Origin of the sequence: Bradyrhizobium sp. SZCCHNS1050, assembly GCF_032484785.1 — a bacterium.
In the GTDB taxonomy this organism is placed as follows: domain Bacteria; phylum Pseudomonadota; class Alphaproteobacteria; order Rhizobiales; family Xanthobacteraceae; genus Bradyrhizobium.
Genome location: NZ_JAUETR010000001.1, coordinates 4,244,671 through 4,301,788 on the forward strand (window position 1 = coordinate 4,244,671; position 57,118 = coordinate 4,301,788).

The 57,118-nt window shown below is 64.8% G+C and carries 53 protein-coding genes and 1 pseudogene (2 of these 54 running past the window's edge); 40 read left to right on the top strand and 14 right to left on the bottom strand.

Annotated features, from left to right (window positions below):
* The 4 genes from QX094_RS19240 to QX094_RS19255 all read right to left on the bottom strand — a co-directional run.
* Nucleotides 1-947: the 5' portion of a BCD family MFS transporter gene (locus QX094_RS19240; RefSeq protein ID WP_315750176.1), read on the bottom strand. The gene continues 388 nt to the left of window position 1, outside the view; only the first 947 of its 1,335 coding nucleotides appear in the window; it begins with the start codon at nt 945-947; its stop codon lies beyond the left edge, outside the window.
* Complete coding sequence (gene chlG / locus QX094_RS19245) at nt 944-1,846, bottom strand: chlorophyll synthase ChlG (RefSeq protein ID WP_315750177.1); 903 nt, start codon at nt 1,844-1,846, stop codon at nt 944-946. Before chlG ends, QX094_RS19240 begins: the two co-directional genes overlap by 4 nt.
* A 14-nt stretch (nt 1,847-1,860) precedes the next feature.
* Complete coding sequence (gene ppsR / locus QX094_RS19250; RefSeq protein ID WP_315750178.1) at nt 1,861-3,228, bottom strand: transcriptional regulator PpsR; 1,368 nt, start codon at nt 3,226-3,228, stop codon at nt 1,861-1,863.
* A gap of 138 nt (nt 3,229-3,366) precedes the next feature.
* A complete protein-coding gene (locus QX094_RS19255) occupies nt 3,367-4,263 on the bottom strand; it encodes a B12-binding domain-containing protein (RefSeq protein ID WP_315750179.1) in 897 nt (298 codons plus the stop codon).
* A 229-nt stretch (nt 4,264-4,492) separates the two neighbouring features.
* Between QX094_RS19255 and bchF the strand changes: the two genes are divergently transcribed.
* The 16 genes from bchF to bchJ all read left to right on the top strand — a co-directional run bounded on the left by bchF (nt 4,493) and on the right by bchJ (nt 22,468).
* Nucleotides 4,493-5,092, top strand: coding sequence for a 2-vinyl bacteriochlorophyllide hydratase (gene bchF, locus QX094_RS19260; protein WP_315750180.1), 600 nt, complete (start codon nt 4,493-4,495; stop codon nt 5,090-5,092).
* Nucleotides 5,089-6,375, top strand: a complete 1,287-nt coding sequence (locus tag QX094_RS19265) for a ferredoxin:protochlorophyllide reductase (ATP-dependent) subunit N (RefSeq protein ID WP_315750181.1) — start codon at nt 5,089-5,091, stop codon at nt 6,373-6,375. Before bchF ends, QX094_RS19265 begins: the two co-directional genes overlap by 4 nt.
* Before the next feature lies 1 nt (nt 6,376).
* Nucleotides 6,377-7,933, top strand: a complete 1,557-nt coding sequence (bchB, locus tag QX094_RS19270) for a ferredoxin:protochlorophyllide reductase (ATP-dependent) subunit B (RefSeq protein ID WP_315750182.1) — start codon at nt 6,377-6,379, stop codon at nt 7,931-7,933.
* Nucleotides 7,908-11,498 carry a magnesium chelatase subunit H gene (locus QX094_RS19275; RefSeq protein WP_315750183.1) on the top strand — a complete coding sequence of 1,197 codons (3,591 nt, stop codon included), beginning with the start codon at nt 7,908-7,910 and terminating at the stop codon, nt 11,496-11,498. Before bchB ends, QX094_RS19275 begins: the two co-directional genes overlap by 26 nt.
* Nucleotides 11,495-12,400: a ferredoxin:protochlorophyllide reductase (ATP-dependent) iron-sulfur ATP-binding protein gene (gene bchL, locus QX094_RS19280; RefSeq protein ID WP_315714321.1), complete on the top strand. Its 906-nt coding sequence runs from the start codon at nt 11,495-11,497 to the stop codon at nt 12,398-12,400. The genes QX094_RS19275 and bchL overlap by 4 nt, the downstream gene beginning before the upstream one ends.
* 15 nt (nt 12,401-12,415) lie before the next feature.
* Complete coding sequence (gene bchM / locus QX094_RS19285; protein ID WP_315714322.1) at nt 12,416-13,117, top strand: magnesium protoporphyrin IX methyltransferase; 702 nt, start codon at nt 12,416-12,418, stop codon at nt 13,115-13,117.
* Nucleotides 13,114-14,544, top strand: coding sequence for a BCD family MFS transporter (locus tag QX094_RS19290; RefSeq protein ID WP_315714323.1), 1,431 nt, complete (start codon nt 13,114-13,116; stop codon nt 14,542-14,544). Before bchM ends, QX094_RS19290 begins: the two co-directional genes overlap by 4 nt.
* A gap of 19 nt (nt 14,545-14,563) precedes the next feature.
* Nucleotides 14,564-15,346 (top strand): photosynthetic reaction center subunit H, encoded by a 783-nt coding sequence (gene puhA / locus QX094_RS19295; protein WP_315714324.1) that lies wholly within the window; start codon nt 14,564-14,566, stop codon nt 15,344-15,346.
* Nucleotides 15,343-15,993, top strand: a complete 651-nt coding sequence (puhB, locus tag QX094_RS19300) for a photosynthetic complex putative assembly protein PuhB (protein WP_315714325.1) — start codon at nt 15,343-15,345, stop codon at nt 15,991-15,993. Before puhA ends, puhB begins: the two co-directional genes overlap by 4 nt.
* A 16-nt stretch (nt 15,994-16,009) precedes the next feature.
* Nucleotides 16,010-16,477, top strand: a complete 468-nt coding sequence (gene puhC / locus QX094_RS19305; protein ID WP_315714326.1) for a photosynthetic complex assembly protein PuhC — start codon at nt 16,010-16,012, stop codon at nt 16,475-16,477.
* Nucleotides 16,474-16,779 carry a hypothetical protein gene (locus tag QX094_RS19310; RefSeq protein ID WP_315714327.1) on the top strand — a complete coding sequence of 102 codons (306 nt, stop codon included), beginning with the start codon at nt 16,474-16,476 and terminating at the stop codon, nt 16,777-16,779. The genes puhC and QX094_RS19310 overlap by 4 nt, the downstream gene beginning before the upstream one ends.
* Entirely contained in the window at nt 16,776-17,837 is a 1,062-nt protein-coding gene (gene acsF / locus QX094_RS19315) for a magnesium-protoporphyrin IX monomethyl ester (oxidative) cyclase (protein ID WP_315714328.1), read from the top strand. The genes QX094_RS19310 and acsF overlap by 4 nt, the downstream gene beginning before the upstream one ends.
* Before the next feature lie 13 nt (nt 17,838-17,850).
* Nucleotides 17,851-18,894 (top strand): putative photosynthetic complex assembly protein PuhE, encoded by a 1,044-nt coding sequence (gene puhE / locus QX094_RS19320; RefSeq protein ID WP_315714329.1) that lies wholly within the window; start codon nt 17,851-17,853, stop codon nt 18,892-18,894.
* Nucleotides 18,891-20,102: a 5-aminolevulinate synthase gene (gene hemA / locus QX094_RS19325; protein ID WP_315714330.1), complete on the top strand. Its 1,212-nt coding sequence runs from the start codon at nt 18,891-18,893 to the stop codon at nt 20,100-20,102. The genes puhE and hemA overlap by 4 nt, the downstream gene beginning before the upstream one ends.
* 94 nt (nt 20,103-20,196) lie before the next feature.
* Nucleotides 20,197-21,801 carry a magnesium-protoporphyrin IX monomethyl ester anaerobic oxidative cyclase gene (gene bchE, locus QX094_RS19330; RefSeq protein WP_315714331.1) on the top strand — a complete coding sequence of 535 codons (1,605 nt, stop codon included), beginning with the start codon at nt 20,197-20,199 and terminating at the stop codon, nt 21,799-21,801.
* A gap of 1 nt (nt 21,802) precedes the next feature.
* The gene (bchJ, locus tag QX094_RS19335; RefSeq protein ID WP_315714333.1) at nt 21,803-22,468 is read left to right on the top strand and encodes a bacteriochlorophyll 4-vinyl reductase; all 666 of its coding nucleotides are present in this window, start codon (nt 21,803-21,805) and stop codon (nt 22,466-22,468) included.
* Nucleotides 22,469-22,516: 48 nt separating this feature from the next.
* Here bchJ and QX094_RS19340 read toward each other — a convergent pair whose 3' ends face one another.
* Nucleotides 22,517-23,437, bottom strand: coding sequence for a LysR family transcriptional regulator (locus tag QX094_RS19340; protein WP_315714335.1), 921 nt, complete (start codon nt 23,435-23,437; stop codon nt 22,517-22,519).
* A 146-nt stretch (nt 23,438-23,583) separates the two neighbouring features.
* Between QX094_RS19340 and QX094_RS19345 the strand changes: the two genes are divergently transcribed.
* The 9 genes from QX094_RS19345 (at nt 23,584) to QX094_RS19385 (ending at nt 33,364) form a co-directional block, all read left to right on the top strand.
* Nucleotides 23,584-24,639 (top strand): class 1 fructose-bisphosphatase, encoded by a 1,056-nt coding sequence (locus QX094_RS19345; RefSeq protein ID WP_315714336.1) that lies wholly within the window; start codon nt 23,584-23,586, stop codon nt 24,637-24,639.
* Between the two features lie 35 nt (nt 24,640-24,674).
* Nucleotides 24,675-25,550, top strand: a complete 876-nt coding sequence (locus QX094_RS19350) for a phosphoribulokinase (protein ID WP_315714337.1) — start codon at nt 24,675-24,677, stop codon at nt 25,548-25,550.
* Nucleotides 25,547-27,574, top strand: a complete 2,028-nt coding sequence (tkt, locus tag QX094_RS19355; RefSeq protein ID WP_315714338.1) for a transketolase — start codon at nt 25,547-25,549, stop codon at nt 27,572-27,574. Before QX094_RS19350 ends, tkt begins: the two co-directional genes overlap by 4 nt.
* A gap of 44 nt (nt 27,575-27,618) precedes the next feature.
* Nucleotides 27,619-28,701 (top strand): class II fructose-bisphosphate aldolase, encoded by a 1,083-nt coding sequence (gene fba, locus QX094_RS19360; protein ID WP_315714339.1) that lies wholly within the window; start codon nt 27,619-27,621, stop codon nt 28,699-28,701.
* 35 nt (nt 28,702-28,736) lie between these two features.
* Entirely contained in the window at nt 28,737-30,197 is a 1,461-nt protein-coding gene (locus QX094_RS19365) for a form I ribulose bisphosphate carboxylase large subunit (protein ID WP_315714340.1), read from the top strand.
* Between the two features lie 75 nt (nt 30,198-30,272).
* Nucleotides 30,273-30,689 (top strand): ribulose bisphosphate carboxylase small subunit, encoded by a 417-nt coding sequence (locus QX094_RS19370; RefSeq protein ID WP_315714341.1) that lies wholly within the window; start codon nt 30,273-30,275, stop codon nt 30,687-30,689.
* A 170-nt stretch (nt 30,690-30,859) separates the two neighbouring features.
* On the top strand, nt 30,860-31,804 hold the full coding sequence (gene cbbX, locus QX094_RS19375) for a CbbX protein (RefSeq protein WP_315714397.1): 945 nt from the start codon (nt 30,860-30,862) through the stop codon (nt 31,802-31,804).
* On the top strand, nt 31,801-32,523 hold the full coding sequence (locus QX094_RS19380) for an HAD-IA family hydrolase (protein ID WP_315714342.1): 723 nt from the start codon (nt 31,801-31,803) through the stop codon (nt 32,521-32,523). The genes cbbX and QX094_RS19380 overlap by 4 nt, the downstream gene beginning before the upstream one ends.
* 148 nt (nt 32,524-32,671) lie before the next feature.
* Entirely contained in the window at nt 32,672-33,364 is a 693-nt protein-coding gene (locus tag QX094_RS19385) for a TetR/AcrR family transcriptional regulator (RefSeq protein ID WP_315714343.1), read from the top strand.
* Nucleotides 33,365-33,373: 9 nt separating this feature from the next.
* On the opposite strand, the gene QX094_RS19390 is transcribed toward QX094_RS19385, so the two are convergent.
* Entirely contained in the window at nt 33,374-33,961 is a 588-nt protein-coding gene (locus QX094_RS19390) for a PepSY domain-containing protein (RefSeq protein ID WP_315714344.1), read from the bottom strand.
* 190 nt (nt 33,962-34,151) lie between these two features.
* Nucleotides 34,152-34,397: a hypothetical protein gene (locus QX094_RS19395; RefSeq protein WP_315714345.1), complete on the bottom strand. Its 246-nt coding sequence runs from the start codon at nt 34,395-34,397 to the stop codon at nt 34,152-34,154.
* A gap of 177 nt (nt 34,398-34,574) precedes the next feature.
* Here QX094_RS19395 and QX094_RS19400 point away from each other — a divergent pair, with 177 nt between their 5' ends.
* Nucleotides 34,575-35,390, top strand: coding sequence for a lytic transglycosylase domain-containing protein (locus QX094_RS19400; RefSeq protein WP_409977953.1), 816 nt, complete (start codon nt 34,575-34,577; stop codon nt 35,388-35,390).
* 95 nt (nt 35,391-35,485) lie between these two features.
* Here QX094_RS19400 and katG read toward each other — a convergent pair whose 3' ends face one another.
* Nucleotides 35,486-37,666: a catalase/peroxidase HPI gene (gene katG / locus QX094_RS19405; protein WP_315714346.1), complete on the bottom strand. Its 2,181-nt coding sequence runs from the start codon at nt 37,664-37,666 to the stop codon at nt 35,486-35,488.
* A 229-nt stretch (nt 37,667-37,895) separates the two neighbouring features.
* Between katG and QX094_RS19410 the strand changes: the two genes are divergently transcribed.
* A complete protein-coding gene (locus QX094_RS19410) occupies nt 37,896-38,825 on the top strand; it encodes a hydrogen peroxide-inducible genes activator (protein WP_315714347.1) in 930 nt (309 codons plus the stop codon).
* A 40-nt stretch (nt 38,826-38,865) separates the two neighbouring features.
* Here QX094_RS19410 and QX094_RS19415 read toward each other — a convergent pair whose 3' ends face one another.
* Nucleotides 38,866-39,165, bottom strand: a complete 300-nt coding sequence (locus QX094_RS19415) for a hypothetical protein (protein WP_316174867.1) — start codon at nt 39,163-39,165, stop codon at nt 38,866-38,868.
* A 185-nt stretch (nt 39,166-39,350) separates the two neighbouring features.
* Here QX094_RS19415 and QX094_RS19420 point away from each other — a divergent pair, with 185 nt between their 5' ends.
* The 3 genes from QX094_RS19420 to QX094_RS19430 all read left to right on the top strand — a co-directional run bounded on the left by QX094_RS19420 (nt 39,351) and on the right by QX094_RS19430 (nt 41,566).
* Entirely contained in the window at nt 39,351-39,773 is a 423-nt protein-coding gene (locus tag QX094_RS19420; RefSeq protein WP_316174865.1) for a hypothetical protein, read from the top strand.
* Between the two features lie 182 nt (nt 39,774-39,955).
* The gene (locus QX094_RS19425) at nt 39,956-40,522 is read left to right on the top strand and encodes an HPF/RaiA family ribosome-associated protein (protein WP_316174864.1); all 567 of its coding nucleotides are present in this window, start codon (nt 39,956-39,958) and stop codon (nt 40,520-40,522) included.
* A 51-nt stretch (nt 40,523-40,573) separates the two neighbouring features.
* The gene (locus tag QX094_RS19430; protein ID WP_315714351.1) at nt 40,574-41,566 is read left to right on the top strand and encodes a ribose-phosphate diphosphokinase; all 993 of its coding nucleotides are present in this window, start codon (nt 40,574-40,576) and stop codon (nt 41,564-41,566) included.
* 10 nt (nt 41,567-41,576) lie between these two features.
* On the opposite strand, the gene QX094_RS19435 is transcribed toward QX094_RS19430, so the two are convergent.
* The gene (locus QX094_RS19435) at nt 41,577-42,515 is read right to left on the bottom strand and encodes a hypothetical protein (RefSeq protein WP_316174863.1); all 939 of its coding nucleotides are present in this window, start codon (nt 42,513-42,515) and stop codon (nt 41,577-41,579) included.
* A gap of 241 nt (nt 42,516-42,756) precedes the next feature.
* On the opposite strand from QX094_RS19435, the gene QX094_RS19440 reads away from it, so the two are divergent.
* The gene (locus tag QX094_RS19440; RefSeq protein ID WP_315714353.1) at nt 42,757-43,419 is read left to right on the top strand and encodes a phosphoribosyltransferase; all 663 of its coding nucleotides are present in this window, start codon (nt 42,757-42,759) and stop codon (nt 43,417-43,419) included.
* A gap of 11 nt (nt 43,420-43,430) precedes the next feature.
* Here QX094_RS19440 and QX094_RS19445 read toward each other — a convergent pair whose 3' ends face one another.
* Complete coding sequence (locus QX094_RS19445) at nt 43,431-43,649, bottom strand: ChaB family protein (protein WP_315714354.1); 219 nt, start codon at nt 43,647-43,649, stop codon at nt 43,431-43,433.
* 162 nt (nt 43,650-43,811) lie between these two features.
* On the opposite strand from QX094_RS19445, the gene QX094_RS19450 reads away from it, so the two are divergent.
* The 4 genes from QX094_RS19450 (at nt 43,812) to QX094_RS19465 (ending at nt 47,749) form a co-directional block, all read left to right on the top strand.
* Nucleotides 43,812-45,155: a nicotinate phosphoribosyltransferase gene (locus QX094_RS19450; protein WP_316174861.1), complete on the top strand. Its 1,344-nt coding sequence runs from the start codon at nt 43,812-43,814 to the stop codon at nt 45,153-45,155.
* A 22-nt stretch (nt 45,156-45,177) separates the two neighbouring features.
* Complete coding sequence (gene polX, locus QX094_RS19455; RefSeq protein ID WP_316188091.1) at nt 45,178-46,938, top strand: DNA polymerase/3'-5' exonuclease PolX; 1,761 nt, start codon at nt 45,178-45,180, stop codon at nt 46,936-46,938.
* 75 nt (nt 46,939-47,013) lie between these two features.
* Nucleotides 47,014-47,343, top strand: coding sequence for a hypothetical protein (locus QX094_RS19460; protein WP_316174860.1), 330 nt, complete (start codon nt 47,014-47,016; stop codon nt 47,341-47,343).
* Nucleotides 47,344-47,401: 58 nt separating this feature from the next.
* Nucleotides 47,402-47,749: a cytochrome c gene (locus QX094_RS19465; protein ID WP_316174858.1), complete on the top strand. Its 348-nt coding sequence runs from the start codon at nt 47,402-47,404 to the stop codon at nt 47,747-47,749.
* Nucleotides 47,750-47,942: 193 nt separating this feature from the next.
* Here the strand turns inward: QX094_RS19465 and QX094_RS19470 are convergent, their stop codons facing one another.
* The 3 genes from QX094_RS19470 to groL form a co-directional block, all read right to left on the bottom strand.
* Nucleotides 47,943-48,431, bottom strand: coding sequence for a DUF2267 domain-containing protein (locus tag QX094_RS19470; RefSeq protein WP_316174857.1), 489 nt, complete (start codon nt 48,429-48,431; stop codon nt 47,943-47,945).
* 41 nt (nt 48,432-48,472) lie between these two features.
* Entirely contained in the window at nt 48,473-49,327 is an 855-nt protein-coding gene (locus QX094_RS19475; RefSeq protein ID WP_316188092.1) for a universal stress protein, read from the bottom strand.
* A gap of 156 nt (nt 49,328-49,483) precedes the next feature.
* Entirely contained in the window at nt 49,484-51,106 is a 1,623-nt protein-coding gene (groL, locus tag QX094_RS19480) for a chaperonin GroEL (protein ID WP_316174855.1), read from the bottom strand.
* 107 nt (nt 51,107-51,213) lie between these two features.
* Between groL and QX094_RS19485 the strand changes: the two genes are divergently transcribed.
* The 5 genes and pseudogenes from QX094_RS19485 to QX094_RS19505 form a co-directional block, all read left to right on the top strand.
* Nucleotides 51,214-52,572, top strand: coding sequence for a hypothetical protein (locus tag QX094_RS19485; protein WP_315750186.1), 1,359 nt, complete (start codon nt 51,214-51,216; stop codon nt 52,570-52,572).
* A gap of 224 nt (nt 52,573-52,796) precedes the next feature.
* Nucleotides 52,797-53,885, top strand: a complete 1,089-nt coding sequence (locus QX094_RS19490; RefSeq protein WP_315750187.1) for a hypothetical protein — start codon at nt 52,797-52,799, stop codon at nt 53,883-53,885.
* 279 nt (nt 53,886-54,164) lie between these two features.
* The gene (locus tag QX094_RS19495; protein ID WP_315750188.1) at nt 54,165-54,509 is read left to right on the top strand and encodes a hypothetical protein; all 345 of its coding nucleotides are present in this window, start codon (nt 54,165-54,167) and stop codon (nt 54,507-54,509) included.
* A gap of 375 nt (nt 54,510-54,884) precedes the next feature.
* Nucleotides 54,885-56,512 (top strand): annotated as a pseudogene (locus QX094_RS19500) (inorganic phosphate transporter).
* Nucleotides 56,440-57,118: the 5' portion of a CorA family divalent cation transporter gene (locus tag QX094_RS19505; protein ID WP_315718475.1), read on the top strand. 11 nt of this gene lie beyond the right edge of the window; only the first 679 of its 690 coding nucleotides appear in the window; its start codon is at nt 56,440-56,442; its stop codon lies off the right edge, out of view. Before QX094_RS19500 ends, QX094_RS19505 begins: the two are co-directional and overlap by 73 nt.

A 57,118-nucleotide genomic window follows, 5' to 3' on the forward strand; every position in this document is an offset into this window, starting at 1 on the left:
AGCAGCGCCAGCGCCGAGGCGAGGCAGCCGCCGATGATCCACGGCTGCGGCCGCATCCGCCAATCGGCATGCAGGCTCGCCATCGCCGGCATCAGGATCATGCCGATCAGTGCACCCATGTGTTGCACCGATGAGAGCTGCGTGGTCTGGCCCGGCGTCATGCCGAACACGCTGCCGGCGAACGGCTCCAGGATCAGGTCCTGTGCGCTGTAGGCGAGCATCGAGACGAAGATGAAGATCGCGAAGCGCCGCGCCTGCGGCTCCCGGCAGATCTCGCGGAAGTCCTGCATGAAGCCCGACCGCTCCGCGATGGCGGAGGTCGTCTCGGCAGAGGTGTCGGGCTGTTCGATGCCCCAGACGCCGAGCAGCGTCAGCACCATGGCGATGGCCGACACCGTGCCCGACACCGTCATCAGCCGCTCGCCGGAGAACGGATCGAGCGCCTTGCCGGCCACCGCCGTGGTGACGATGAAGCCTGTGATCATCATGATCCAGGCGATCGAGGCGGCGGCGCTACGCCGCCCCGGCGCGGTACGCTTGGCGAGCAGCACCAGAAGCGAGGTGCCGGCGGCGCCGACCCCAATGCCGATCATGATGAACGCGATCACTGCGAGCGCCAGGCCGAGGGCGAGGTGGGTCGCCATCAGCGCGGTGGCGGCTGCGGCCAGCAGGCCGCCAGCCGCGAGCACCGCCATGCCGCCGACGATCCAGGCGAAACGACGCCCGCCGACATCGGAGCCGTGGCCGAGCCAGGGCCGCAGCACCTGCATCGCGTAATGGATCGCGACCAGCAGGCCGGGGATCATGGCCGGCAAAGCGAGCTCGATCACCATGACGCGGTTGAGCGTCGAGGTGGTCAGCACCACGACCGCGCCGAGCGCGGTCTGCACCAGGCCGAGTCTGACGATGCCGAACCAGGACAGAGGAGCGGGCGCAGCGTTGCTCATGCCGACAACCCCGCCAGCGCGAGGGCCGTGACCAGCATGCCCAGCACGTAAAGCAGCACGCCCGTGCCGTTGTACCAGGGCGCGAGCTCGCGCGGGTTCGTCATCAGCCGCCGCATCAGCACCAGCTGGGCCGCGATCAGCGCAACCACGATGATGGCATGGGCCGGGCGGCTCCAGACAATGAGCAGCGTCAACACCGCAACCTGCGCCAGCGCCATCGTGATGCAGGCGAGGCGCGCGGCGCGCTCGGCGCCGAGCAGCACCGGCAGCGAGTTGACGCCGCTGACGCGGTCGCCGCCGATCGACTTGAAGTCGTTCAGGGTCATGATGCCGTGCGCGCCCGCGCTATACAGCAGGGCGACCGCGAGCACGGGCCAGGACGGCGCCTGCGCGCTCATGATCGCTGCCGCGGTGATCCAGGGCAGGCCTTCGTAGCAGAGGCCGACGGCGCTGTTGCCCCACCAGCCGTTCTGCTTGAGCCGGATCGGCGGCGCGCTGTAGGCCCAGGCCAGCGCGAGGCCAAGCGCCGCAGCAGCAAAGCCCCAGGTGCCGAGCAGGGTGGCGACGCCGAGCGACAGCACCGTCCAGATCAGCGCAATATAGAGACCCCAGCGTCCGGGAATGCGGCCCGACGGGATCGGCCGGTCCGGTTCGTTGAGCGCATCGACATGGCGGTCGAACCAATCGTTGACGGCCTGGCTGGTGGCGCAAACCATCGGCCCGGCGAGCACGAGACCCGCGATCACGACCGGCCAGCGCGGCGCCAGTGGCGCGCCGGACGAGATCACGCCGCAGCCGAACGCCCAGATCGGTGGAAACCAGGTGATCGGCTTCAACAGCTCGAGAACGGCCGAGGGATGAAGCCGGGGAGCGAGGGGGACGGGCGCGATCTCGGTCATTGCAACTGTTCCCCCTATTCCAACTGGCTGTCTTCTTCGCTCGGCTCGGCCAGGCCATAGCGCCGCAGCTTGACGTAGAGGCTCTGTCGGCTGAGGCCGAGCATCTCGGCGGCGGTGGCGCGGTTGTCGCCGGTCAGCTTGAGCGCGGTCTCGATGCACATCCGCTCGATCACGTCGGTGGTCTCGCGCACCAGCTCCTTGAGCGGCACGCGGCCGATCAGCTCGGCGAGCTGCTCGCGGGAGCGCGGAATATAGCCGTGGTCGCCGCCGTCGCCGGAGATGCGCGGGCCGACGTTGCGGATGGTGAAGCCGAGCCGGGCCTGGCCGGGCGCCCCGACCGTGCTGGCGGAGATCTCGACGTCGACCGGCGAGCCGTGCTCGCCGCGGACGACGCTGGAGAACAGCTTCACGCTGCCATGCTGGCGCAGATTGGTCAGCATGACCGAGAAATCGATCGCCGACTTGCCGATCCAGCGGTCGATCGTCTCGCCCATGATCTGGTGCATGTTCTCGATCTGGGCAAGCTGGAGGAAGGTGGCGTTGGCGTGCAGCAGGCGGCCGTCCATGTCGGTGATGACGAAGCCGTCGGGCGCCGATTCGACGAACTGCACGAGCTGGGTGTTGACGTCGGACGTCCTGGGGAGCGCAGGCTGCGACGTCTGCGGAGAGAACCGCAGCAGGAACAGCGACGAGTTGTCCTGCCGGAAGAAGGTGCCGTCGAGCAGATAGTCGCGGCCACCGTCGAGCCGGATCTTGGCGCGTTCGATCTTGCCCTGCGAGCGGATCGCCAGCGACAGGGATTGCGACATCGCCATGTCGTCGAGCAGCAGCACGTCGGGAAACAGCTTGCCGATCAGATTGGCGGCGCCATGGTCGAGCAGGGCGGCCGCGGCCGGATTGGCCTCGACGATGCGATGGCTCACCGCATCGACGATCAGCACCGGCTCGGCCGTGATCTGAAACAGGATCCGGTAGCGCGATTCGGCGTTGCGCATGCGCGAGTAGTCGCGCTCGATGGCAGCTTGCGCCTCGATCAGCTTCTGCTGGAGCGCGGCGGTGGCGCGCACGTCGCGGCCGACCGCGATGAAGCGCGCCGCGCCCTTGATCGCCACCACCGCGAACAGGATCGGGATGTCCGGCCCGCGCGCGGCCGGATAACGCACCTCGCGCCAGCGCGACACCTTGCGCTGGGAGGCTTCGGCGAGCAGCAGCTCTGGCTTGGTCTGGCTTTCCTCGGACACTGTTGCTTGCCAGGATCGGCCGATCCACGCGTCTGTGTTTCTCAGTTCAAGCGGCAGGCCGGCTTGTTGAAAAGCCAGGTCCTGAATGTTGCCGTCGGCGTCGAGCGCGAGCGCAATGTCGGACGCTGCGGCCACCAGCATGCCCGCAACATCCGCATTGAGGTCGCCAAGCGACTCTTTCGGAGCTCTGAACGCCCTCACCAACGCCGTTGTCCTCCCAGTCAAGGAGCTTTCGCGCGGCAAGTCTCGTTCCAGCATTCATCTTCACTGCACCCTCAGCTATCGCCGTTCGGTCAGAAGACTGACGACGTGCCGGGCTTGCGAAGCCTCTCTGCTCGGATCGGAGACGACACCGTCGCCGCCGACCAGGAGAACGAGTTCAGGCCGTTCAATAAAAGCAGGACCGCAGACCAGCACGCCGACGTCCTGGTTGGAGGACTCGCGCCGGACCATCCTTATGTTCGAGGCAAGATCGTCAAGCTTCTTGTCGCTGTTGGCGAAGAACTCGACGACGTTGAACCACTGCGAGCGAAGCGTCTCGACGAAGCCGCGATCGGCCGTGTCCGGCTCGATCCAGGTCTCGAAGCCGTCGCGACGGAAGAACTCGCCGGCCAGCACGAGACCGAACATCATGTGGCCCAGCTCGCGCCTGTCGCCCGGCGCCGTGGTCAGCAGCACGCGCAGCCCCGCGGGCGCGACCGAGAGCTCGGCGCAGAAGGCCGAGCTGAAATGCCGCAGCAGCTGCTGCAGCCGCCACAGCGCGAGCGTGACGTCGGCGAAGTCGCGCTCGTCGTCGGCCCACAGATGGCGCAGATGGTTCGCGGTGGGGACCAGGAGATCGAGATAGATGCGTTCCAGGGTCTCGCCGTGATCGCGATGCGCCTGGATGCAGGCCACCGCGCCAACATCGTCCGCATCCAGCACGAGTTCGGCGAAATCGGCCGCCTCCTGCGCCGAGGCCGTGATGATTGCCGGGACGCGTTCGAGCGCGGAGGCATGGGCCATCACGAGCCGCGGAATGATCTCGGCTTCGATCGCGTCGTTGAGTTGAGGGTGACGTGTGTTGCGCAGCGGCGCGATGATGCGCGGCGATGCAGGCGCATGAAAGCCGGGCTGCCCACGCTTCGTCCGAAAGCGGGCTCGCGGAAATCGGGCTGTCTCATTGAGCTCGGTCATAAGCGCCTCCCCTCCATATGAGCGCACGTCACTCGTTGCGTCAATATTATTTGACGTCAATTTTGATTGACACTCTTCCTGCCCAGGTCTAGCGTTTCCCCATCGGGCTCGCACTCGGGGATTTGCGATGCGCCACCTGCGAACTGCACAACGTAGCGCTGATCAGACCGAGTGCGATGCACCACAAATCCCCCTGTGGTTGTCGTCATCGCATCACTGGGCACCGATGTTGTCAAATCATCTTTACACACGGTGTGACGCCCAGTTCACATCCGCCACCGATCCGTCGCTCTGGAGCCAGCTCTGCTTCACCCCTGAACCGGCGCCGCGTGCAAAGCGGCAAGCGCTTTACACGCCTGAGGAAAAGCGCCGGCGCGACGCCACGCCATGGACCCTGGTGCAGGGCATTCTGGCGCCGCTGCAATTTCTCGTCTTCCTGATCAGCCTCGGACTCGTGGCGCGCTATCTCGCGACCGGCGAGGGACTCTGGCTCGCGACCGCCTCGGTCGTTCTGAAGACAGCGCTGCTCTACACCATCATGATCACCGGCTCGATCTGGGAGCGGGTCGTGTTCGGGCGTTATCTGTTCGCACCGGCCTTCTTCTGGGAGGACGTGTTCTCGATGCTGGTGATCGCGCTGCATACGGCCTATCTGGCCGCGATCATCGGTCATATCGGCAGCGCCCAGCAGCAGATGCTGCTCGTGCTCGCCGCCTACGCCGCCTACGCGATCAACGCCGCGCAATTCCTGCTCAAGCTGCGCGCGGCGCGGCTGCAGGGCGAGGCGATGGCGCCGGCCGCCGTCACCAGCGTGGAGCGCGCGTCATGACCATTCACGCGCAAGCCTGCACCGTTTCAGCTGCATCGTCACCGGATGGTGTGCTGCGCGAGCGCGGACAGCGCGAGGTGTTCTGCGGCCTCACCGGCATCGTCTGGCTGCATAGGAAGATCCAGGACGCGTTCTTCCTCGTCGTCGGCTCGCGCACCTGCGCGCATCTGATCCAGTCGGCCGCCGGCGTCATGATCTTCGCCGAGCCGCGCTTCGCCACCGCCATCATGGAGGAGCGCGATCTCGCCGGCCTCGTCGACGCCAATGACGAGCTCGACCGCATCGTCGCGCAGTTGCTGGCGCGTCGGCCCGAGATCAAGCTGCTGTTTCTGGTCGGCTCCTGCCCGTCGGAAGTGATCAAGCTCGACCTGTCACGCGCGGCGCTGCGGCTGTCGCAGCGCTTCTCACCTGATGTGCGCGTGCTCAACTACTCCGGAAGCGGCATCGAAACGACGTTCACGCAAGGCGAGGATGCCTGCCTCGCGTCGCTGGTGCCGGTGCTCCCCGCAGCCGATCGGGCTGCGCGGCCATCGCTGCTGGTGGTCGGCGCGCTCGCCGACGTGGTGGAGGACCAGTTCAGGCGGACCTTTGTGGCGCTCGGCATCGACCAGGTCTCCTTCCTGCCGCCGCGCCGCTCCTCGGAGCTGCCCGCGATCGGCCCGGAGACGCGCGTGCTGCTGGCGCAGCCCTTCCTCGGCGACACCGCGCGTGCGCTCGAGGAGCGCGGTTGCCGCCGCATCGCTGCGCCATTTCCGCTCGGCGGCGAAGGCGCCGCGCTGTGGCTCGCAGCCGCCGCCGACGCCTTCGGTGTCTCCCGCGTCCATGTCGAGCGGACCATTGCGCCGCTGAAGGCGCGGGCCGAGCGCGCGCTGGCGCGCTACCGCGCGCAGCTCGCCGGCAAGCGCGTCTTCCTGTTTCCGGACTCCCAGATCGAGATCCCGCTGGCGCGTTTCCTGGCGCGCGAGATCGGCATGGAGCTGGTCGAGGTCGGCACGCCCTATTTGCACCGCGATCATCTCGCCTCCGAGCTGGCGCTGCTGCCCGATGGCACGCAGCTAAGCGAAGGCCAGGACGTCGAGCGCCAGCTCGACCGTTGCCGCGCCGCGCGGCCCGATCTCGTCGTCTGTGGGCTCGGCCTCGCCAATCCGCTGGAGGCCGAGGGTCTCACGACCAAATGGTCGATCGAGCTGATCTTCACGCCGATTCAGGGGTTTGAGCAGGCCGGCGATCTCGCCGAGCTGTTCGCGCGGCCCTTGCTGCGTCAAACCAGACTGGCGGTGTGAGATGCAGCTGTCGGTCTGGACCTATGAAGGACCTCCGCACATCGGCGCGATGCGCATCGCGACCGCGATGCGCGACGTGCACTACGTGCTGCACGCGCCGCAGGGCGACACCTACGCCGATCTCCTGTTCACGATGATCGAGCGCCGCGACCGCCGGCCGCCGGTCACCTACACCACGTTCCAGGCGCGCGATCTCGGCGGCGACACCGCGGATCTGCTTCAGAGCGCGGCGCGCGCCGCTTACGAGCGCTTCCAGCCGCAGGCGATGCTGGTCGGCGCATCCTGCACGGCCGAGCTGATCCAGGATGATCCCGGCGGGCTCGCGCAGGCCTTGAAGCTTCCCATTCCGGTGATCCCGCTCGAGCTGCCGGCCTATCAGCGCAAGGAGAATTGGGGCGCCTCAGAAACGCTCTACCGGATTGTACGGGCGTTGGCTGCGTCTTCCGCAGATGGCTCCCCCCGCCGTGAAAGGAAGACAGGCGCCCGTCCAGTCTGCAACCTGCTTGGTCCGACGGCGCTCGGCTTCCGTCACCGCGACGACCTCGCGGAAGTGACCAGGCAGGTTGTGGAGCTCGGCATCGAGATCAACGTCGTCGCGCCGTGGAACGCGACGCCGGCCGATCTCGCCCGCCTTCCCGACGCCGATTTCAACATCGTGCTGTATCCCGAGATCGCGCTGACGACGGCGCAATGGCTCAATCGCCAGTTCGGCCAGCCTTTCACGCGCACGATCCCGATCGGCGTCGGCGCGACGCGCGACTTCATTGCGGAGGTCGCAGGCCTCGCCGGCGTCGATGCCGCGCCGGTGCTGGCGCGCAGCGAGAGCCGGCTGCCGTGGTACTCGCGCTCGGTCGATTCGACCTATCTCACCGGCAAGCGCGTCTTCATCTTCGGCGACGCGACCCATGCGGTCGCCGCGGCGCGCGTCGCGACGCAGGAGCTCGGCTTCGAGGTCGTCGGCCTCGGCACCTATGCCCGCGAGTTCGCCCGCGAGATCCGCGAAGCCGCCGCGATCTACGGCGTGGAGCCGCTGATCACGGATGATTACCTGGAGGTCGAGGCCCGCGTCGGCGAGCTGCGGCCCGAGCTCGTGCTTGGCACGCAGATGGAGCGTCACATCGCCAAGCGGCTCGGCATTCCCTGCGCCGTGATCTCCTCGCCGTGCCACGTGCAGGATTTTCCCGCGCGCTATTCGCCGCAGATGGGCTTCGAAGGCGCCAACGTGCTGTTCGACACCTGGGTGCATCCTTTGATGATGGGCCTGGAGGAGCATCTGCTCGGCATGTTCCGCGAGGACCATGAATTCGCCGATCACGCGCCGTCGCATCTCGGCGCAGCACCGGCCGCGCCGCCGCAGCAGCCGCAGCTGCGCGTCGTCGAAACCTACGTCACCACCGAGCTTGCCTGGGCGTCCGACGCCGAGCGCGAGCTGACCAAGATTCCGTTCTTCGTGCGCGGCAAGGCTCGGCGCAACACCGAACGATTCGCGCGCGAGCGCAACGTCAACCTGATCACACTCGAGACCTTGTACGATGCCAAAGCGCATTTCGGTCGCTGACGTCACACCCATCCGGGTGGTGATCGTGACGATGGACAGCCATCTCGCCTCGGCTGCCGTGCGCGCGCGCACGGCGTTGCAGGCGGAGCTGCCCGGGCTCGATCTGAAGGTGCATGCGGCCGACGAGTGGGGCTGCAATCCGACCGCGCTCGAACATTGCCTTGCCGATATCGCCACCGGCGACATCGTCGTCGCCACGATGCTGTTCATGGAGGATCACATCCAGCCGGTGCTGCCGGCGTTGCAGGCGCGCCGCGACCAATGCGACGCCATGATCGGCTGTCTGTCGGCCGGTGAGGTGGTGCGGCTGACGCGGCTCGGCAAGCTGACGATGTCGGGCTCGGCCACCGGCGTGCTCGGCCTGCTGAAGCGGCTGCGCGGCAGCAACCGCTCCGGCAATTCCAGCGGCCAGGGCCAGATGAAGATGCTGCAGCGGATGCCGCGCCTGCTGCGCTACATCCCCGGCACCGCACAGGATTTGCGCGCCTATTTCCTGACGCTGCAATATTGGCTCGCCGGGTCCGAGCAGAACTTTGCGAACATGGTGCGCTTCCTGGTCGGCCGCTACGCCGACGGCCCGCGCGCCGCGCTGCGTGGCAAGACCAACGCGGCCGAGCCGGCGATCTATCCGGATGTCGGCCTCTATCATCCGCGGCTGTCGCCGCGGATCATCGAGCGCGCCGACCAGTTGCCGGCCCTGGCGAAGCCGGCCGGCCGCGTCGGCGTGATCTTGATGCGCTCCTATCTGCTCGCCGCCAACACCGCGCATTATGACGGCGTGATCGCGGCGCTGGAGGCGCGCGGGCTTGCGGTCATTCCGGTGTTCGCCTGCGGGCTGGACTCGCGCCCGGCGATTGAGCGCTATTTCCAGAAGGACGGCGTCGCCACCGTCGACGCGGTGATCTCGCTCACCGGTTTCTCGCTGGTCGGCGGCCCCGCCTACAATGACGCGCGCGCCGCGGAAGAGGTGATGGCCGGCCTCGACGTGCCGCTGATCGCGGCGCATCCGCTCGAATTCCAGACCGTCGAGCAGTGGCGCGATGACGCGCGCGGGCTGACGCCCGTCGAAGCCACCATGATGGTCGCGATTCCCGAGCTCGACGGCGCCGTCCGCCCGACCGTGTTCGGCGGCCGCTCGGCGGTGGCCGATGCCGGCCGCGACATGGCCTCGCTGCCGGAGCGCGCGGCGCAACTCGCCGCGCGTGTGGCCAGGCTCGTCGAGCTGCGCCGCTCCGCGCGCGCCGAGCGGAAGCTCGGCGTGGTGTTGTTCAACTTCCCGCCGAACGGTGGCAGCGCCGGCACCGCCGCCTATCTCTCGGTGTTCGAGTCGCTGCACAATGTGATGAATTCGCTCCGCGCGGCGGGCTACACGATCGACGTCCCCGACACCGTGGACGCGCTGCGCGCGCGTGTGCTCAAGGGCAATGCCGAGCGCTTCGGCACCGCCGCCAATGTCGCGGCGCGCATCCCGGTGGATCAGCATGTCCGGCGCGAGCGCCACCTCGCCGAGATCGAGAAGCAGTGGGGGCCGGCGCCCGGCCGCCACCAGACCGATGGCGCCAGCCTCCTCGTGCTCGGCGAGCAGTTCGGTAATCTGTTCGTCGGCCTGCAGCCGGCGTTCGGCTACGAAGGCGATCCGATGCGGTTGCTGTTCGAGCGCAGCTTTGCGCCGACGCATGCGTTTGCGGCGTTCTATCGCTGGCTGCGCGAGGATTTCCGCGCCCACGCCGTGCTGCATTTCGGCACCCATGGCGCGCTGGAATTCATGCCGGGCAAGCAGGCCGGGTTGTCCGCGGAATGCTGGCCGGAGCGCCTGATCGGCGACCTGCCGAACTTCTACATCTACGCGTCCAACAACCCGTCCGAGGGCGCTCTGGCGAAGCGGCGTGGCGGTGCCACCCTGATCAGCTATCTCACGCCCTCGATCACCAGCGCCGGCCTCTACAAGGGGCTCGCCGATCTGAAATCCTCGCTCGACGCCTGGCGCAATCTGTCGCCGGACGCGACCGAGCAGGTGAGGGGCGACAGCGCGGCGCTGATCCAGGCGCAGGCGGCGGCGGTCGATCTTGCCGCGGCCGAGCCGCTGTGGGGCGACGAGCGCGATGCCAGCATCGGCGCGCTGTCCGCGAGCGTGCTGGAGCTGGAATACTCGCTGATCCCACACGGCCTGCACATCGTCGGCGCGCCGCCGCCCGAGGGGCAGCGGACCGAGCTGCTCGACCTCGCCGGCATCGCCGATCCGGCCAAGCGTGCCGAGCTCGACAGGATGCTCGCCACCGACAGCGAGACGCCCGCGATCCTGCACGCGCTCGACGGCGGCTATATCCGTCCGGTGCCCGGCGGCGATCTGCTGCGCAACACCGACGTGCTGCCCACCGGGCGCAACCTGCATGGTTTCGATCCCTTCCGCATCCCCAGCGCCTTCGCGCTCAAGGATGCCGAGCGCCAGGTCGCGCGGCTGCTCGCCCGCCATGCAGGTGAAGGCCACAAGCTGCCTGAGACAATCGCGCTGGTGCTGTGGGGCACCGACAATCTCAAGACCGAGGGCGGGCCGATCGCGCAGGCGCTGTGGCTGATGGGCGCCGAGCCACGCCATGACAGCTATGGCCGCCTCTGCGGCGCGAAGCTGATCCCGCTGGAGCAGTTGGGCCGCCCGCGCATCGATGTCGTCATCACTCTCTCGGGCATCTTCCGCGACCTGATGCCGTTGCAGACCAAGTTGCTCGCCGAAGCAGCGCTGCTTGCGGCGTCCGCCGACGAGCCGGCCGACATGAATTACGTGCGCAAGCACGCGGTCGCGTTCCAGGCCGCGCATGGCGGCGAGCTGGCGGATGCGTCGCTGCGTGTGTTCGGCAATGCCGAGGGCGCCTATGGCGCCAACGTCAACCACCTGATCGATTGCGGCGCCTGGACCGATGAGGACGAACTCGCCGACGTCTACACACGGCGCAAGGGCTTTGCCTACGGCACCGACGGACGCCCTGTCCGGCGCGACGCGTTGCTCGGCCATGTGCTGGCCGGCGTCGATGCGGCCTATCAGAACGTCGACTCGGTCGAGCTCGGCGTCACCACTATCGACCATTATTTCGATACGCTCGGCGGCATCAGCCGCGCGGTGAAGCGCGCCAAGGGCGAGGCGGCACCGGTCTATATCGGCGACCAGACCCGCGGCGAAGGCACGGTGCGCACGCTGTCGGAGCAGGTGGCGCTGGAGACCCGTACCCGCACGCTCAATCCGAAATGGTACGAGGCGCTGCTCGCCCACGGCTATGAGGGCGTGCGCCAGATCGAGTCGCATGTGACCAACACCGTCGGCTGGTCGGCCACCACGGGCCAGGTCGCGCCCTGGGTCTATCAGCAGATCACGACGACCTTCGTGCTCGACCCCGCGATGCGCGAGCGGCTTGCCTCGCTCAATCCGGCCGCGTCGGCGAAGATCGCCAACCGACTGATCGAGGCGCATGAGCGCAATTACTGGACCCCGGACCCCGACATGCTCGACGTGCTGCGCAAGGCGGGGGAAGAGCTCGAAGATCGCCTCGAAGGCGTGGGAGTTGCCGCATGAACGTGACATTACGACCGCCGCTGACGACCGCGCCGCGACGCCCCGACGGGGCCGGCAGCGTGCAGGTGCAGCTCGATCCGAACGTCGTCATCGACACCGCGAAGGTGTTCTCGGTGTATGGCAAGGGCGGCATCGGCAAGAGCACGACGTCGTCGAACCTCTCGGTCGCGCTGTCCAAGCTCGGCAAGCGCGTGCTGCAGATCGGCTGCGATCCCAAGCACGACTCCACCTTCACTTTGACCAAGCGGCTGGTACCGACGGTCATCGACATTCTCGAGCAGGTCAATTTCCACGCCGAGGAGCTGCGCCCGGAGGACTTCGTCTACCAGGGTTATAACGGCGTGATGTGCGTCGAGGCGGGCGGGCCGCCGGCCGGCACCGGCTGCGGCGGCTACGTGGTCGGCCAGACCGTCAAGCTGCTCAAGGAACACCATCTGCTCGAAGACACCGACGTCGTGATCTTCGACGTGCTCGGCGACGTCGTCTGCGGCGGCTTCGCAGCGCCCTTGCAGCACGCCGACCGTGCGCTGATCGTGGCTGCGAACGACTTCGACTCGATCTTCGCGATGAACCGCATCGTCGCCGCGATCCAGGCCAAGTCGCGCAACTATCCGGTGCGGCTCGGCGGCGTGATCGCCAACCGTAGCGCCGCGACGGACCAGATCGACAAGTTCAACGAGCGGGCCGGATTGAGGACGGTGGCGCACTTCCCCGATCTCGACGTCATCAGAAAGAGCCGGCTGAAGAAGTGCACGCTGTTCGAGATGGAGGCCTCGCCCGACGTCGAGCGCGCCCAGAACGAGTATCTGCGCCTCGCCGCCTCGCTGCTCGCCGGCAGCGAGCCGATGCAGGCGGTGCCGCTCAAGGACCGCGACATCTTCGATCTCCTTGGTTTCGATTGAGTAGGGCTCTCTCCGATGACCTCAGCGCAATATCTCGCCCGCCGCAGTGAAGTGGAGACCTATTTCGACCGCACCGCGGTCGCCGCCTGGACACGGCTGACGTCGGATGCGCCGGTCGGCCGCATCCGCGCCACGGTGCGGGCCGGCCGTGACGAGATGCGGCGGACGCTGCTGTCATGGCTCCCGCTCGATCTGCGCGGCGCGCGCATTCTCGACGCCGGCTGCGGCACCGGCAGCTTCTCGATCGAGGCGGCCCGTCGCGGCGCCGATGTCGTCGCCGTCGACATTTCGCCGACCCTGATCGAGATCGCCCAGCGCCGGCTGCCCGACGACATCAGCCGCAACGCCATTCAGTTCGTCGCCGGCGACATGCTCGATCCCAGGTACGGCGGCTTCAACTTCGTCGTCGCGATGGACTCGTTCATCCACTACCGCGCCGAGGATGCCGTGCGGATTGTCGCCGGTCTGGCCGCTCGCACCTCCGACGCGATCCTGATGACCTATGCGCCGCGCACGCCGTTGCTCGCCGTCATGCATGCCGTCGGTGGCGTGTTCCCGCGCGGCAACCGCGCGCCGTCGATCGAGCCGGTCGCCGAGCAGAAGCTGTATCGCCTGATCGCCGACCATCACGATCTCGCCGACTGGCGCTGCGCCCGCAGCCGCCGCATCGCCAACGGCTTCTATATCTCGCAGGCGCTGGAGCTCCGCCCGGCATGAGCGCACGCGCACCATCGATCATGCAGGCGTGGATGCGGCTGTCGTCGCGCTATCTGCCGTTTGCGGATGCCGCCTCGACCGAGCTGCCGCTGTCGCGCCTGATGCGGCTGTCGCTGTTCCAGGTCTCGATCGGCATATCGGTGGTGCTGCTCAACGGCACGCTCAACCGCGTCATGATCGTGGAGCTCGGCGTGCCCTCCTGGCTGGTCGCGACCATGGTGGCGCTGCCGCTGGTGTTCGCACCGCTGCGGGTGCTGATCGGCTTCAAGTCCGATCATCACCGCTCGGTGCTCGGCTGGCGCCGGGTGCCCTACATCTGGATGGGCACCCTGTTGCAGTTCGGCGGCCTCGCGATCATGCCGTTCGCGCTGCTCGTGCTCTCGTCGGGCGACGCACCGGGCCAGGTGATCGCCGGCCGTATCGGTGCCGCGCTTGCGTTCCTGCTGGTCGGCGCCGGGTTGCACACGACGCAGACGGCAGGCCTGTCACTCGCGACCGACATCGCGCCGGAGCATTCGCGTCCGCGCGTCGTCGCCTTTCTCTACGTGATGCTGATGTTCGGCATGATGGCGAGCGCGCTGACCTTCGGTGGGCTGCTCGCCGAGTTCAGCGAGATGCGGCTGATCCAGGTGATCCAGGGCGCGGCGCTGACCGAGATGGTGCTCAACGTCATCGCGCTGTGGAAGCAGGAGGCGCGTGATCCGTCGCGCACGTCGGCGGCCCGCGAGCGGCCGCGCTTCGGCGACTCCTGGCGACACTTCCGGGAGGCGGGTGGCTCGGCACGCGTGCTGCTCGCAGTCGGGCTCGGCACCGCCGGCTTCACCATGCAGGACATCCTGCTGGAGCCTTACGGGGCTGAGATCCTGCATCTGACCGTCGGCGAGACCACGGCGCTGACCGCCTTGTTCGCCGCGGGCACGCTGGCCGGCTTCGGTCTCTCTGCGCGCCGCCTCGGCAAGGGCTCCGATCCCTATCGGATCGCCGCCCTCGGCGGACTGGTCGGGCTGTTCGCTTTCTCTGCTGTCATCTTCTCGGCGCCGCTGGCCTCACCCTTGTTGTTCCGGATTGGCACCACGCTGATCGGTCTCGGCGGCGGGCTGTTCGCCGTGGGCACGCTGACGGCGGCGATGGCACTGGTGCAGAACGGCGAGAGCGGGCTTGCGCTCGGTGCCTGGGGCGCGGTGCAGGCGACGGCGGCGGGGCTCGCGATCGCCGGCGGCGGCGCCATTCGCGATGTGATGTCGCAGCTCGCGCTGGATGGCCGCCTCGGCGTCGCCCTTGCCGGTCCCGCGACCGGCTACAGCATCGTCTACCACGTCGAAATCGCGCTGCTGTTCGTCACGCTTGCGGTCATCGGACCGCTGGTGCGGCGGCGAGCGGCGGAGCCGCAGCAACTACAATTCGGAATCGCTGAATTTCCAGGTTAGCCCGGTCGGGGAGGAAACCATGCAGACGTCTTTCACGAGCTACATCGATGTCGCCCAGGTGGTGCTTTACGGGTTCTGGGTGTTCTTCGCAGCCCTGATCCTCTACCTGCGCACCGAGGACAAGCGCGAAGGCTATCCGCTGCAGTTCGAGGGCCGCGTCGGCCGCCGGACCGCCTCGAGCGGTCACGGCTTCCCGACCCCGCCGAGCCCGAAGACCTACCACATGCATGGCGGCCGCACCGCGACCCTGCCGAACTGGGACAACGACCGCGCCGATGCGCCGGTGACGCCGATGTATCCCTGGCCGGGCACGCCTTATCTGCCGACCGGCAATCCGATGCTCGACGGTGTCGGCCCGGGCTCCTTTGCCGCGCGCAAGGACGAGCCGGAGCTGACCATCGACAACATCCCTGCGATCGTGCCGCTGCGCGTCGACGGCAGCATCTTCATCGCCTCCGAAGATCCGGATCCGCGCGGCATGCCAGTGCTGGGTTGCGACGGCAGGCTCGGCGGCAAGGTTCGGGAGGTCTGGGTCGACCGCGCCGAGATGCTGATCCGATACCTCGAGGTCGAGGTCGACGGCATCGTCGGACGTCACGTGCTGCTGCCGATGACCATGGCCATCGTCGACAGGTCGCGTAAGGCGGTGCTGGTCGATGCCATCCTCGGCTCGCAATTCGCCAGCGTGCCGGGCCTTGCCAACCCCGACCAGGTCACCAAGCTCGAGGAAGACAAGATCGTCGGCTACTATGGCGGCGGTCATCTCTACGCGACTGCTGCACGGCAGGAGCCGCTGCTGTGAGTACGCGCAGGGAGATGGACACGCTGATGCTGCCGGAGGGCGAGCGGCTGCTTTGGCAGGGACAGCCCACGGTGAAGGCGCTGCTGCTGCGGGTGTTCCACCTGCGCCTCGTGCTGGCTTATTTCGCGGCGCTGTTCGGCGCGCGCGTTGTGGCGGGCGTGCTCGATCATCAGCCGCTCGCGGCCTCGGTCGTCGGCGCCTCGTCGCTGGTGACGCCGGTGGCACTGGCGACGCTGCTGCTCACCGGGCTCGCGGTGCTCTACAGCCGCACCACGCGCTATACCATTACCAGCCGGCGCGTACTGCTGCAGTTCGGCGCCGTGTTGCCGATGACCCTGAACGTGCCGTTCAAGCAGGTGGCACGGGCGGATGCGAAGCTGTTCTCCGATGGCTCCGGCGATCTGCCGCTCGGCGTCACCGCGCAGCAGCGGCTGTCGTATCTGCTGCTGTGGCCGCATGCGCGGCCGTGGCGGCTGAACGAGGTCGAGCCGATGCTGCGCGGCGTTCCGGACGCCCGCAACGTCGCCGAGATTCTTGCCAAGGCGCTGGTTGCGGCGTCGGATGGCGCCGTCGCCGCGCAGCCGCTGCCGACAGCCAATGGTCAGTCGCAAGGCGCACCGCCGGCGGCGGTCGCCAGCGCGGCGTGATCGGGAGGAGGGCGCGATGAGCAACGCCGATAGCCATGCCGAAGCCGAGATCATCATTCCGAAGGGCGCGCTCCGCGCGGCCTTCGCGCTGGTCGCCTTTGCCCTGCTCGCGGCCGGCGTCGGCCGGGTCACGGGTATCGGCACGGTGCGCAACGACCACGTCACGGCGGTGCAGTCGACGGCGCTGCGGTTCGAGGACCGTGCCGATGGCGGCATTGCGGTGGTGTCGCCCGACAGCGGCAAGCTCGTGACCGTGGTCGAGGCCGGCGGCGATGGCTTCCTGCGCACCGTGCTGCGCAGCATGGCCTTCGACCGCCAGCGTCTCGCGATCGGATCGGGCCCGGCGTTCACGATCAACCGCTGGTCCGACGGCCATCTGACACTGGACGATCCCGCCACCGGCCGGCGGATCGATCTCGCGCCGTTCGGCGCCGACAACATGCGCCGGTTCACGGGATTGATGGCGATGGGAGAGCCGCGATGAGAGGATTATGGGCCGCCGGGCCGCGCCGCTTCGACATCGGCTGCAGCATCGAGATCGAGCAGACCTCCGAGACCTTGCATGCCCATGTCACGCTCGACCGCGACGTCAACATTCGTCCGGGCGACGAAGTGCTGATCCAGGGCGCGCCGATCGTGGTGAAGTTCGGCGAGCAGCTCAACCTGCGCCGCACCGCCACGGTGGTGCGGGCAGGTCCCTTGAAGCGCCTGATGATGCATGTCGCGGGCTATCTCGAGCTCACGGAATTGTACGACGTCAGCTTTTCGGACGGGAGGGTCAGATGATCGCGATGGAAGGCGGAAGCGGCAACATCTCCACCAAGATGGCACTGGAGGACACGATCCTCACGCCGCGCTTCTACACCACCGACTTTGCGGCGATGGACCGGCTCAACGTCGACCTGGTGCGCCGCGAATGGGATGCGGTCATGGCCGAGCTGCGCGCCGACCACAACCGCAAGCACTTCGTGCGCACGCCGGAATTCGAGAAGGATCTGAACGAGCTGCCCGAGGCGCTTCGCGTGGAGTTCAAGGACTTCCTGGTGTCGTCCTTGACCGCCGAGTTCTCCGGCTGCGTGCTCTATGCCGAGATCAAGAAGCGGATCACCAATCCCGATATCCGCGAGCTGTTCCAGTTCATGAGCCGCGACGAGGCGCGCCATGCCGGCTTCATCAACGAGATCCTCAAGGATCACGGCATCGGCGTCGACCTCAGCTTCCTCACCAAGACGAAGAAGTACACCTACTTCAAGCCGAAGTTCATCTTCTACGCGACCTATCTGTCCGAGAAGATCGGCTACGCCCGCTACATCACCATCTATCGCCAGATGGAGCGGCATCCGGAGCGCCAGTTCCACCCGATCTTCAAGTGGTTCGAGCGGTGGTGCAACGACGAGTTCCGGCACGGCGAGGCGTTCGCGCTTCTCATGCGCGCCGATCCGAAGCTGCTCAGCGGCCTCAACAAGCTGTGGATCAAGTTCTTCCTGCTCGCGGTGTTCGCGACGATGCATGTCCGCGACCACATGCGCCCCGCCTTCTACGAGGCGCTCGGCATGCCGGTGGACGAGTACGACATGCGCGTGTTCCGGATCACCTCGGAGATCTCGCGCCAGGTGTTCCCGGTCATGCTGGACATCGATAATCCGCGCTTCTGGGCCGGCTTGAGGCAGCTGCGCCAGGTATCGGAGGCGATTGCCGATGCCAAGGCACAGGGGGGCATCATGGGCACGCTCAAGCGCGCCGTGCTGCCGCTCAAGGCGGCGCTGACCTTCGGCCGGCTGTACATGCTGCCGGCCAAGAGCAACGAACTGCCACGGGAGATCAGGCTGCAACCCGCCTGGTGACAAGGAGCCGGCCATGGGCGCGACCGCGATTGCCATTCCCTACGTCGTGTTCGTCTGGTGGTTCTCGACCGGCGCCGTGCTGGCGCTGGTCGGGCTCGCCGCCCGCCATCCGGCCGCGTTCAAATGGGGCACGGCCGCAGCCTTCGTCGCGGCCCTGTCGGGCGTCGCGGTGTCGAGCCAGGCGGCGGAGGATGCCAACGCCTATTGCGCCTTCACCTGCGCCATTCTCCTGTGGGGCACGGTCGAGATGTCGCTGCTCGCCGGCTGGATCACCGGCCCGCGGCCCGAGGCGTGCCCGCGGGACTGCACGCCCGCCTCGCGCGTCGGCTTCGCGCTGCAGGCGATCGCCTATCACGAGTTGGCGCTGATCGCGACAGCGGGCCTCGTCTTCGCGGTGACATCGGGCGCGCCCAACCGTCTCAGCTGGTGGACCTTCGCGGCACTGCTGGTGCTGCGGCAAAGCGCCAAGATCAATTTGTTCCTTGGCGTGCGCACCCTGAACGACGAGCTGCTGCCGCAGCAGGTCCGCTTCATGCGCAGCTATTTTGCAAAGAAGTCCACCAACCCGTTGTTCCCGTTCTCGATTGCCGCGGCGACCACCGCGACCGTGATGGTCGCGGCTGCCGCGATCGGCGCAACGTCATCGTTCGACGGCGTCGCGCTGTCACTGCTCGCATCGTTGATCGCGCTCGGCCTGCTCGAGCATGGCTTCATGGCGCTGCCGATGCCGGTGATCAATCTGTGGCGCTGGAGCGCGCCAGTCGAGCCTGCCGTGCCTGCGATGGCGGTCGTGGCTGCCGCTCCCGCACCAGTGCCCGCGACGCCTTTGGTCCGGCCGGTGCTCGCGGTAGTCTCTCCTGCGCCGCAGGCCGAGCGTCCCGTCTCTGTTCAGAAGAATGCAGCAGCCGCAGCACGGCAGCGGCTCGAAGAGCAATTCCGCCAAGCCTATCGCCAGGCCCGCGCTGACGCGCAGGCGCAAACCATCACCGGACTGGCCGCGGTGCCGGTCACGCCGCCGGTCGATCCGAACACGACAGCACAGGGGGGAGTACCATGAACTACGAAGACTATTTCCGCCGCCAGCTCGACGGTCTCAGGCGCGAAGGACGCTATCGCGTGTTCGCCGACCTCGAGCGCAAGGCCGGCGCCTTCCCGCGTGCGACCTATCGTGGCCCCCATGGCGAGCGCGATGTCGCGGTGTGGTGCTCCAACGACTATCTCGGCATGGGCCAGCACCCCAAGGTTCTGGAGGTGATGCACGAGGCGCTCGACCGCTGCGGTGCCGGCGCCGGCGGCACCCGCAACATCAGCGGCACCAACCACTATCATGTCCTGCTGGAGGAGGAGCTCGCCGATCTCCACGGCAAGCAGGCTGCGCTCTTGTTCAACTCCGGCTATGTCTCGAACTGGACGTCGCTGTCGACCTTGGCTTCGCGCATGCCCGGCTGCGTGATCCTGTCCGACGAGCTCAACCACGCCTCGATGATCGAGGGCATCCGCCACAGCCGCTGCGACACCCGGATCTGGCGCCACAACGACGTCGCCGATCTCCACGACAAGCTGTCGGATCTCGATCCCAAGGCGCCGAAGCTGATCGCGTTCGAGAGCGTCTATTCGATGGACGGCGACATCTCGCCGATCTCGGACATCTGCGACGTCGCCGACGAGTTCAACGCCATGACCTATCTCGACGAGGTCCACGCCGTCGGCCTGTACGGTCCGCGCGGCGGCGGCATCTCGGAGCGCGACGGCGTGGCCGATCGCCTGACCGTGATCGAGGGTACCCTGGCCAAGGCGTTCGGCGTGATCGGCGGCTATATCACGGCCTCCAACACGGTCTGCGACTTCGTTCGCAGCTTTGCCTCCGGCTTCATCTTCTCCAGCTCGCTGCCGCCGGCGGTGGCGGCGGGGGCGCTAACCAGCATCCGGCATCTGAAGGCCAGCAATGCCGAGCGCGCCCGGCACCAGGACCGTGTCGCTCGGCTGCGTCGCCGGCTCGACGAGGCCGGCGTCAGCCATCTCGACAATCCCAGCCATATCGTGCCGGTGATGGTGCGGGATCCTGTGCTGTGCAAGCGGATCAGCGACATCCTGCTCGACCGCTACGGCATCTATGTGCAGCCGATCAACTATCCGACGGTGCCGCGCGGCACCGAACGGCTGCGCATCACGCCGTCGCCCTATCATTCCGATGCGGATATCGAGCATCTCGTTGCGGCACTCTCGGAGATCTGGGCCGAGATGGGTCTCGCACAAGCGGCATGAGGTGACGCTTTCGCGCGGCGTTTGAGCCAGATCAAATTGTCAATCTATCTTGACGTTAAGATTGATAGACAAATTGATAATCGGGGAGAACGCCGTGCGGATCTTGTTGCTGCATCCGAATTATCACTCCGGCGGCGCCGAGATCGCCGGCAACTGGCCGCCCGCCTGGGCGGCCTATATCTCTGGCGCGCTGAAGGCGGCCGGCTTCACCGACCTCCGCTTCATCGACGCGATGACCAACGATCTCTCCGAGGATCAGGTCCGCGCCATCCTGCGCAGCGAAAAGCCTGACGTGATCGGGTGCACCGCGATCACGCCCTCCATCTACAAGGCCGAGCGTCTTCTGGAGATCGCTCGGGAGGAGCACCCGGACGCACTGACCGTGCTCGGCGGCATCCACGCCACCTTCATGTATCAGCAGGTGCTGACCGAGGCGCCGTGGATCGACGCCATCGTGCGCGGCGAGGGCGAGGAGATCATCGTCGACCTGATGCGCGCCCGCGAGGACGGCCGCTGGGCGACGGACCGCCGCAGCATCAAGGGCATCGCCTATCGCGACGGCAGCGAGGTCGTGGCGACGGTGGCGGCGCCGACGGTGAAGAACCTCGATGCGATCACGCCGGATTGGAGCGTGCTCGAATGGAGCAAGTACATCTACATCCCGATGAACAAGCGCGTCGCCATCCCCAACATGGCGCGCGGCTGCCCGTTCACCTGCAGCTTCTGCTCGCAATGGAAATTCTGGCGCGACTATCGCATCCGCGACCCGAAGAAGGTGGTCGATGAGATCGAGACATTGATGCGCGAGCACGATGTCGGCTTCTTCATCCTGGCCGACGAGGAGCCGACCATCAACAAGAAGAAATTCATAGCCTTCTGCCAGGAGCTGATCCGCCGCGACCTCAAGATCCTCTGGGGCATCAACACCCGCGTCACCGACATCCTGCGCGACGAAGCGCTGCTGCCGCTGTACCGCAAGGCCGGCCTGATCCACGTCTCGCTGGGGACGGAAGCCGCGGCGCAGATGAAGCTCGACCGCTTCAACAAGGAGACCACGGTCGCGCAGAACAAGAAGGCGATCCAGCTCTTGCGCGACGCCGGCATCGTCGTCGAGGCCCAGTTCATCGTTGGCCTTGAGAACGAGACCCGCGAGACCCTGGAAGAGACCTACCAGATGGCGCGCGACTGGAAGCCGGATCTCGCCAACTGGGCGATGTACACGCCCTGGCCTTTCTCCGATCTGTTCCGCGACCTCGGCGACAAGGTCGAGATCTTCGACTACGAGAAGTACAATTTCGTCACCCCGATCATGAAGCCGGACGCGATGGACCGCGGCGAGCTGCTCGACGGCGTCATGAACAACTATCGCCGCTTCTACATCCTAAAGGCGCTGTTCTCCTATCCCTGGGCCGGCTCCGGCGAGCGCCGCCGCTATCTGCTCGGCTGCCTCAAGGCGTTCCTGAAGTCGGGCTTCGAGCGGAAATTCTACGATCTTGGCCGCGTCAATTACTGGGGGCCGCAGTCCAAGGGCAAGGTCGATTTCGGCTTCGATACGTCGCGCAGGCGCGCCGATCCCGGCAAGGTCGAATGGAAGACGAGCCATAATCGCAAGCTGAGCGGACCGCAGCAGGCGCAGGTGATGGCCTGTGGCGGCGGTGCCGGGCAGATGAACGACGAGACCGAGACGCGGGTGCATTGAAATGCACGGCACGTGCGCCCGGCACGTTCCGCTGCCGCGTGCTGACGCCGCGCCTGACCATCAGGACGGCGTTGCTGAAGGCCACATCGCCGGCCGCATCGGTCCCAACGCGATCATCCAGACCGCGGAGGCCTTGCGTCAGCTGCACGGCGAGGAGGCGGCGCGCCGCGTCTTCGCGGCCGCGCGGCTCGACACCTATCTCGCGACGCCTCCGGCGGCGATGGTCGACGAAGCCGAGGTCACGCGGCTCCATCGTGCGCTTCGGACCGAGCTCGACGACGATGCTGCGCGCGCCGTCAGCACCAGGGCAGGGCGGCTGACGGCGGCCTATCTGCTCGCGCATCGCATCCCCTCCGCGGCGCACCGCGTGCTCCGGCTGCTGCCGGCCCGGCTCGCGAGCGGCGTGCTGACGCGGGCGATATCCGCGCATGCCTGGACGTTTGCCGGGACCGGCACCTTCACCGTACGCCCAGGTCGGCCCACCATCTACCAGATCAGCCATTGTCCGCTGTGCCGCGGCCATCACGGCGATCACGCCATCTGCGACTTCTACGCTGGGACGTTCGAGACGCTGTTCGCAAGGCTCGTGCATCCCGACGCCCATGCGCGCGAGATTGCCTGCGAAGCCTGGGGTGACGAGGCCTGCCGGTTCGAGATCGGCTGGTGAGACGGCGCCATGCGAGACGTGACACCGCAATGGCATCGGTTGTCGCGCTCAGCTCGGCAGAAACCGCGCTCCTTCCTTGCCGAAGAAGTCCAGCATCGCCTGCGCCGGCGGCAGCAGCAGCTTGTCGGCGCGCCGCACCGCGTGCCACTGGCGGATGATCGGCAATCCCGCGACCTTCAACGTCACCAGCCGCCCCTCGCTGAGCTCATGGGCGACGGTGTGCTGCGAGATGAAGGCGATGCCGAGGCCGGCGATCACGGCCTGCTTGATGGTCTCGTTGCTGTCCATCTCCATGCTGGTCTTCGGCTTCAGACCATGCTTCTCGAAGAATGTCTCCATCAGCAGCCGGGTGCCCGATCCCGGCTCCCGGGTGATGAACACCTCGCCGGCGAGATCCTCGGCCGCGATCCGCTTGCGGCGCGCCAGCCGGTGGTTGGCTGGGGCGATGATGATGTGCGGGTGCTTTCCGAACGGCCGCATATCCACGGGAACGTCGGCCGGTGGCCGGCCCATGATGGCGATGTCGAGATCATAGCCGCGCAGTGCCTCGCGCAGGCTGTCGCGATTGCCGATCCGCAAGGTGACGTCGATCTTGGGGAAGCGCCGCGAAAATTCCGCGATCGCAAACGGCACGAAATATTTCGCGGTGCTGACCGCGCCGATCGCCACGCGGCCGCCGCTGCGTCCCGCCAGAATGTCGAGCGCCTGCTCGCAGTCCTGCAGCGCGGCTTCGACGCGCTCGGCGAGTGCCAGGACGCTGCGGCCGGCCTCGGTCAGGATCATGCCGTCGGTGGTGCGCTGGATCAGCGGCAGCCCGGCGAGCTCCTGAAGATTGCGAATCTGCAGGGTCACGGCAGGCTGAGTGAGGTTCAAACGGCCGGCCGCAGACGTCACCGACCCCGAGTTTTGCACGGCAGCCAGCGCCCGAAGCTGGCGGATGGTGAGATCGCGAGAGAAGTGCCGGCTCATGGAACCCTCGATGAGATCGCCAGTATAAGGAAAACTTTAGTCTATCCAAAGATAATGAAATTTCCCTAATTAGGCAAATCGAGTGTTGATAGCAGCGCGGCACGACGCATTCGTGCGGCTTCATCAAGTTCCCGGCAGAGGAGCTGATGGCGAGGGAGTGGCCCATGAATCACCAAATGGATCAACATCAGACATTGCAGGCACATCTGGCGGCGCAGGGTGCCGACGCCGATTGCGCCGCGGTCATCGAGGCTCTGGCCGGGGCGGCGCGCGAACTCGCGCGGCAGATCGCGGTCGCACCGCTGTCTGGCGTCGACGAAGGCGCCGCCACCGTGAACGCCGACGGCGACGTCCAGAAGGCGCTCGACATCGTCGCCGACAATCTGATGCGGGATGCGCTGCGCCGGGCTCCGGTCGCTGGCATCCTGTCCGAGGAGGTCGACCGGCCGGAAACGGTCAATGCTGCTGCCCCACTTTGCGTGGCGATCGACCCGCTCGACGGCTCGTCGAACCTGCAGAACAACATCTCCGTCGGCACCATCTTCTCGATCCGCCCGCGGGGCCGCGACGTGCTCTCCAGCTTCTTCGAGCCCGGCACGGCACAGCTTGCCGCCGGCTTCTTTGTCTATGGACCACAGACCTGCCTGGTGCTCGCGATCGACCATCGCGTCGATCTCTACGTCCTGCATCCGACCTTGCACGAGTTCATGCTCGCCAAGTCTGGCATCCGCATCCCGCAGGATACGCCGGAGTTCGCCATCAACGCGTCGAACCGCCGGCACTGGAGCGGGACCGTGCGCAACTATGTCGACGAATGCCTGTCGGGCGCGGCCGGCCCGCGCGGCCGCGACTTCAACATGCGCTGGATCGCCTCGCTGGTCGCCGAGGCCTATCGTATCCTGATGCGCGGCGGCGTGTTCCTCTATCCGGCCGACTCCCGCCCCGGCTATCGCGAGGGCCGGCTGCGGCTGGTCTACGAAGCGCATCCGATGGCGCTGATCATGGAATGGGCCGGCGGCTCGGCCTCGAGCGGCCGTTCGCGCATCCTCGAACTGTCGGCGCGCTCGCCGCATCAGCGCGCGCCGCTGATCATGGGCGACGTCCGCCTTGTCCGCGACGTCGACCAGTTGCATGAGGGCATCGAGCCGCTGTTCGAAACCAGCGATGCGCCCCTGTTCGCGCGGCGCGGCCTGTTCCGCTGAGCCCGCCTGCCGAACGCGCCTTCCGGAGAAAGTTCATGTCACGTCGTCATCCCATCATCTCGATCACCGGCTCGTCGGGCGCCGGCACCACGTCCGTCAAGAAGACCTTCGAGAACATCTTCCGCCGCGAGAACGTCAAGGCGGCCTATATCGAGGGCGACGCCTTCCATCGCTACAATCGCGAGGAGATGCGCCGCAAGATGGTCGAGGAGGCCGAGATCGGCAACAAGCACTTCAGCCATTTCAGCCCCGACACCAATCTGTTCGAGGAGCTCGAGAAGACTTTTCGCGATTATTCCGAGACCGGCACCGGCATGACGCGCCACTACGTCCACGATGAGGAGGAGGCGCGGCTCTACGACACAAGGCCCGGCAACTTCACCGAGTGGAGCCGGCTGCCGGAGGACTCCGATCTGCTGTTCTACGAAGGCCTGCACGGCGCCGTTGTCACGGACAAGGTCAACATCGCGCAGCACGCCGATTTGAAGATCGGCGTTGTTCCGGTGATGAACCTGGAGTGGATCCAGAAGCTGCACCGCGACCGCGCGTCGCGCGGCTACACCACCGAGGCGGTCACCGACACGATCCTGCGCCGCATGCCGGACTACGTGAACTACATCATCCCGCAGTTCTCCGAGACCGACATCAACTTTCAGCGCGTGCCGACGGTTGACACCTCGAACCCGTTCGTCGCCCGCTGGATCCCGACGCCCGATGAATCGATGGTCGTGATCCGGCTGAAGAACCCGCGCGGCATCGACTTCCCCTATCTGCTCTCGATGATTCCGCAGAGCTTCATGTCGCGCGCCAATTCGATCGTGATCCACGGCGCCAAGCTCGATCTCGCGATGCAGCTCATTCTCACCCCCATGATCATGCAACTGATGGACCGAAAGAGGCGCACGCTATGACCGCCACCGCCGTGCAAACGCTGGCTCCGAAAGCCGATCCCAGCCATGCCGAGATGGCGAATGCCATCCGCTTCCTGGCCATCGACGCAGTCGAAAAGGCGAAATCGGGTCATCCGGGCATGCCGATGGGCATGGCCGACGTGGCAACCGTCCTTTTCTCACGCTTCATGAAATTCGATCCCGCCGATCCGGCCTGGCCCGATCGCGACCGTTTCGTGCTGTCGGCCGGACACGGCTCGATGCTGCTCTATGCGCTGCTGCATCTGACTGGCTACGAGGCCGTCACGATCGATGAGCTGAAGCGGTTCCGGCAATGGGGCGCCAAGACGCCGGGGCATCCTGAGTATGGCCACACGCCTGGTGTCGAGACCACCACCGGTCCGCTCGGGCAGGGCATCGCGACGGCGGTCGGCATGGCGCTCGCCGAGCGCCTGATGAACGCGCGCTACGGCGACGATCTGGTCGATCACTATACCTACGTGATCGCCGGCGACGGCTGCCTGATGGAGGGCATCAGCCACGAGGCGATCTCGCTCGCGGGCCATCTCAAGCTGAATCGCTTGATCGTGCTGTTCGACGACAACGGCATCTCGATCGACGGCTCGACGGGTCTTGCCTGCTCCGACGATCAGCTCGCACGCTTCGCGGCGTCGGGCTGGGCGACGTCCCGCATTGACGGCCATGATCCCGAAGCCATCGAGGCTGCTATCGCGGCGGCGCGGCAGAGCAACCGCCCGAGCATGATTGCGTGCCGGACGACGATCGGCTTCGGCTCACCCGGACGGCAGGGCTCGGAGAAGGCGCATGGCGCGCCGCTCGGGCCGGAGGAGGTCGAGAAGACCCGCGCGGCACTGCACTGGCCGCACCGTCCGTTCGAGGTGCCAGCCGATGTGTTGGTGAGCTGGCGCGAGATCGGCGCGCGCGGCCGCAGCGTGCGCCAGGCCTGGAAGGAGCGTGCGCGCAAGCTGTGCACCGCGGACCGATCGCCGTGCCATGACGCGCTGAACAAGAAGCTGCCGGCCGCCTATACCGAGCGCATGGCGCAGTTCATCGCGCAGCTCACGGCCGAGCGGCCGAAGATCGCCACCCGCCAGGCCTCGCAGAACGTCATCGATGTCATTGCGACAGTGCTGCCAAATCTGCTCGGCGGCTCGGCGGACCTGACTCATTCCAACCTGACCAAGGCAAAGACGCACAAATCCGTCACACCGGCCGCAATGGATGGCAACTACGTGCACTATGGTGTGCGCGAACACGCGATGGCTGCGGCCATGAACGGCATCGCGCTGCATGGCGGTTTCATTCCCTATGGCGGCACCTTCCTCGCGTTCGCCGACTACAGCCGGCCGGCGATTCGGCTGGCCGCGCTGATGGGCATCCGCGTTATCCACGTGATGACCCACGATTCCATCGGCCTCGGCGAGGACGGCCCGACGCATCAGCCAGTCGAGCATGTCGCGAGCTTGCGCGCCATTCCGAACCTCCTGGTCTTCCGCCCGGCCGACGCGGTCGAGACGGCGGAAGCCTGGGACTGCGCGCTGCGCGCGGAGACCTCGCCGTCGGTGCTGTGCCTGTCTCGGCAAGCCCTGCCGGCCTTCCGCACCGAGGCATCGGATCACAACAAGGTCGCGCGCGGCGCTTACGTGGTCATCGAGCCCGAGGCTGGGCGCGATGTGACCTTGATTGCGACCGGCTCGGAGGTGGCGATCGCGCTGGAGGCGGCCAAGCTGCTGGCGGCCGAGGGCGTCCAGGCGGCGGTGGTGTCGGCGCCGTGCTTCGAGTTGTTTCGCAAGCAGTCGGCAGAGTATCGCGCCGCGGTGCTCGGCCACGTGCCGCGCATCGGCGTGGAGGCCGCGATCGAGGGCGACTGGGCGCGCTGGCTCGGCGATGCCGGCGAGTTCGTCGGCATGCACGGCTTCGGCGCCTCGGCGCCGGCCGAGGTGCTGTACCGCGAATTCGGCATCACGCCTGCGGCGGTGGCCGATGCGGCGATGCGCAACATCATCCGGGCGCGGGCTTCCTGAGCCGCGCCACCAAGCAGAACATCGAACCAGGGACGGAGACCAACATGGCGCGGATCACGCTCAGACAATTGCTGGACCATGCGGCCGAGCGCGGCTACGGCGTGCCGGCGTTCAACATCAACAACATGGAGCAGGGGCTGGCGATCATGGAGGCGGCCGCGGCCGTCGATGCCCCCGTGATCATCCAGGCCTCGCGCGGCGCGCGCTCCTATGCCGGCGACATCATGCTGTCCAAGATGATCGACGCGCTGGAGGAGATGTATCCGCAGATCCCGCTCTGCCTGCACCAGGACCACGGCAATGACGAGGCGACCTGCGCCACCGCGATCAAGTACGGCTTTACGTCCGTGATGATGGACGGCTCGCTCAGGGCCGATGCCAAGACCGCGGCCGACTACGACTACAACGTCGACATCACCCGCCGCGTCACCGATATGGCGCACTGGGTCGGCGCCTCGGTCGAGGGCGAGCTCGGCGTGCTCGGCTCGCTCGAACATGGTGGCGGCGAGCAGGAGGATGGTCACGGCCTCGAGGGCAAGGTCAGCCGCGAGCAGCTGCTGACCGATCCCGACCAGGCGGTCGACTTCGTCCGCGCCACCAAGGTCGATGCGCTGGCGATCGCGATGGGCACCTCGCACGGCGCCTACAAATTCTCGCGCAAGCCGGACGGCGAGATTCTCGCCATGAACGTGATCGAGGAGATCCATCGCCGGCTGCCGAATACGCATCTCGTCATGCACGGCTCGTCCTCGGTGCCGCAGAGCCTGCAGGACATGTTCAACCAGTTCGGCGGCGAGATGCCGCAGACCTGGGGCGTCCCGGTCGAGGAGATCGTGCGCGGCATCCGTCACGGCGTGCGCAAGGTCAACATCGACACCGACTGCCGGCTGGCAATGACCGCCATCTTCCGAAAAGTCGGCGCGTCGTCGAAGAGCGAGTTCGATCCGCGCAAATTCCTGAAGCCCGCGATGGATTCGATGCGCGAGCTCTGCCGCGAGCGGTTCGAGCAGTTCGGCGCCGCCGGCAATGCATCCAGGATCAAGGTGCTGCCGCTGTCGGAGATGGCCAAGCGCTATCGCTCCGGCGCGCTCGATCCACGAATTGGGGGAATGACCGAAGCTGCGTGACGTCCACAGCCACAACGAAAATCCAGGAGGAACACATGAACGACCAATCGATCACGGTGCGCGGCAAGGATCGCTACAAGTCCGGCGTGATGGAATACAAGAAGATGGGCTATTGGGAGCCGTCCTATCAGCCCAAGGACACCGACGTCATCGCGCTGTTCCGCGTCACGCCGCAGGACGGTGTCGATCCGACCGAGGCCTGCGCCGCGGTCGCCGGCGAATCCTCGACGGCGACCTGGACCGTGGTGTGGACCGACCGGCTGACGGCGGCCGAGAAGTATCGCGCCAAGTGCTACCGCGTCGAGCCGGTGCCGGGCTCGCCCGGCAGCTATTTCGCCTATATCGCCTATGACCTCGATCTGTTCGAGCCCGGCTCGATCTCCAACCTGACCGCCTCGATCATCGGCAATGTGTTCGGCTTCAAGCCGCTGAAGGCGCTGCGGCTGGAGGACATGCGGCTGCCGGTGGCCTATGTGAAGACGTTCCAGGGGCCGGCGACCGGCATCGTCGTCGAGCGCGAGCGGCTCGACAAGTTCGGCCGTCCCTTGCTCGGCGCCACCGTCAAGCCGAAGCTCGGCCTGTCCGGCCGCAACTACGGACGCGTCGTCTACGAGGCGCTGAAGGGCGGGCTCGACTTCACCAAGGACGACGAGAACATCAACTCGCAGCCGTTCATGCATTGGCGCGAGCGCTTCCTGTACTGCATGGAGGCGGTCAACAAGGCGCAGGCGGCGACCGGCGAGATCAAGGGCACCTACCTCAACGTCACCGCGGCGACGATGGAGGACATGTATGAGCGCGCCGAGTTCGCCAAGGAGCTCGGCTCGACGATCGTCATGATCGACCTCGTGATCGGCTACACCGCGATCCAGTCGATGGCGAAATGGGCGCGCCGGAACGACATGATCCTGCATCTGCATCGTGCCGGTCACTCGACCTACACGCGGCAGCGCGCGCACGGCGTGTCGTTCCGCGTCATCGCCAAATGGATGAGGCTCGCCGGCGTCGACCACATCCATGCCGGTACCGTGGTCGGCAAGCTCGAAGGCGATCCGAACACCACGCGCGGCTATTACGACATCTGCCGCGAGGACTTCAATCCGATGCGGCTGGAGCATGGCGTGTTCTTCGACCAGAACTGGGCCAGCCTGAACAAGCTGATGCCGGTGGCCTCCGGCGGCATCCATGCCGGCCAGATGCACCAGTTGCTCGACCTGCTCGGCGAGGACGTCGTGCTGCAGTTCGGCGGCGGCACGATCGGCCATCCGCGCGGCATCGCCGCCGGTGCGACCGCCAACCGCGTCGCGCTGGAAGCGATGATCCTCGCCCGCAATGAGGGCCGCGACTACGTGCATGAAGGTCCGGAGATCCTGGCCAAGGCGGCACAGACCTGCACGCCGCTGCGCGAGGCGCTGGAGATCTGGAAGGACGTCACCTTCAACTACGAATCGACCGATTCGCCGGACTTCGTCCCGACAGTGACGCCTGCCGCCTAACAATCGTTCGATGCGACGCCGCGATGCGAGCCGGACACCGGCTCGCCCGTTTCAGCGATATCAGGAGACATCAACATGCGCGTGACCCAGGGTTGCTTTTCTTTCCTGCCCGATCTGACCGACGAGCAGATCTCCGCTCAGATCCAGTATTGCCTCGAGAAGAATTGGGCCGTGAACATCGAGTTCACCGACGATCCGCATCCCCGCAACACCTATTGGGAGATGTGGGGCCTGCCGATGTTCGACCTGCGTGACGCCGCCGGCATCATGCGCGAGCTGACCGAGTGCCGGAAGATCTACGGCGACCGCTACATCCGCATCTCGGCCTTCGATTCCAGCCATGGCTGGGAATCGACCCGGTTGTCCTTCATCGTCAACCGGCCGCAGAACGAGCCGGGCTTCCGGCTCGACCGGCAGGAAACCGTCGGGCGCAATCAGCGTTATTCGACGCGGTCCTACGCGGCCGAGCGCCCGGAAGGCCAGCGTTACTGATCCCTGGCGGGCGGAGGTCGCTGCTGCGTCTGCGGGTCTGCGGCGTGGCAGGGATCTCCGCCCGGAGCGGCCATATCACCTTCTATTTGCCGTTGCTTCGTTGCTGCCAGGTTCGCAATCGAACGCACGGCGATCTGATGCGAACGTCCAGAACGGAGCACCAGCCGATGATGCAGGCCACGCAGACGGACACCACCGAGGCGACGCCGGTCGACACCGTCGACCTGCGCCGCGAGTTCGAGAGCGTCGATATTGCGCCGGTGCTGGAGCAGCTCGACCGCGAGCTGGTCGGGCTCACCCCGGTCAAGACGCGAATCCGCGAGATCGCGTCGCTGCTGATGATGGAGCGGATCCGCCGCAAGATGGGGCTGGCGACGACGTTTCCGACCCTGCACATGTCGTTCACCGGCAATCCCGGCACCGGCAAGACCACTGTCGCGCTGCGCATGGCCGGCATCCTGCACCGGCTCGGCTTCGTGCGCCGCGGCCACGTCATCAGCGTCACCCGCGACGACCTCGTCGGCCAGTATATCGGCCACACCGCGCCGAAGACCAAGGAGGTGCTGAAGAAGGCGATGGGGGGCGTCCTGTTCATCGACGAGGCGTATTATCTCTACCGTCCCGAGAACGAGCGCGACTACGGCCAGGAGTCGATCGAGATCCTGCTGCAGATCATGGAGTCGCAGCGCGAGGACCTCGTGGTCATTCTTGCCGGCTATGCCGACCGGATGGAGAAGTTCTTCCAGAGCAATCCCGGCTTCCGCTCGCGCATCGCCCATCACATCGACTTCCCCGACTATTCGGAGGCCGAGCTGCTGACGATCTCCGAGATGATGCTGGAAGGGCAGAATTATCGCTTCACGCCGGAGGCCCGCGCCGCTTTCGAAAGATACATCGCCGTCCGGCGCACTCAGCCCATGTTCTCCAACGCGCGCTCGATCCGCAATGCGCTGGATCGGATCCGCCTGCGCCAGGCCAACCGGCTGGTGTCGCGGCTCGACCGCGTGCTGACGTCCGATGACGTGATGTCGATCGAAGCCAGCGACGTGCTGGCAAGCCGCGTGTTCGCCAAGGGGACCGACGCGGGAGACGGCAGGGTGGAGGTGCAACCATGAGTCTGGCTCTGGTGAGGAACGCGCCGCTCGACGACCTCCGGCGCCGCATCGCCGACGCCGGCGCGCTGATCTTCGACGTCGACGGCACGATGGCCGAGACCGAGGAAATCCATCGCGAGGCCTTCAACGAGGCGTTCGTCGCGGTGGGCATCGACTGGCACTGGGGCCGCCGCATCTACAAGGAGCTGCTGCGTGTCACCGGTGGCAAGGAGCGCGTTCGTGCGTTCGACCAGATGCGGCGCACGGGTCCTCCGCTCAGCGACGCCGTCGTTGCCCGGCTTCATCGCATCAAGACGGAGCGGTTTGCCGCGCTGATGGCCGACAAGGGCTGCCCGTTGCGTCCGGGCGTTCAAGCATTGCTGGAGGCTGCCTCGGCCCGCGGGCAGCGGCTCGCGATCGCGACGACGACCACGCGCGCCAATATCGATGCCCTGTTGGCGCCCGCGCTGGGCGCGAACTGGGAGGCAGGATTTGCCGCCGTCGTGGCGGCCGACGATGTCGTGCGCAAGAAGCCTGCGCCCGATGTCTACCTGGAGGTCTTGTCGCAGCTCGATCTACCCGCGGCCAGTTGCATCGCGATCGAGGACTCCGGTAACGGGTTGATGGCTGCGACCCGCGCCGGCGTTCCCGTGCTGATCACGCGCAGCCTCTACTTTCATGACGACGCGTTCGACGGTGCGCTCGCCGTGTTCGACGATCTCGGGGAGCTTGTTACCTGAGGTATTTTGAGGTGCTTGTGCTGATGCGTTGCCGATTATGTACGCCACCATGCGCATAGCCGCGTGGCGTGGTCGTTCTATTGCCGTCTCGACAAGAACGTGTAATCCCTTGACGACATATCTTCATGTCGAGTCGAGGTCGTTGAGTATGGCCCGCACGCAGGCCAAATTGAAACGTACGGACGTTGCACGCACGGAAGCGTTTCGCGGGCGGGTGGGACGGCCGCCGAAGGCGCTGGCTGGAAATATCGAGGAACGTATTCTGGACGCTGCGCGCGCGGTGTTTCTCGAGCGCGGCTTTGACGGCGCCAGCATCGACGAGATCGCCGAGCGCGCCCCCGCCAGCAAGCCGACGATTTATGCCCGATACACCGGCAAGGCCGCCTTGTTCGCCGCCGTCGTCGCGCGGTCCATCAACGACGTGATGAATCTCGGGTCCTACACGCCGGTGGCCGGCACCGCACAGGAAAAGCTGGTTGGACTGGCCATCGCCATCGTCGATCGCGCGCTGAAGGACTCGCTGGGATTGTTACGGGTCACGATCGGGGAGGCTTACCGGTTTCCCGATCTCAGTTGTCAGTTTCATGACGTCTCGCGCAAGCGGGCCACCCATGCCGTGGCGGTGCTGCTCGGCGAGACGATCGGCGCCTCGGCCACGACCGCTCGCCGGACGCCGTCGAAGGCGTCGGCCGTTTCTGCCGAGATCTTCATCGATCTGATCGTCATGCCGGTGATCATGCGCTCGCTCATGGGTGAGAGCGAAAGGACGATCCGCAGGGAGCTGCCCGGCTTCGTCCGTGACCGGGTCAAGACGTTCCTGGCGCTGCAGCCGAAGGTCTGAGCAGCGCGATCAGCGTCGCCGGAGCGATGACGGTTCGAGCGTCACCTGCTTGAGATCGTTGCCGCTGACGACGACCACGACGAAGGCGAGCTTGCCGTCCTTGTTCATCAGGCCGCCACTGATCGCCCGGCCGGCCGCCGAGCGCTCGGCGATCCGAATCGCATCCGACATCTTGAGCCGGACCGTGGTGAGGGCAGCCAGGCTGTTACGATCGCTTTCGCTCAGTCCATCCACGGTGGAGAACAGCACGCTGTTGCGCACCTTCGCCGTGGTGCCGTCGATGTCGGATTCCCAGATCCGTCCGCTCTGCAGGGTTCGGACCTTGTAGACGGGCGCGTCGAGCCCACCCTCGAAGCTGATGTCCGCGGTCTTGGAGCCCGGATGAATCCTTTCGGCGATCCGCAGCGCCTGGTGCAGTGACACCTCCGTCCGCCGGAACTTGTCGAGCTCGCGATCGATCGTCTCCTGGCTCAGTGCCGGATCGGTGGAGGCTGACGGATCCCTCTCGGTCTGCATGCCGGAGCCGGTCCCGGCGACCGCGTGCGCCAGGGGCGCCCATGACAGCAGGATCAAGGTCAACAGAATGATTCGTTTCATGACGGCCTGCTGTCTCCGATCTCGGTCGGTGCTTGTAGAGCATTCCCTCGGAAAACGGTTGTGATAAAACGAAACTGTATCGTTTTATAATTAAGGGCAGCGTATATGTCAAGGTTACGGTACCGGCGGCGTCATGTAGTCGGTGTCGAAGCCGACGCCGTGGCCCTCGGGGATGGAGGGGCGATCGCCGTCACGTTGAAGGCCAAGCCATTGTGCCTGGCGAACTGATAGGTGGCGGGAGATAGCTCTGGATCTCGCGTTTGCTCGTCATGGCCAGCGAGCGGATCGCGATCGCCTTGGCGCTGTTTTCGACCGGCTGGAAACCGGTGGACGTCCGGCAGGTCATGATGATGTAGATGGCGCTGATCACGATTGCGGGAGCTGCGTCCTTGGAACCCGCACGGCCACGCATGTCGATGGGCGGCTGCGCAATCACGGGTGCTCGGCGCGTTCATCTGCGGCTAATGCGCCGCCGGCTATGATTTTCTTCCATTTCCGATAGGTTGTCGCCGTTTCAACCGGGAGCGGCCGATATTGCCGCGCAGCGGCGTCCGATGTCCCGACAGGGGTCACGATGCAGGCCGCATCGGCGGACGCGACCAGAGGAGTCTGAATGATTAAGCGCCGGGCCATGATCACCTTCACGTTCACCGTCGCGACGCTGCTCGCAGCCTGCGGCGGCGTTGCGCAAGCGGCGCAGTGCGGTTCGTCGCCGGCGGGGTTCGAGGCGTGGAAGCGCGAATTCAGCGAGGAGGCGCGGGCGAAGGGCGTCGGCGGCGCCGCGATCGCCGCGCTGATGCAGACCAACTACGCCTCCGCGACGATCGCCGCCGATCGCGGCCAGCGCAGCTTCTCGCTGTCGCTCGATCAGTTCCTCGCCAAGCGCGGGGCTGCTGCGATCGTCGCGCGCGGCCGCCAGCTCAAGCAGTCGCAGGCGGCGATGTTCGCCTCGATCGAGCAGCGTTACGGCGTGCCGCCCGGACCGCTGATCGCGATCTGGGGCATGGAGAGCGCGTTCGGCAGCCAGCGCGGCAATCAGCACATGCTGTCGTCGATCGCGACGCTCGCCTATGACTGCCGCCGTCCGGAGTTCTTCACCGACCAGCTCTATGCCGCGCTCAAGCTGATCGACCGCGGCGTGCTCTCGGGCAACACCCGCGGCTCGATGCATGGCGAGGTCGGGCAGACGCAATTCATGCCGAAGAACATCCTCGCTTACGGCGTCGGCAATCTCGACGTCGCCGCCAACGCGCTGGCCTCGACCGCGAACTTCCTGCGCGCCAACGGCTGGAAGGCAGGCGCCGGCTATCAGCCGGGCGAGCCGAACTTCGCCGCCATCGAGGCCTGGAACGCCGCCGGCGTCTATCAGAAGGCGATCGCGCTGATGGGCCGCCAGATCGACGGCGGCGGCTCGGCCGCGGCGCGCTGACGGGCCCGCGACTGATAGACATGTCCAATGAAAAAAGCGGCGCTTCATCACTGAAGCGCCGCTTCTCTTTGGTGTCGGTCAGTCGGCTTGTCGCCTCAGGCCTTCAGATCGAACCGGTCGAGGTTCATCACCTTGGTCCAGGCGGCGACGAAGTCCTTGACGAACTTCTGCTTGGCATCCGAGCTGGCATAGACCTCAGCCAGCGCGCGCAACTGCGAGTGCGAGCCGAAGATCAGGTCGGCGCGGGTCGCCGTCCACTTGATCGCGCCGGACTTGCGGTCGCGGCCCTCGAAGGTGTGCTCGCCCTGATCGACCGGACGCCAGGCCACGCCCATGTCGAGCAGGTTGGCGAAGAAGTCGTTGGAGAGCGTCTCGGTCTGCTCGGTGAACACGCCATGCTTGGAGCCGTTGGCGTTGGCGCCGAGCACGCGCAGGCCGCCGACCAGCACGGTCATCTCCGGCGCGGTCAAGGTGAGCAGTTGCGCCTTGTCGACCAGCAGCTCCTCGCCCGACAGCCACTGCTTGCCGCTGAGATAGTTGCGGAAGCCGTCATGGGTCGGTTCGAGCACCGCGAACGACTCGACGTCGGTCTGCTCCTGCGAGGCATCGGTGCGGCCGGGCGCGAACGGCACGGTCACCTCGACGCCGGCCTTCTTGGCGGCCGCCTCGACGCCGGCATTGCCGGCCAGCACGATCAGGTCGGCGAGCGAGATCTTCTTGCCGCCGGAGGCCTGCGCGTTGAACTCCTTCTGGATGGCCTCGAGCGTCGAGAGCACCTTGGCGAGTTCGGCCGGGTTGTTGACCGCCCAGTCCTTCTGCGGAGCCAGGCGAATGCGCGCGCCATTGGCGCCGCCGCGCTTGTCCGAGCCGCGGAAGGTCGAGGCTGAGGCCCAGGCCGTCGACACCAGTTGCGACACCGACAGACCCGAGGCGAGGATCTTCGCCTTGAGCGCCGCGACGTCCTTGTCGTCGACAACGGGATGATCGAGGGCCGGCACCGGATCCTGCCAGATCAGGTCCTCCTTCGGCACCAGCGGGCCGAGGTAGCGCACCTTCGGACCCATGTCGCGATGGGTCAGCTTGAACCAGGCGCGGGCGAAGGCGTCGGCGAACTGATCCGGGTTCTCCAGGAAGCGGCGCGAGATCTTCTCGTAGGCCGGATCGAAGCGCAGCGCGAGGTCGGTGGTGAGCATCGACGGCGCATGCCGCTTCGACTTGTCATGCGCGTCCGGCACCGTGTTGGCGCCGGCGCCGTGCTTCGGCTTCCACTGATGCGCGCCGGCCGGGCTCTTGGTCAGCTCCCATTCGTAGCCGAACAGATTCCAGAAGAAGTTGTTGCTCCACTTGGTCGGCGTCGTCGTCCAGATCACTTCGAGGCCGGAGGTGATGGTATCGCCGCCCTTGCCCGAGCCGTACTTGCTGGCCCAGCCGAGACCCTGCTGCGCGATGTCGGCGCCTTCCGGCTCGGCCCCGACCAGCGACGCATCACCCGCGCCGTGGGTCTTGCCGAAGGTGTGACCGCCGGCGATCAGCGCCACCGTCTCTTCGTCGTTCATCGCCATGCGGGCGAAGGTCTCGCGGATGTCGCGCGCGGCAGCCAGCGGATCGGGATTGCCGTTCGGGCCTTCCGGGTTGACGTAGATGAGGCCCATCTGCACGGCAGCGAGCGAACCCGCGAGCTCGCGGTCGCCGCTGTAGCGCTCGTCGGCGAGCCACTTGCCCTCGGGGCCCCAATAGATGTCCTGCTCGGGCTCCCAGGTATCGGCGCGGCCGCCGCCGAAGCCGAAGGTCTTGAAACCCATCGATTCCAGCGCGACGTTGCCGGTCAGCACGAACAGGTCGGCCCAGGAGATCTTCTGGCCGTACTTCTGCTTGATCGGCCACAGCAGGCGGCGGGCCTTGTCGAGGTTGGCGTTGTCTGGCCAGCTGTTCAGCGGCGCGAAGCGCTGCTGGCCGGTGCCGGCGCCGCCACGGCCGTCGCCAATGCGATAGGTGCCGGCGGCGTGCCAGGCCATGCGGATGAACAGCGGACCGTAATGGCCGAAATCGGCCGGCCACCAGTCCTGCGAATCGGTCATCAGCGCGTGCAGGTCCTTGACCAGCGCGTCGAGATCGAGGCTCTTGAATTCCTTGGAATAATCGAACGCCTCACCGAGCGGATCGGAGAGGTTCGAGTGCTGATGCAGGACCGAGAGATTGAGCTGGTTCGGCCACCAATCCTTGTTCGAAAATCCCTTCAAGCCGCCCGAAAACGGGCACTTGCTGACGTCATCCATGTTTCTCTCCTGACGTGATCGTCATGGTTCCCCCCTGGGGTGGGAGCCGGGACCCTACGCGGCTGCTTCGATCAGGGGAAATTGAGATTGGTGATCGCAACGATAAGATTATCTGATGAATCTGGTCTGACGCCATCCAAACGCATATGGACACGGTGCGTAACCGCGGCATCTCAAGATTGTGGTCAGGGAAAATTGACTCCGCGGCGGTGAACGATAAGATTAACTGATGATACATTTGACGATGCGGCAGCTTCGCTATTTCGATGCGCTGGCGCGTCTCGGCCATTTCGGCCGCGCCGCGGAGGCCTGCGCGATCTCGCAGCCGGCGCTGTCGATGCAGATCAAGGAGATGGAGGACGCGCTTGGCGGCGTGCTGCTGGAGCGCAATGCGCGCCAGGTGGTGCTGACGCGATTCGGCGAGCAGCTCGCCGAGCGCGTGCGCGAGATCCTGCGCTCGGTCGATGAGCTCGGCGACTTCGCCCGCGCCTCGCGCGACAAGCTCACGGGCCGGCTGCGGCTCGGCATGATCCCGACGATCGCGCCCTATCTGCTGCCCAAGGTGATCGGGAACCTGACGCGCAGACATCCCGAGATCGACATCCACGTCCGCGAGTCCAAGACGCCGAAGCTGATCGAGGAACTGGTCGAGGGCCGCCTCGATGCCGCGATCGTCGCGCTGCCGGTGTCGGAGCCGTCGCTGACCGAGGTCGCGCTGTTCGCGGAGAGCTTCCTGCTGGTGCGGCCGCCGGAATATGAAGGCGCGGCGGTGCCGAGCAGCGAGATGCTGCGCGAGATGCGGCTGCTGTTGCTGGAGGAGGGGCACTGCTTCCGTGACCAGGCGCTGTCGTTCTGCAACATGCAGGCGCCGCGCGAGATGCTCGATGCCTCCTCGCTGTCGACCCTGGTGCAGATGGTCGGCGCCGGCATGGGCGTGACGTTGATTCCGGAGATGGCGGTCGGCGTCGAGACGCGGTCGGCGTCGGTGTCGCTCGCGCGTTTCGCCGATCCGCAGCCGCAGCGTACGGTCGGCATGGTCTGGCGCAAGACCAGCCCGCTCGCCAAGCAACTGATGCAGATTTCCGAGATCGTCGGCAGCGCGGCCGAGGGTCTGCGCAAGCAGGCCGCGGCAGCGCAGGGCCGCAAACGGCGAAGCTGATCCTTCGGGACCATCCCGTCCGAGGCGGCCTTGTCCTTCCTTAGGGAAGGGCATCCTCCACGAAATTGACCTTGATCGCATCCGCTGCTGCGCTCGCGTTGCCGAGCAAGCTCGCCTTGGCTGATGGCAGCGGCACGGGTGGCAGCAGCGCCGGCGCCTCCCGCGACGCGACAACCTCAACGCCGGGCGGACCCGGAAACGCGACGGGGACGACCGGAATGGGATCGGGCGCGGCGGGGAACGGATCGGGGCGCACGCCATCGGCGCCGAATGACGCCACCGGCTTGCTCGACAACAACAGCCCGAGCACCGGCGACGACAATTCCGGCAGCTCAAGCAATCTCGGCCGGCATTGAAGGGATGTCTCGCCGGCGATCGCGCTTTTGCAATGGAACGGTCGCGCCGACAGGTGGTTCGTAGCGACGAGCAGCTCATTTGCTCGTCGCCGCGATCGCGGCGGAGGACTGCGCCGGATGACCTTCGCGGGCAGTCATGCGTGATGACCTTGGTCGAGGAGTCCTTGCGATGCGAAGCTTGAACTATGTGGGAGCGCTGGCCCTGTCCGGCGCGCTGCTGGCCGGAGCGAGCGCTCCGGCGTTGTCTGCACCCGTCACTGCGCTGTCGGCCGCGGCGAAGGCCGACGTTGCGCCGCTCAGCACGGTTCAGGTCCGCTATGGCGGCTGGCATGGCGGCGGCTGGCGTGGTGGCGGTTGGCGTGGCGGCGGCTGGGGCTGGGGAGCAGGCGCGCTCGCGGCCGGCGCGCTTCTCGGCGCCGGGATCGCGGCGACGGCATCGCCCTATTACTACGACGATCCCTATTATTATGGTCCGCCCTACGGCTATGTCGGCGTCGGCTACGGGCCGTATTACGGCCGTCCCTATTATGCCCGTCCGTATTGGCGGCATCACTATTATGGCTGGGGTGGTCCGTGGGGCGGCCCCTGGTGAGATCGGCTGATTGGTTCCGGATGCCCTGTCGTCTGCGCGAGCGATCGCGCAGACGATTTCGTGTTTGCTGCGAGCTGATCGTGATCGCGTGGCAGCCAGAACGCTGAAGGCAAGTTGATCTTGCTCAAAGCTGCTCCTCGCTCCCGTGGTCCAATAAGTTCGACACGGGAGAGGAGCCGGAAATGCAAACACCAGTTCAAATCGAATTTGAAGGGATTCGCGTCTCCGCTGAAATCCGGGCTGCCGTTGAGCAACATATCGCGGAACTGGAGAGCCGCTTTGGCCGGATCACTGCGGCGCGCGTCATGGTCAAAGGTCCGGGTGGTCATCACCAAACCGGCGGTCAATATCTGGTGAGCGTTCGGCTGGCGCTGCCCGACGGTCGGGAAGTCCACGTTGGCCGTACCCCGAAGCTGGATGAACGGTACGTCGACTTGACCTTCGCCGTAGACAACGCATTCAAACGCGCGCGTCGACAATTGCAGGACCGGGCGCGACTGATGCGTGGCGATGTCAAGACGCACGAGTCTCAACCGATCGGAACCGTTGCGCGTATCGATCCAAGCGGCCAGTTCGGCTTTCTGGAAGCCGCCGACGGCCACGAAGTCTATTTCAACTGCAATAGTGTCGTTGATGGTGGATCAAGCATCGTGCCCGGCGCCCGCGTAAGCTACGTCGAGGAGATCGGAGAAAAAGGACCGCAGGCGAGCACGGTCAGAATGCTCGGGAAACATGGGCTGCGGGCTTAGATCGGCGGCCGAGACGCGAGCGGCGAGCAGGTTTGACGTTGGAGGTAACCGATGATTGGTGATCGCCTGCGTTTGTTCTGTCTTCATGGCACGGAAGGGCTTGGCGAAAAAATCGCTCACGCGCTCGGATGCCGTCTCGCCGCTGTCGAAGAACGCAGCTTCGAGGACGGCGAACACAAGGTGCGGCCGCTGGAGGTTGTCGCCGGCTGCGACGTCTACGTTCTGCATAGCCTCCATGGCGGTCCTGACGAGAGTCCGAACGACAAGCTGTGCCGGCTGCTGTTCCTGGTCGGAGCGTTGAAGGATGCCGGTGCTGCGCGGGTGACGGCGGTCGCACCGTATCTGTGCTATGCGCGAAAGGATCGTCGCACCAAGGCCAATGACCCCGTCACGATCCGTTATCTTGCGACCATGTTCGAGGCGATCGGTGTTGACGCAGTGGTGACCCTCGAAGTTCACAACGAGGCCGCGTTCGAGAACGCGTTTCGTTGCCCATCGGTAGCGCTGAGCACGGCGCCGCTCTTGATCGGCAGGATCAAGGCGATCGCGGCTGATCGGCCGATTGCCGTGGTTTCGCCGGATCTCGGAGGCGGCAAGCGAGCGGACCTGCTTCGCGAGGTTCTTGGGAAAGCGCTCGGCCGTCCGATCGGCAAGGCATTCGTGGAGAAGCATCGCAGCTCCGGCGTCGTTTCGGGCGATTTGTTCGCCGGGGAGGTGGCGAACGCGCTGTGCGTGATCGTGGATGATCTCATCAGCAGCGGTGGAACCCTGGTGCGGGCGGCGAAGGCGGCCCGTGCCCATGGAGCCGAAGAGGTGATAGCTTGCGTCGCGCACGGCCTGTTCATGCCGGGCGCGGCAACGACGCTCGCCGACCCTGCGATTGGCCGCATCATCGCGACCGACAGCGTGCCACCGTTCAGGCTTCCGCCGGGCGCGGTTCGCGATAAGCTCGAGATTGTCTCGGCGGCGCCCCTTCTCGGAGAGACCATTCGTCGGCTGCACCACAACGAGCCGCTGACGGAGCTGCTTCCGTATCAGGATTGATCCCCGCAATTCAAATTCTGGCTCTCGCCGTGAGCTGCCGCTCAAGCTGCGCTGCGTCCGCCTTGGCAAGTTTGAGATAGGTGCGCGCCAGCCGCGGCCATTTTTCCGGCGTCCGTGGATGGGCGTCGGCGAGATGAGCGATGGATAGCCTGGCGCGCAGCATGGCGCGGCCAATCCGATAGAACAAGAACAGTCCGCTGGCCGGGTCATCATCGAGCTGGACGGCCAGATATCGCCGAAGCCTCTCACCGACCCACGCTCCTCCCAGTCGAGCGCATTCCAAGTGCAGGAAGGCAATTTCGTCCAGCGCATCCGACGTCCGCAAGCGGGCATTGAACTCCAGGCAGTCGATGATGGGGAAGGGAGGGCTCAACCAGATATGTTCCGGCCGCAGATCGCCATGGCCGTCGAGGACGAGCCGGTGATGCACCCGCTGCGCCAGTAGCTCGGTCCGCTGCCGCAGGAAACGGCATTGCAGGTTGGCGATGCGCTCGATGGTGCCGCGGGGCAGGTCGAAGGCCGCCTCGAGCAAACCTCGCCGATCCGCCAGAACTGCCTTTTGCAGGGTCACCATGTAGCTCTCCGGATTGATCATGATCCGGCGCGCATGCGAATAGAAGCGGCTCAAGCGACCTGCCAAACCATCGATCTGGGCCTGGGAGACCTTGCGATCGCGAAGCCCGACTTCGAGCGTCTGGCCTTCGTCGAGCCGGCGCATGACGACGAGCCAATCGACGATGTGCCCGCCTCCTCCGATGGCGTAGCCACCCGGCGCAGCCGTCAGCGGCACCACGCCGTGATAGACGTCGGGCGCCAGCCTTCGGTTCAGCGAAACCTCCGCGCGGCAGGCCTCTGCGCGGCGCTCAAGGCTGGAGAAATCGAGATATGGAAAATGAACCGGCTTCTTGAGCTTGTAGACGCGCTCGTCAACCATGAAGACCCAGGACATGTGGGTCTCCCGCGTGATCACAGCGTCGGGCGCCGGGACATAACTGTCCGGCCGGCTGAGAAACGCCACCTTGCGAGCAAGAGCGGTCGCGCTGCCATTCTCAGCGTCCTCGCCCCAGGGTTCATTCTGCCATCCGGGCATATGATGCCTATCGCCAATCGAGGCAGCCGGCAGCTTGATACGGATCAATAGCAGTGGCTGTCCGGCTCATATCCTGCCCCTCTTCCGCATGAGGTCTGCCATGCTGTTCCAGAACCGAACCGATGCCGGCCGGCAACTCGCCGAGGCGCTGCTCAAATACAAGGGGCGGCACCCGGTCGTTCTTGCGCTGCCACGCGGCGGCGTGCCGGTTGCGGCGGAAGTCGCAGCAGCCCTCAATGCGCCACTCGATCTGCTGCTGGTCCGCAAGATCGGGTTGCCGGGGCAGCCCGAGCTCGCAATGGGCGCCATCGCGGATGGTGAGGGCATGACCACCATACGTAACCAGGACGTGATCGAGCTATCCGGCGTCACCTCCGAAGAATTTGAGGTCGTCTGCAGGGAGGAACGTGCTGAGATCGAACGGCGCCGCAAGCGCTATCTGGGCGATCGGGCTCGCGCCGAAGTCAAGGGGCAGGTTGCGATCATCGTCGATGACGGCGTTGCGACAGGCGCAACCACGCTTGCCGCCATCAAGGCTGTTCGGAAGCAGGAACCGAAAGAGCTCGTGCTTGCGGTCCCGGTCGCGCCGCCGGACGCCATCAGGAAATTGCATGCGGAAGTCGATGCCGTCGTCTGTCTGCATGAGCCTCAGGAGTTTGGCGCGATCGGCTATTTCTATCGCGACTTTCATCAGGTCAGCGACGACGAGGTGATTGCCACTTTGAGGCAGTTTCCATCAAGCAGATCCATGCACGCCTCCTGACGAGCCGGCGTCTAATGGTCGTGGGGCAGCGGCTCCCAGCGGTCGCCGACCTTCACGTAGGATCGCTTCACCGCTGCCCAGGCTGTACGGTGAGCAATCTCTTCCTGCCGCTCGTCTTCCGCATGGGAGGCAAAGGCGTGGTTGAATGCTTCCCGATAGATGTCCTGCGCGTGTGATGGGAGGTGAGCGCGAACAGCAGGGGGAAGATCGATGTTTGTGCGATAGGGCATGGCTATTGCCTCGGACGCAAACTGCCGCGCCTTGCTCGGGACACCGCGGCGTTTCCAGCAAAAAGGATAGAGGCAACTTGCTTCCGCCTCTTGACCGGCGTCAAATGCGGATGCGCAGACATCGAAGGGATGGCTGACGTCATGTGAGCGCCGAGGACATCGATGGACCCGTTACCGAGCGCGCTGCTAACCGATCTGTATCAGATGACCATGATCGAAGCGTACCTTGAATCGGGCCAGACTGATACAGCCGTATTTGAGTTCTTTGTGCGCAAGCTGCCGCCTCAGCGCAGCTTCCTGATGGCGGCCGGACTGGAGCAGGCGCTCCATTTCCTGCAAAACATACGGTTCTCGCAAGACGAACTCGGCTGGCTTGAGCGAACGGAAAGGTTCAGCAAGTCGTTGATCGACTATCTCGCCAATTTCCGCTTCACCGGCGAGGTTCACGCGATGCCGGAAGGCACCGTGTTCTTTGGCAACGAACCGATCCTTAGGGTTACGGCTCCTTTGCCGGAGGCGCAGCTTGTCGAGACGCGCCTGATCAACATTATGCATTTTCAGACTCTGATTGCCTCCAAGGCCGCGCGCTTGGTCTTACTCGCGCCAGACAAGCTCCTGGTCGATTTTGGCTTGCGTCGCTCCCATGGTGCCGAGGCAGGGCTGCTGGCTGCCCGCGCGAGCTATGTCGCTGGATTCTCCGGCACGGCAACCCTCCTGGCCGAGAAGTCATTCGGCATTCCGACCTATGGCACCATGGCGCATTCGTTTGTTCAATCCTTTGATGACGAAGCTGCAGCATTCGAGGCGTTTGCGCGCGCCAGGCCAGAGAATCTCGTCCTGCTGATCGACACTTATGACACCGAGGCGGCCGCGAGGAAGGTCGTCATGCTGGCGCCCCGATTGAGGGAGCTTGGAATTGCGGTCAGCGCCGTGCGGCTTGACAGCGGGGATCTGTCTGCGCTCGCCAAGAAGGTGCGCTGCATTCTGGATTCCGGCGGACTCAAGGACACCGGCATCTTCGTCAGTGGCGGGATCGAGGAGGGTACCCTGATTGCTTTCGCTCGGGATGCGGCGCCGATCGACGGTATCGGCATCGGCACGGGCCTCGTCACGTCGTCCGATGCGCCAGCACTCGACTGTGCCTATAAGCTGCAGGAGTATGCGGGCTTGCCCCGTCGCAAGCGCTCGACGGGAAAGGCCACCTGGCCCGGCCGCAAGCAGGTTTGGCGCCGGTATGACAGGGATGGCCGCATGCTCGCAGACATTCTTTCGACCGAGGAGGACCAACAAGAGGGGGAAACGCTGATCCAGGCAGTGATGCTCGGCGGACGCCCTATCGCCTCTCAACCTTCACTTCATGACATCCGGGCTCACGCGCGCCGGCAGCTCGATCAACTGCCTCCGGAGCTGAGAACCTCCAAAGCGGTCGCGCCCTATCCGGTGCAGATTTCGAGCCACCTTGAACAGCTGGCAGCTGTCACCGACCGGATAGGCTCGCGTCCTTGAATTCTGATCTGCATCAAGGGAAGTGGCTCGATCCCTCTCTAGCCTGTCAAGCGACGGAGGTGCATCGATGCCGGTACAGAATGCCGAAATTGCAGAGATGTTCGACCAGACCGCCGAACTTCTCGAGATCAAAGGCGACAATCCGTTTCGTTCGCGGGCCTATCGCAATGCTGCGCGGGTGATTGAACGTCTGCCCAAGAGCATCACCAACCTCTTGAAGGCGGGTGAGGATCTTTCCGAGCTGCCAGGTATCGGCAAGGATCTGGCAGGAAAGATCGAAACGATCGTCGCAACCCATCATTTCGATGTGCTGGACAAGCTCAAGCGTGAACTGCCCGGCGATCTCGGAGAGATCGCGGCACTCCCGGGCTTGGGTCCGAAACGCGTCAAACTGCTCTACGACAAGCTGGGCGTGCGGTCACTCGCGGACCTCAGGCGCGCGGTGAGGTCGGGTCGGCTGAGAGAGCTTCGGGGCTTCGGTGCCAAGAGCGAGGAAAAGCTCACCGCGGCGTTGGCCAAGCCTCGAGCCGAGAGGCGCTTCAGACTATCCGAGGCCGAAGCCGAAGCGGAAGCACTCCTCAGCTATCTGAGGCCAGACGCGACCGATGGACAGGTGATCGTCGCCGGAAGCTACCGTCGCAGGCGCGATACCGTCGGTGATCTTGATATCTTGATGGTGGCACGTGACGGCCACGCCGCCGGCGGGAGACTCTCTCGATACGACAATGTCGCCAATGTGCTCGCTCATGGCGATACGCGGACGGCAGTGGTGCTGCGCTCCGGGCTGCACGTCGACCTGCGCGTTGTTCCTGAGGCCAGCTACGGCGCCGCGCTGATGTATTTCACCGGATCCAAGGCGCACAACATCTCCTTGCGCGGACTCGCTACCGACCACGGCTGGAAGCTGAACGAATATGGCCTGTTCGCCGGCAAGCGGCGCATCGCCGGAGCAACCGAGGAGGAGATCTATGGCAAGCTCGGGCTGCCCCTGATTCCGCCCGAGATGCGCGAGGATCGCGGCGAGATCGCGCTCGCAAGAGCAAAAAAGCTCCCGAAACTGATTACGCTGTCCGATATTCGAGGCGACCTGCACGTCCATTCCAAATGGACCGACGGCACCGCCGCGATCGCCGAGATGGCGACGGCCGCCAAGGCAAGAGGCTATGCCTATATGGCTCTGACCGACCATAGCCAACACGTCACAGTCGCCCATGGTCTCGATGCCGGACGTCTGTCGCGTCAGATCGACGAGATCGACCGTTTGAACGACCGGCTGGATGGATTTACGGTGCTGAAAGGCGCCGAAGTCGATATTCTGGCGGACGGACGGCTTGATCTGCCCGACAAGATCCTGTCGCGGCTCGATCTGGTCGTTGCTTCCGTTCACTACAAGTTCGAGCTCTCGCGCAAGATGCAGACCGAGCGCATCATCCGGGCGATGGACAATCGCCATGTCTCGATTATCGGTCATCCGACCGGACGGTTGATCGGGGACCGCGAGCCTTACGAGATCGACATGGAAGCCGTCATTGCGGCGGCGGGCGAGCGCGGCTGTCATCTCGAGCTCAACGCCGACCCGGACCGGCTCGATCTCAACGATATCCATGTTCATGCCGCCAAGTCCGCGGGCGTCAAGCTGGCGATCTCGACGGACGCACATTCGACGGCTGGATTCGCCAACATGCGTTTCGGCGTCGATCAGGCGCGCCGAGGCTGGCTCGAAGCCGCAGACGTCATCAACACTCAACCGTTGTCGCGGGCGAAGAAAATGCTGAAGCGCTAGCCGGATTGTTTGATCCTTCGCAACGTTGCGCACGCGATGTTGCGTTCTCTTAGGCAACAGCACAGGAGGGGTGAAATGAGCTTCGAGAAGAAGATTGGCACGGTTGCGACCGCGGCTGTCCTGACCCTCGCGCTGCTTGCACCGACGGGTGCCGACGCTCGCAACGGGCGCATTGCCGCGGGAATCGTCGGCGGCCTGGCTGCCGGCGCGCTGTTCGGCGCGGCCCTCGGCGGCGGCTATTGGGGGCCGTATCGCTATTACGGCTATCCGGGGCCAGTCTATTACTACCCACCGGCACCGTATTGGGGGCCAGGACCGTTCTGGGGACCGTACGGATACGGCGACTGCTATGTCCGAGCTGTCCGGCACAGGCGGCATGTGCATTACGTGCGGGTCTGCTATTAAATCCGCTTGCACTCGAGCAACGGGCGGGGCTGTTAGATTGCCGCGGAGAGCCAGACGCATGTCGGGGCGTTTCAAGTTTCGGGCTCTGGGCCTCTTCGTCGGACTGCTCTCGTGTTGGCCGACAAACGTGGACGCCGCGAACCTCAGCAAGGCAGCGCAACGAGGCAGGACCATCCTGCAGGAAAGATGCGGGCGCTGTCATGCGATAAAATCGGTTGGCGAAAGCCCGCTCGAGAATGCTCCGCCGATGCGCGATATCTACGCCCGGTTCAATCGGCGCGAGTTGCGGGCGGAGCTGTCGGAAGGCATGGTGTCGAAGCACAGGGACATGCCGCAAATCGAATTTTCCGACGAGGACGTGTACGCGATCATGAGCTACCTCTACATTCTTGCAGTCAGGAAATGAATGCTCGCTGCTCAGGAAAGCGCTGATCCCTGCACATCGAAGCTCACTTGGGAAGCTCACTTGGCCGGCTGCGCGGTCCATTCGACGGTCCGGCGGCATCGCCGCTGGTCTGGCGACACGCGATTGGGCCGGTACGAAGGCGTCCCGTCGCTGAGTGCGCGGCGGACGTGCCGGGCGCGGCCAGATGACCGGACTACGATTTCAATTCGCGGATCTGCACCGGCAGATGGTGCATCAGTTTCTCAAATTCACCGGGATCGAGCTTCTCCCACGCGATCTCGAACACCCCGCGAATGACGGTCAGCGGCGCGATGGGAAACTGCTGGGGCAGCTCCATGGCGACGTGATCCGCGAAGTCGCTGGCATGTCGCTCCTTGGTCGGCGTTCCCGCCGCGTGCCAGTTCTCGTAGTAGATCCCGCGCAGGAGGATCGGCAGCTGGGCGCCAAGCTTGATCGCCACCTCCGGAGGTACGCGATCGCGCAACGCATGCAGAACAGCCCGGAGCGCGTTGTAGGCCTGTTGACGACTACCGAGCTCCAGCTTCTCCTCGATCGCCTTGAGCCAGAGATTGGTCTCCTGAATGGTGTGATCCAGCGCGGTGACGCCTGTTACGCTCATGATGCGTTCTCCTAGATTGGCCACAATAGAGGCATTCCGGATCGACGGCGTCTCCGCAATCACGTCCGTTGTCATGATCGGTGAGCACGGATGTCAGCCTCGATTCAATGTGACAGCAGGGTCGGGATCGTCATCGTCCTCAGCATTTCACGGGTGACGCCGCCGAAAATGCCTTCCCGCAGGCGGGAATGCCCATATGCCCCCATCACCAGCATGTCGAGACTTTCGTCGGCGGCCAGGGACAGGATGGACGGCTGAATTTCGGAATGCTCTGCCGTCAACTCGAGCAGCGTTGTCGTAAGTCCGGCGCGAGCCATATGTTCAGTCAGTTTCCGCGCTGAGGCCTCGGTGGGAGCAACCTGCGCCTCATTGATCGAAATCGTGACCAGCGCTTCTGCTTGAGAAAGAAACGGTCTTGCGTCCTTGAAGGCGCGGGCGGCAAGGCGGCTTCCATCCCAGCAGATGCCGATACGGTTGGCCCTGAAGGTGCCGCGGAAGATATGCGGCACGAACAGGACGGGTCCGCCCGCCTGGAGCAGGATCTCCGTCGCAGTCCTAGTGTCGTAGCTGTCCTGTGTTGCGTCCGTCTGCAGGACCACCGTCAGTCCATAGAGCCTGGCCGCAGCGCCGAGCGCGGACGCGGCTTCACCGGGCAGGTCCTCGACCGAGCGGCTTGCGTGAGAGATGTTCGCATTCCGGGCTTCCGTCTCGAAAATGGCGAGTGCAGCCGCGCTGCGTTGGGCGGCGCGTTGCCGCTCCATTTCGAAGATCTCTGAAGCGGCGACTGCTGCGCCCGCGCCTCCATCGACCACATACGCGCTACTGGGCGGGATGTATCCGACTGCAATCGCATCGAGATGGGCGTCGAACCGGGCAGCCAACGAGACGGCGGCATCGACGACAGGCTGCGGTGGCTGCTCGGTCGGAATATACACGAGAATGTCGTTGATATTGATCACGACGACCTCCCTCCGGGACCCAATCCATACTCTCCGTCGGATGAAGCGGCATGTTGACTTGAATCAACAGTCAATGGCCGGCCGTCACCAGCCGGTCCGCCGCAAAGTTGTGCTCCGCTCGGGGGAGGGGGCACGGCCCCGTTTCGTGGTCTAGCGTCACACCGGAATTTCGGGTTCCGCTAGCCGTTCGCGCTTTGGCTCCGCGATTTCGGTCATCGTCGCCTCGGTGAGCAGGAGGATGCCGGCAACCGACACCGCGTTCTCGAGGGCTGTCCGAACGACCTTCGCGGGATCGACAATGCCGGCCTCGACGAGATCGACATATTGCTTGCGCGCGGCGTCAAAACCGAAATTGCCGACGCCACTCAGCATGCGCGCCACGACCACGCCGCCATCCGTTGCCGAGTTCTCCGCGATCTGGCGAGCGGGGGCCTCGAGCGCGCGCTTCAAGATCTGTACACCGGTCTTTTCGTCGCCTTCGCAGAGTGCTTCCTCCTTGCCGACGGCTTCGATGCATCGAAGCAAGGCAAGCCCGCCGCCCGGAACGATACCTTCTGCAACGGCCGCCTTCGTCGAACTGATGGCGTCGTCAAGCGCCTCTTTTCGTGATTTCATCTCAGCTTCAGTCGGCGCTCCGACACGGATAACGGCAACCCCGCCCGACAGCTTGGCGAGCCGCTCCTCAAGCTTTTCCTTGTCGTACTCGCTGGTCGTTTTCTCGATCTCGCGGCGGAGTTGTTGCAGCCGCGCATCGATCTGGCTGCGTTCGCCCTTGCTGCCGATCAGCGTGGTGTTTTCCTTGTCGGCAACTGCACGGGCGACATGTCCCAACTGCTGCAAAGTGGCGTTTTCAAGCTTCGAACCAAGATCGTCGGAGATGACCTGGGCGCCGGTGAGGATTGCAATATCCTGCAACATCGCCTTGCGTCGCTCACCAAAACCGGGCGCCTTGACGGCGCAGCCTTTGAGCACGCCGCGAAGCTGATTGACGATGAGCGTGGCCAACGCCTCGCCTTCAATGTCTTCGGCGATGATCAGGAGCGGTTGTGCCGATTTTGCGATCTGTTCGAGCAGCGGAATGATGTCGCGCAGGGCGCTGATCTTGTGGTCGCACAACAGGATGAATGGCTCTTCGAGAACCGCTTCCATGCGATCGGCATCGGTCACGAAGTAGGGCGACAGGAAGCCGCGGTCGAATTTCATCCCTTCCACCACGTCGAGCGACGTTTCGGTGGTCTTGGATTCCTCCACCGAGATCACTCCATCGCTCCCGACTTTCTCGAGCGCATCGGCGACCAGCGCGCCAATCGATGGATCGTTGTGAGCCGAGATGGTGGCGACCTGAGCTCTTTCCGCCTTTGTCTTGACGGGGCGCGCCATGGCATGGAGGGCCGCTATCGTCGCGTGAGCAGCGCGGTCGAGGCCCCGTTTCAGATCGATGGCACTGGCGCCGGCGACCACGTTCCTGACGCCGTCGGCAAGAATCGCATGTGCCAGGATCGTCGAAGTGCTTGTTCCGTCGCCAACGAGATCGCCGGTCTTCTCCGCGGCCTGGCGCAGCACCTGCGCTCCGAGATTCTCCTCCGGATCCTTGAGGTCAAATTCCTTGGCGATCGTGACGCCGTCGTTGCATACGATCGGGGTGCCCCAGCTCTTCTGGATCAACACTGATTTTGATTTGGGGCCGAGCGTCACGCGCACCGCGTCCGCAAGCAGCGAGGCTCCGCGCAGGATCTTTTCACGGGCCGCGGAATGAAACAGCACCTGCTTGTGAGGCATCAATCGCTCCTCAGAAGGACGGCTTTCATCAGATCAAGATAGAAGTGACGCCGTTTTGGACGCTTGATCCTGATCAAGCCTAGGCCTGGGAGCAACTCGCCGGTCGGATGCCGAGTGGTCTTGCATTGCCCACCGAGCAAGCCTACGCTGTTGCAAGCTTTGGTAGAAAACAGCTTTGCTGCGGTAACGCGCCGCGCAGCTTGCGCTGCGAAATTCATTGGGAGCGGGACGTGCGCTCTATTCCAATTCCTCGGCTCAATGGGGCTTTTTGGACCATCGTCCTTCAACTGATGGCCTGCTTGCTTCCCGGCCTCACCTGGGCCGATGCTCCCAGCAAGCCGGCGTTGACGGTTATTCTCGCGCGCAATGAAATCCTCGCCGGCCAGACGATGGGCTTCAGCATATGGATCGAGAATGCGACCGAAGCCAGGATCATGGACGCGGGTCTTAGCTTGTTTGGTCCTCCTTCTTTGAAGATCGGAAGCCTCGGGCCAGACGGCACATGCGACGTGAAAGACACCATCGGTCTCGGCACCGTTGAGCCCGGTTCGACTTTGGTGCGCAGCAGAATGTGCCTCAAAGCCGATTCCAGCATCGCAGAGCGGGACGAGAACCTGGCGTTCAGTGTCAGTTATTCGCTCCAAAACGTGAAGGACAACAAAACGATCGCCGGCGCATCTGTTGCGGAAAAGAAGATGAGCATCGGTCTTTTCGGGACTGAGAGCGTGGGCGGTGTTTCGCTCCGCCTCGCGTCGTACGTCATTCCCGGCACGTTCTTCTTGATGATTTTGCGGCTATTCGCCCCCAAGGAGTCAAGAGTTGAACTGGGCGCGACCGAGTCCGTTACACTCAGCATCTTTATCTCGACTCTTTTGTTCCTTGGGACGGCGTACCTCATTCCTTCCTTGCAGCTGCATTTTGCGGGGATCGGATCGACTGTGAGCGCGATCGCGTTTCTCGCGCTGTGTGGCGCTGCAATTGTGCTTGGCGGAATCTTGGCTGCCGTCTTGCAAGGTATTTCGATGATCGGCGCCTGGGAGCGCAACGCGCGCATTGTCCAGGAAACCGACAGGGTCGGCCCGATCATTCAGAAAGCCGTGCGTGCGGCCGGGGGCAAGCTCGATCCGGTTATGATGATCGCGGATGGCAAGCAATATTTCGGCTCGCTTGTCGTGCCTGCAAGCAATGGCGGCAGGATTTTGCTCGGCTGGTTTCAGCTCAAGGCGCCTGATGCGAAGTGCCGATCGGAAATGAAAGAATGGTTCGATAAAGACGAGTTCATCAAACCCATTGATGCAGCAGCCCGATGGGGAGTCGAACCGACCATGTTCGACCCGATCAAGGAATCAAGAGCCGGCAATCTTGAGCCGACCGAATTTCTCTGGATGTACTTTGACGAAAAGGCAGCGCGGTTGCCGGCCGGGCGCGAGGATCTTGCACAAATGAAACCGCTCACCTTAACCTGAAGAGCCGGCCGGGACCGGCCTTGCGGCCGGTCCCAGGAGATCGCTGCCGCCTTGCTCGCCTGGTCGGTAAGCACTGGCGACATATTTAGGCAGTCGCCCAGCTGTACAGCTCGTTGAGAATAGCGCGCAAAGCGCGAGAAGACAATGGTTTGCGGATGACCGGCGAAGCGAGATGCCGGGGATGCTGCGCTTGTGAGGAAATCGATCTTGTGAGGAAATCGATAATGGCGCGCGCTGTCTATTGTGTTTTTGACGTCCACCTCTGGTCGCAGCCGTTCGTTGCGGCCGATTTTGATCCACGGGTTCACTTCCTTTGGTCCTCTCGTGATTATCGCGAGATGCGCAGCCAGGGGGCCAAGATTGAGCTCGCGAACCTTGTCCTTCTTCCACTGAATGATGAATTCGACCTGCGTCGGAATCACTTCTGGCCGCGCTATCAGGCGGTCGCTAGCAATATCCCGGGGACCATAACCTCGTTTGGAGATGCCTGCGATCTCGTGTGGCCTCTACGCTGCAGGCCCAAGAATCTCGACTTAACGCTTAACGAGGCCGTGTGGCACAAGGCGGGGAGAGTGCGGTCAACCATCTGGCTGTGGCCGTTCGGCTGGTCTTCCATGCTCGAGATCGACCTGCCTGCAGACGATGAATTTGACGGGCTGCTGGATATTGGAATCGCGTTGCGTGAGAAAGACCCGGCGCCTTTGCTCTTGAAGGGGAAGGCGGTCGGGGTATCAGGCGCGCTTGCTCATCTCTCCCAACTCGTCAGGCAGGATCTGTGCACGCCGGCCGCACAGGGAAAGGCGATGGAAACGACCCGCCTTCCGCGCTACGTAGTCTGCGCGCTTGAACTGTCGAAAGGATTTCAGATCCGTGAGAACATTCCTGTAGCGGATCAGATGCTGTTGATCGGGGCCGTGCGTGGACAGGAACTCGACCTTGCCAAGTTTCTCAGCAATCGTCCGCTATTTACTCGGCTCGGCTACGGCAATTTTGCCGTTACCGATTTCGATGCGGGGACCGCAATCGTGCAGCGGCATTGGCAGGACCGGCCGGGCACAAAGCTCGAAAGCAATCATTGCTTCTACGTCAACACACGAAACTTTTTCTCGATTTTTCTGACACTTCACCGAATGATCGCCTACATCACCGTGAAATCAAAGGACGATGCAAGGGCGGTGGCGGCCGCATCGGTGCTTGCGTCGTTACCTATCGAGTACCATAACAAGCTCTGCTCGGATTTCGCAGCCAAATACGCGCCGCTGCACGGCGTTCCTGTTGCCGGCAATAAGAGTCCCGCTGGACCAGCTTCTTGAGGCAACCGTGTGCAGTAGTCGATACGCTGATCGTTCAGTGGATCGCAGGTCAAGGTGCGGGGACATGCGAGGCGGTCTTGGGCTAGGTGTGCCGCGTCCACATGTGCGTCGTAGGCCTTGCGGCGTATGCGGCGGGCTCAACGCGTCAATCGGCACCAGGTGCGCCTCGAAACATGTCCAAGACATCGTTCCACATTGCCGGCGTCATTCCCATTTCGTGGCGCACGTCCGGATAGAGCCTGAAGTGCGCGTCCAGCCCGGCAGCGTGGTACAGCTGCCGTGCGGGCCAACCAGCTTAACGACCGGCTCTGCGTCCTCGCCGCACGTGAAGCCAACCGTGCCATACAGACGCGTGCGGCTGTCAGGGCTGTTGCCGAAGGAGGGGAAGATCTCGCCGCACACGCTGCGCCACACGGCGGCGACGTGGCTCATGCAGCGGCACGCTATCCGGGGCAGGTCTCAGGCCTTCTCGGAATGTCGGTCAAGGTGCTGCTCGACACCTTCGGCCATCATCATCCCGGACTGCATGCGCGAGGCCGCGGCCGCGATTACCTCGAGGGATCGCAAGCAGAACGTTTCGGTGGTCGAAACGGTGGTTCACCTCGAAAAACACTTGGCGCGTGAGCCGTAAACTCTTGAGCTCATTGGTGGGCCCGGCAGGACTCGAACCTGCAACCAGACCGTTATGAGCGGCAGAAGATCAATCGGCTCCGTTGATCTTGCTGCGTTTTCATGCCGGATGGATCGCGTTCGTTGTGTTTTGTCCTCGTTGTTTCTGGTGCGAAACTGGTGCGGTGCCCGGGAAGGCCCAAGCAAGCCAGATCATTCTTGACTGCTGATTCTTAATCAGCGGGTCCTAGATCCGATGCTTCGCGACTCACTCTCCAGCGAGGTTACCCGTCAGCTCAAAAGAGGCTGTGTTGCGCCGGTGCGACCGGGTGTCATCTGCGCTTTAAATCCGCGCTTCACTATCGGGCTCTCAAGTAAAAGGCGAGCGACATGGCCGATATCACCCTCAACCAAGCCGTCGGAGACGAACGGCCGATCGAGCCGGCCGGACGGCCGAACCTGGACAAGGGCTTCAACCCACTGACCCTGATTTTCTTCCTCGGCATTCTTGCCGCGGGACTGCTGTTCGTGGCCTACAGCATCTATCTCGACGTCGACGCCACGGGCGTCAAGGTGACTACATACCTTCCTTATATGCTGCTGTTCGTCGCGCTGCTGATTGCGCTCGGCTTCGAATTCGTCAATGGCTTCCATGACACTGCCAAGGCGGTGGACGCTGTGATCTATACTCATTCGCTGCCGGCCGAGTTTGCCGTGACGTGGTCCGGCTTCTTCAACTTCCTCGGCGTGCTGCTCTCGATCGGCGCGGTGGCGTTCGGCATCGTCTCGCTGCTGCCGGTCGAGCTGATCCTCCAGGTCGGGTCGAGCGCCGGCTTCGCTATGGTGTTCGCGTTGCTGATCGCAGCCATCCTGTGGAATCTCGGTACCTGGTATTTTGGCCTGCCGGCCTCGTCCTCGCATACGCTGATCGGATCGATCATCGGCGTCGGCATCGCGAATGCGCTGCTGCGCGGCCGCGACGGCACCTCCGGGGTGGACTGGAGCAAGGCGATCGAAATCGGTTATGCGCTGCTGCTGTCGCCGCTGGTCGGCTTCATCTGCGCCGCGGCGCTTCTCTATCTGCTCAAATTCCTCGTTCATAACCCGGCGCTCTACGCCGCCCCGGAGGGCCCGAAGGCGCCGCCATTGTGGATCCGCGGCCTGCTGATCCTGACGTGCACGGGCGTCAGCTTTGCTCACGGTTCAAACGACGGTCAGAAGGGCATGGGCCTGATCATGCTGATCCTGATCGGCACGGTTCCGACAGCCTATGCGCTGAACCGCACGCTGCCGGAGTCGTAGATCGCCAAATTCCAGGAGACCTCGCAGGCCGCCTCCAAGGTGGTCGCGGCGAAGGCGCCGGTTACAACGTGATCGGTGATCCGCGTCCCGCGGTGACGCTCTACGTCTCCCAGCGCAAGATCAATGAGGGTACCTATCCCTCGCTCGCCGTGCTGGTTAAGGATGTCGGCGACCAGGTGCAGACCTATGGCTCGTTGAACAAGGTGCCTGCTGACGCCGTCGGTAATACCCGCAACGACATGTACCTGACCTCCGAGGCGATCCGCTTCCTGATGAAGGACAAGGAGAACGATCTCAACAAAGACGAGATCGGGACCCTCAACGCGTACAAGGCCTCGCTCGACAGCGTCACCAAGTTCATCCCGACCTGGGTCAAGATCGCGGTCGCGATCGCGCTGGGGCTCGGCACCATGATCGGCTGGAAGCGCATCGTGATCACGGTCGGCGAGAAGATCGGTAAGTCGCATCTGACCTATGCGCAGGGTGCCTCGGCCGAGCTGGTCGCCGCTGCCACGATCGGCGCTGCCGACGTGTTCGGTCTGCCGGTCTCCACCACGCACGTGCTGTCGTCCGGCGTGGCCGGCACGATGGCGGCCAACGGCTCCGGGCTTCAGATGTCGACCGTGCGCAACATGTTGATGGCTTGGGTGCTGACGCTGCCCGCCGCGATCCTGCTCTCGGGATCGCTCTACGTGATCTTCAGCCGGATATTCTGAAGATGTGCGCTGACAGAGCGGCCCTCGCTGCTGTGACCGTGCCGCCTCTCGAAGGACTGGTGTGGGCCTTCCGCTTCACGGCGGATGGCGCACCCCAGGCGCTGGGCCACGACGTCCCGCTGCATCTCGACCATGAAGGGTGGTATTGGCTGCATTTCAATCTGGCCGATGCGCGGGCGTTGCACTGGCTGGCCAATGCTGAGCCGTCGCCGGCTGTCCGGGCGCTGCTGCTGTCGAAGGAGACCTATCAACAGTTGCACGGATCCGACGCATGCGTGCACGGCGTGATCGCCGACCTGGCGCGCGATATCGGCGGATCCACCGAAGAGGCGGGATTGCTGCGCTTTGCGATGACCGAGCGTCTGCTCATCAGCGGACGTCATCAGGCACCGCATGCGGTCGACGTGACGCGACGTGCGATCGAAGGCGGTCAGCGGGTTCAGAGTGCAGCCGTGCTGTTCGAGCAGATCGTCGAAAACGTCGCCGAAGCCATGGAGCGCATCATCGAATATGTGATGCATCCAGGTGGCGGAAGGCTCAATCCCAACAATCCAACGCAGACTCGGCGAATTCCAGATGCGATCGTATTCGGCCTGCGCACGACCA

Bases quoted from the DNA above. Each gene is read 5' to 3' on its own strand.
- chlG (WP_315750177.1), bottom strand. From the start codon at position 1,846: ATGACCGAGATCGCGCCCGTCCCCCTCGCTCCCCGGCTTCATCCCTCG.
- ppsR (WP_315750178.1), bottom strand. From the start codon at position 3,228: ATGCTGGTGGCCGCAGCGTCCGACATTGCGCTCGCGCTCGACGCCGAC.
- QX094_RS19255 (WP_315750179.1), bottom strand. From the start codon at position 4,263: ATGACCGAGCTCAATGAGACAGCCCGATTTCCGCGAGCCCGCTTTCGG.
- QX094_RS19265 (WP_315750181.1), top strand. From the start codon at position 5,089: ATGACCATTCACGCGCAAGCCTGCACCGTTTCAGCTGCATCGTCACCG.
- bchB (WP_315750182.1), top strand. From the start codon at position 6,377: ATGCAGCTGTCGGTCTGGACCTATGAAGGACCTCCGCACATCGGCGCG.
- QX094_RS19275 (WP_315750183.1), top strand. From the start codon at position 7,908: ATGCCAAAGCGCATTTCGGTCGCTGACGTCACACCCATCCGGGTGGTG.
- bchL (WP_315714321.1), top strand. From the start codon at position 11,495: ATGAACGTGACATTACGACCGCCGCTGACGACCGCGCCGCGACGCCCC.
- bchM (WP_315714322.1), top strand. From the start codon at position 12,416: ATGACCTCAGCGCAATATCTCGCCCGCCGCAGTGAAGTGGAGACCTAT.
- QX094_RS19290 (WP_315714323.1), top strand. From the start codon at position 13,114: ATGAGCGCACGCGCACCATCGATCATGCAGGCGTGGATGCGGCTGTCG.
- puhA (WP_315714324.1), top strand. From the start codon at position 14,564: ATGCAGACGTCTTTCACGAGCTACATCGATGTCGCCCAGGTGGTGCTT.
- puhC (WP_315714326.1), top strand. From the start codon at position 16,010: ATGAGCAACGCCGATAGCCATGCCGAAGCCGAGATCATCATTCCGAAG.
- QX094_RS19310 (WP_315714327.1), top strand. From the start codon at position 16,474: ATGAGAGGATTATGGGCCGCCGGGCCGCGCCGCTTCGACATCGGCTGC.
- acsF (WP_315714328.1), top strand. From the start codon at position 16,776: ATGATCGCGATGGAAGGCGGAAGCGGCAACATCTCCACCAAGATGGCA.
- puhE (WP_315714329.1), top strand. From the start codon at position 17,851: ATGGGCGCGACCGCGATTGCCATTCCCTACGTCGTGTTCGTCTGGTGG.
- hemA (WP_315714330.1), top strand. From the start codon at position 18,891: ATGAACTACGAAGACTATTTCCGCCGCCAGCTCGACGGTCTCAGGCGC.
- bchJ (WP_315714333.1), top strand. From the start codon at position 21,803: ATGCACGGCACGTGCGCCCGGCACGTTCCGCTGCCGCGTGCTGACGCC.
- QX094_RS19340 (WP_315714335.1), bottom strand. From the start codon at position 23,437: ATGAGCCGGCACTTCTCTCGCGATCTCACCATCCGCCAGCTTCGGGCG.
- QX094_RS19345 (WP_315714336.1), top strand. From the start codon at position 23,584: ATGGCGAGGGAGTGGCCCATGAATCACCAAATGGATCAACATCAGACA.
- QX094_RS19350 (WP_315714337.1), top strand. From the start codon at position 24,675: ATGTCACGTCGTCATCCCATCATCTCGATCACCGGCTCGTCGGGCGCC.
- tkt (WP_315714338.1), top strand. From the start codon at position 25,547: ATGACCGCCACCGCCGTGCAAACGCTGGCTCCGAAAGCCGATCCCAGC.
- fba (WP_315714339.1), top strand. From the start codon at position 27,619: ATGGCGCGGATCACGCTCAGACAATTGCTGGACCATGCGGCCGAGCGC.
- QX094_RS19365 (WP_315714340.1), top strand. From the start codon at position 28,737: ATGAACGACCAATCGATCACGGTGCGCGGCAAGGATCGCTACAAGTCC.
- QX094_RS19370 (WP_315714341.1), top strand. From the start codon at position 30,273: ATGCGCGTGACCCAGGGTTGCTTTTCTTTCCTGCCCGATCTGACCGAC.
- cbbX (WP_315714397.1), top strand. From the start codon at position 30,860: ATGCAGGCCACGCAGACGGACACCACCGAGGCGACGCCGGTCGACACC.
- QX094_RS19380 (WP_315714342.1), top strand. From the start codon at position 31,801: ATGAGTCTGGCTCTGGTGAGGAACGCGCCGCTCGACGACCTCCGGCGC.
- QX094_RS19385 (WP_315714343.1), top strand. From the start codon at position 32,672: ATGGCCCGCACGCAGGCCAAATTGAAACGTACGGACGTTGCACGCACG.
- QX094_RS19390 (WP_315714344.1), bottom strand. From the start codon at position 33,961: ATGAAACGAATCATTCTGTTGACCTTGATCCTGCTGTCATGGGCGCCC.
- QX094_RS19400 (WP_409977953.1), top strand. From the start codon at position 34,575: ATGATTAAGCGCCGGGCCATGATCACCTTCACGTTCACCGTCGCGACG.
- katG (WP_315714346.1), bottom strand. From the start codon at position 37,666: ATGGATGACGTCAGCAAGTGCCCGTTTTCGGGCGGCTTGAAGGGATTT.
- QX094_RS19410 (WP_315714347.1), top strand. From the start codon at position 37,896: ATGATACATTTGACGATGCGGCAGCTTCGCTATTTCGATGCGCTGGCG.
- QX094_RS19420 (WP_316174865.1), top strand. From the start codon at position 39,351: ATGCGAAGCTTGAACTATGTGGGAGCGCTGGCCCTGTCCGGCGCGCTG.
- QX094_RS19425 (WP_316174864.1), top strand. From the start codon at position 39,956: ATGCAAACACCAGTTCAAATCGAATTTGAAGGGATTCGCGTCTCCGCT.
- QX094_RS19430 (WP_315714351.1), top strand. From the start codon at position 40,574: ATGATTGGTGATCGCCTGCGTTTGTTCTGTCTTCATGGCACGGAAGGG.
- QX094_RS19435 (WP_316174863.1), bottom strand. From the start codon at position 42,515: ATGTCCTGGGTCTTCATGGTTGACGAGCGCGTCTACAAGCTCAAGAAG.
- QX094_RS19440 (WP_315714353.1), top strand. From the start codon at position 42,757: ATGCTGTTCCAGAACCGAACCGATGCCGGCCGGCAACTCGCCGAGGCG.
- QX094_RS19445 (WP_315714354.1), bottom strand. From the start codon at position 43,649: ATGCCCTATCGCACAAACATCGATCTTCCCCCTGCTGTTCGCGCTCAC.
- QX094_RS19450 (WP_316174861.1), top strand. From the start codon at position 43,812: ATGGACCCGTTACCGAGCGCGCTGCTAACCGATCTGTATCAGATGACC.
- QX094_RS19460 (WP_316174860.1), top strand. From the start codon at position 47,014: ATGAGCTTCGAGAAGAAGATTGGCACGGTTGCGACCGCGGCTGTCCTG.
- QX094_RS19465 (WP_316174858.1), top strand. From the start codon at position 47,402: ATGTCGGGGCGTTTCAAGTTTCGGGCTCTGGGCCTCTTCGTCGGACTG.
- groL (WP_316174855.1), bottom strand. From the start codon at position 51,106: ATGCCTCACAAGCAGGTGCTGTTTCATTCCGCGGCCCGTGAAAAGATC.
- QX094_RS19485 (WP_315750186.1), top strand. From the start codon at position 51,214: ATGCCGAGTGGTCTTGCATTGCCCACCGAGCAAGCCTACGCTGTTGCA.
- QX094_RS19490 (WP_315750187.1), top strand. From the start codon at position 52,797: ATGGCGCGCGCTGTCTATTGTGTTTTTGACGTCCACCTCTGGTCGCAG.